Here is a 49,964-nt window from a genome sequence, read left to right as displayed (position 1 = left end):
ATGCCGGGCCCGGAGGCCAGGAGCCCCGTTTCAGGGCCACGAAAAAGGTAACGGGTCAGCCGCGCGTGAAGCGGTAGGTCATGCTGTCCGTCAACACGCAGAAGCCCGGGGACATGACGATCACCCGCAGGGTGCCGGTGCGGCGGTCGTAGTCGACGCCCTGCGCCTCGAACGCGCCGGAGCAGCCGCTGCGCAACGGGAGTTGACGCAGCGCCGTGACATGGCCCGAGACGTCGGCCGTGCCGTTCGGCTCGTCCGAGAGGTCGATCTGGAGCAGCGGCTTGGTGATGCCGAACAGGCTGCCCTCCGGGTCGTCGGACGAGCACAGCAGCGTGGTGGGGCCCGAGAAGTCGCAGCCCTGGACGTCGCGCACGGCGCGGTCGAGGGTGACGGACGAGACATGCGGGAGGTCGGCCGAAGGCGAGGTGCCGGGGTTGACGCCGGGGGTGGGGAAGACCAGCAGGCGGCTCATCGTCCCGTACTCGCCCGACAGCATCCACAGGCCGTCGGGCGAGATGGCGACCCAGGAGTTGTTCAGGGCCTCGCCGGGGCCGAGCGTGTGCACATACTCCGACCAGCCGCCGTCCGGGGCCTGCGCGCGGAACATCTTGGTATCGCCCGAGTCCCGCTGGTAGGGCTCGATGTAGTGGCCGTCGTAGGAGGCGTCGGGGTCACCGACGTGGTTCCAGCCGCGGGCGGCGACGTCGAGGGGGATGGTGCCGATGCCGGTGTAGCGGTTGGGGCTGTTGGCTGGCACCTCGACCGAGGCGAGGCCCTGGCTCTCGGTCAGCGGGTCGGCGCGGTCGGAGCCGACCTCGTTCCAGGTGTCCGCGGCGTTGCCGGTGCCTGCGGCGTCGCCGGTGCCTGCGGCGTCGCCGGTGTCCGCGGCGGCGGGTGGGGCGGTGGACAGGGCGGCGGCGGTGAGGAGGGCGAGCAGCCCTGTGGTGGCCAGGGAAGGACGGCGCCGGGTGCGAAGGGGCATGGAGGGTCTGCTCCTCGTGGGGTGGGGGACGCACTCGGCGGACAGTGTGCCCCGGGCACGCGGACATGTACAGACCAATGAGGGGGCGCTCAGGCGCCGTTGGCCTCCTGCTCGGCCTCCACCGTGGCGTTCCACTCGCGCTTGGACGCCTGCCAGCCGTCCTCGTCGTGGCCGAGCCGCCAGTACCCGGAGAGGGACAGGCGCTCCCGCGGCACGGCCCGCTCCAGGCGGAGATGGCGTCGCAGCTCCTTGACCATCCCGGCCTCGCCGTGCGCGAAGACCTGCACGTCGGGCGAGGGGAAGGCGAGCGCGCGCACCGTCTCCACCAGGGCCTCGCCCACCGGGCGGCCGCCGCGGTGCAGCCACGTGACGCCGGTGCCGTCGGGGGAGGTGATCTTCTGCTCCTCCTCGGGGCCCTCGATCTCCACGAACGCTCGCAGCGCGGCGCCCGCGGGCATCCGCTCCACCGCGGCGGCGATGGCGGGCAGCGCGCTCTCGTCGCCGACCAGGAGGTGCCAGCCGACGCCGGGCTCGGGCGCGTAGGCGCCACCGGGGCCCACGAACCTGAGCACGTCGCCGCGCCTGGCTGCCGTCGCCCATGGCCCGGCGAGCCCGCGGTCGCCGTGCACCACGAAGTCGAGCGTCAGCTCGCGCGCCCGCGGGTCCCAGGCGCGCACGGTGTAGGTGCGGGTGACGGGCCACCGCTCACGCGGCAGCTCCTCGCGGACGCGCCCCAGGTCGAACGGCTCGGGCAGGTCCACGCCTGGCACAGGGAACAGCAGCTTCACATAGTGATCCGTGTACGCGCCGGCGGAGAACGCGGCCAGCCCCTCGCCGCCGAGCACCACCCGGTGCATGCCCGGCGTCAGCCGCTCCGTCCAGATGACCTCTCCGGTGTGGACGGTGAGTGCCCTGCGGGCCGGTCGCTCAGCCATGGCGGTGCTCCCTGCTTCGAGGTTAGGTATGCCTAAGTTAACAGGGTGGGCGGCGGAGGGCGCTCGCGGGCGCGCCCGGTCGGAGGCGGGCGTGGGCGCCGCGACGCCCCGACCCGCCCCCGACCGGCCCCCGTGGTGAGCGCGGCCGCGATGGCCACGCCGACGCATCCCGCCGAAGCGGCCGTGCCCATGACAGGCCAGCCCGTGTCGGCGCGATGGGGGACAGAAGTTATCTGTCGGACACGCCATCGGGCGAGCAATCTTTCAGCCCATGTGTGGCGCGCGTGCGAATCTCCTTGCACGAGCGGGCGTCGGGCCACGGCGGCGATCTCGGCGGCGGGAAGCGCACCCTGACGCCGCGCCATCTGGAATGGGTGGCTGGCACGGGAGTTGACCGACCACGCGATCCGCGCCGCGGGGCCGCACGACGACCTCGCCGAGGACGAACGCCGGGCCGTGGCCCGGGCGTTGGCCGACACCCTCGCGGGCCTCGGCGACCTCGACATGGACGATGCGCGGGCCGTCAGGCTCGGTCCCGAATGGCTGGCCGATGCCCCGCGCCCGCGTCACGTGATCACCGCCGAACTCGACCGCGCGGCACGGGAGGTGGGGCTGCGTTACGCCCCCGACCCGGCCAGCGCGGCGCTGTCCACGGTGGGCGGGAACATCGCCACCAACGCGGGCGGCCTGCACTGCGTGAAGTACGGCGTGACCAGGGACGCCGTGCTAGCCCTCGACCTGGTGCTGGCCGACGGCACCCCGCTGCGCACCGGGCGCAGGACCGTCAAGGGCGTGGCGGGCTACGACCTGACGTCGCTCTTCACCGGCTCCGAGGGCACGCTCGCCGTGGTCGTGGGCGCCACGCTGCGGCTGCACCCGCTGCCCGCCGCGACGGGCACCGCCGCCGCGTACTTCGCCTCCCCCGAGGAGGCGGCGGCCGCCTGCGTCGCCGTGCTGGACGCCGGGCTGCGGCCCAGCGTGCTGGAGTTCCTCGACGCCCGCACGCTCGGGGCGATCCACCGGGCGGGCGGCGATGTCCCCGCCGCGGGCGAGACGTTCGTGCTGGCCTGCACCGACGGGTTCGCCGCCGAAGCGGAGATCGAGGCCGTGCACGCCGTGCTGCGCCGCACCGCCACCCGCGCCGAGTCCACCGGCGAGCCCGCGGCGGCCGAGCGGCTGCCCGCCGTCGAACGCCTCGGCCGGGTGCTGATCAAGGACATCGCCGTGCCCCGCTCCCGGCTCGCCGAGGCGGCCAGGCGCTGACCGCGCTCGCCGACCGCACGGGGGTGCCCGTCTTCACCTTCGCCCACGCCGGTGAGGGCAACATCCACCCCCTCGTGCTCGCCGGAGGCCAGGACCCGGCGGCCGTGGCCGAGACGGTGGACGAGATCTTCCGCCTCGCGCTGCGCCTTGGCGGCACCATCACCGGGGAACATGGCGTCGCCACACTGAAACGCGCCTGGCTCGACGCCGAGTTGGGGCCCGGGGCGCGAAGTCTCCACCGGAGGATCAAGGAAGCGCTCGACCCGCTGGGCATCCTCAACCCGGGGAAGGCCATCTGAACCGCCCGCCCACCCCGCACCACCGCCACCGTCCGTGTCACCGAGAGGAAGTTCCCTTGTCCACCGAGACCACCGAGACCACCGAGACCGCCGAGACCGCCGAGACCACCAAGCCGACCAAGACCACCGAGACGCCAGCGAACCCGCGCATCGTCGCGCTCTCCGGCCATCCGCGCCCCGGATCCCGCACTTCGGCCCTCGCCGGAAACGTGGCCGACGCGCTCGCCCGCGAGGTGCTGCCGGGCGGCACCGTGACCACCGTCGACCTGGCCGCGTTCGCCCCCGAGATCCTGGCGCCCGAGCACCCCGCGGCCGACGCGGCCCTGGCCACGCTCGCCGCCGCGCGGATCGCCGTGATCGCCACCCCGGTCTACAAGGCTGCCTACACCGGGCTGTTGAAGGCGTTCCTCGACCTCTACCCCGCCAACGGGCTGCTCGGGGTGACCGCGGTGCCGCTCGTCGTCTCGGGCGGCCCCGCGCACGCCCTGGCCGGGGAGATCCACCTGCGGCCGCTGCTGGTGGAGTTGGGGGCGACGGTGCCCGCCAGGAGCCTGGTCGTCACGGAGGCGGCGCTCGCCGAGCCCGGCCCCGTGATCGCCGACTGGCTCGTCACGGCGGGCCCGGCGCTGGCCCGCGCGGCGGGCGTCGCGGGCGTGGCCGACGTGGAGGTGCCGCGATGACGGCGGAGCGGACCGGGGCCGACCGCCTCACCGGCCATCTCACCGGCCATCTCACCGGCGAGGAGTACAAGGCCGTCTTCCGGCGGCACCCCGCGGGCGTGGCCGTGGTCGCCATGAGGCACCAGGGGCGCCCCGTCGGGTTCACGGCCACGTCCGTGATCTCCGTCTCCGCCGAACCACCCCTGCTGGCCTTCTCGTTGGCCGACACCTCGTCCTGCGCACCGGCCGTCGCCGTCGCCGAGACCGTCGCGGTGAGCCTGCTCGCCGAGCACCAGGACGACGTCTCGGCCCGCTTCGCCACCAGCGGCGTGGACCGTTTCGCCGCCGGCGGCTGGTCCACGCTGCCGACGGGCGAGCCGGTGATCGACGGGGCACACGCCTGGATCCGCGCCCGGGTCCTCGAGCGCACGCCGGTGGGCAGCAGCTTCCTGGTCTCGCTCCTGGCCATCGAGGCCGAGTGGCGCCCCGAGGCCACGCCGCTGGTCTTCCACGACCGCGCCTACCACCGGCTGGCCCGACGGTTCAGTGCCGGTGCGGGCGGTACTGCTTCGGGAGCGTGAAGCCGCGCTCGGCCATGACGGTCCGCAGCCGGTCGGGGTAGTCGGTGATGATGCCGTCGACACCGTCGTCGATGAGCTTGTGCATCGTCCCCACGTCGTTCACCGTCCACGGGATCACCCGCAGCCCCGCGGCGTGCGCCTCGTCCACCAACTCCTCGGTGACATAGGGGACATAGCCCGGCTGGCCCACCTGCCCGTCCTGCGGGTCGCCGTGCACGGGCGAGATCGCGTCCGCGCCGAAGGAGACGGCGGCGTCGACGAGGCTGCCGTCGAAGTCGTCGATGTCGATGCCGCCGAGCCAGGGGGACGCCCCGGGCTGGCCGACCTGGAGGAACTGCTGACCGTTGGTGAGCGCGATGATCGGCAGGCGCGGCTCGACCTCGCGCATGCGCATGAGCGCGCCCCAGTCGAAGCTCTGGATGGTCACCTGGTCGATCAGCCGGGCCCTGCGCACCTCGCGGGCCACGACCCGCACGAACTGCTCGCGCGGCGCCGTCTCGTGCGGCGCGCCCGCCTCGACCTTGGTCTCGATGTTGAGCCGGACGCGGTGCGCGCGGTACCGGTCGACCAGGTCGAACACCTCGGTGAGCAACGGCATCCGCGCCCCAGGGCTCGGCCGCTGCTCCGGGTACTGCGGCAGGGTCTGCGAGCCGCAGTCGAGGGTGCGCACCTGGGCGAGCGTCAGGTTGACGATGTACCTGCCGACATACGGATACTCAGGGTCGCCGGGGAACGCGGGCCCGGTGTCGCGGCACTTGGTCCCCGCGACCCGCCGGTCGTGGGTCACCACCGCGTGGCCGTCCTCAGTGATCTGCACGTCCAACTCAAGGGTGCTGACGCCGAGTTCGAGCGCGTCGGAGAACGAGGCGATCGTGGACTCCACGCGCAGTCCGATGCCCCCGCGGTGGGCCTGGAGGTCGAACTGGCGGTGGTGGCCCTGCCCGTGACCGGGCCCGTGCCCTTGCCCGTGACCGCCCGCCGCGGACGCGGGCCCGGCGACGGCGAGCGCCGCCACCGAAGCGGCGGCGAGCGCGACCGCCACGAGCGCGCGCGGGCGGGGCCGCGGCAAACGGATGCTTCTGAGGTGGCCCAGCATGTGCTGCCCTTCCGTCGAGACCTGGACTGGCGTATCCGCACGACTATGTGAGGCGCCAGGGGACGGGGACTGTCCGGGAAACGCTCTTCCCATGGCGCGCACATGACGTTTCGGCCACGCGCCCGGCGCGGGACGGGCGCGCGCCGGGCGAGAAGGGGTCGGGCGAGAAGAGAGCGGGCGAGAAGGGGGCGGGCGAGGATCGGGCAGGCGAGGAAGGTCGGGTCAACGCCCCGCCGCTGGCTCGGCGGAGCGCCAGTCGCCCAGCTCATCCAAAGTGATGACGCCGGGGTCGTCATAGACCTCCTGGAGGAACGGCAGCGGATTGTGCGCCCCGTCCTGGATGAACTCGCCGCTCCACGTGGTGAACCAGGCCCAGTCCGCCTCGTACGCCCGCAGCAGCTCGGGGTCGGGGATCGAGCCGGTCTCGGTGAGCGCGACCAGCTTCTCGTCGCCGACGAGCTCGACCAGCGCCTCGTAGGTGGCGCTCACAGGGCCGTGGTCACCGGTCGCCGGGTAGGAGTCGGCGCTGACGATGTCGACGACGTCGTCGCCGGGGTACCACTCGGGGTCGACGGAGTTCCACACCCAGAGCAGATTGTGTAGCCCGTGGACCTCGGTCATCCGCTCGTGCATCAGCCGCCACAGCTCCTTGGCGGGCCCGGGCCCGTGCGCGCCCCACCAGAACCAGCCGCCCTCAGCCTCGTGAAGCGGCCGCCACAGCACCGGGATCCCGGCGTCCTGGAGGCGCAGCAGCTGCTCGGCGATGGCGTCGATGTCGCGCAGCAGCAGCGCGTACTCCTCGGACGCGGGGTCGGCCAGCGCCGCGGCGACGTCGAACGTCGTGGCGTCGGTGTAGAAGCCGCGCCACCACTCCCTGCCCGGCTCGTCGATGAGCCCGGTGGGGGCGTTCCAGTGCCAGACGAACGTGGTGATCCCGCCGCGCCCGTCCCACGCGATGGCGTTCTCGACCTCGGTGGAGGTGGTGCCGCGCTCGACGCGGCTGGGCGAGTAGTCCATCAGGTCGAGCCCCGCGATGGCCGGGGTGCGGCCGACGTTGTCCTCGACCCACCGGAGGGAGGCCATGTCCTGCTGGCCGCTGAGGACGTGCTCGCCGTAGCCGTCGGTGAGGAAGCGCAGCAGCGAGCGGGCCTCCGGGGTGGCCTCGGGATCGACCGGGACGCCCGAGACCTGGTGGGGCGGCCGGGGCCCGGCCGGGGCGAGGCTGATGGCGTCGATCTCGTACCAGCCCCAGTTGCTCACGATCGACAGGGTGTTGACGCCCTCGTCGAGCAGCACCCGCCCGGCGGGGACGGTGCTGAACGCGTCGGTGGCCGGGAGGGTGACATCGCCCGCGCCCTCGCCGTTGAGGCGCAGCGAGGCCACCTTCTCGCCGTAGGGGCCACGGTAGTGGAGCGTCAGGTCGTGCAGCCCGCCCGGGCTGTCGGGAACGGTGACGGTGACGGAGTCTTCGGCCGCGTCGAAGCCGGTGACATAGCCGGTGCCCGAGTGGCCCGCGGCGGAGGACTCGACGACGACGCCGTTCAGCTCGCCGTCCTCCGCCTCGTATACGACGGGGGCGGGCGGCTGCTCGGCCGCGGCGGGAGAGCCGGTGGAGACGGAGAGCAGGCCCATCAGCAGCGCGAACAGCAGGACGAGCACCGGGGCGGGGCGGGCCAGAAACGGTGAACGGGGCACGGGGGCCTCCGGGAAGGGGAGGCGGGCGGGGGCCCGCGGGGTGGGGGGGAAGCGACTTGGGAGCGCTCCCATGATGGCGGTGGCGTTATGTACGCGTCAAGAATGTGCGAACGGCGGGCGCGGCGCGAACGGCGGGGCGACCGCCGCGCCAGGTGTGTGGGTGGCCGGGAACGTCGCCGATGTCACCGACCAGCTCATCGGCCACCGCCGCCACGGGCCGTGAGGGCCAACCCGGCGGCCGGGGAGCCAAGCCCCGGTCCCCGGCCTCGCGTGGCCGGGGACCGGGGCTTGGTCCTGGTCCTGGTCCTGGGTCAGCAGCCGTCCGACTCACGCAGGCCCTTGTTGGCGCCCGCCGTCTCGCTCACGACGCCCGGCACGCACGCCGCGTCGTCGAGGGTGTAGGAGTAGGGGATGCTGACCGTGGTGGTGGACTGCGGGTCGGGGCCCGCGGGGTTGTTGTCCTCGCCCGGGCTCGACCAGGTCACATTGTCGAAGATGTTGTCGTTGACCTGCCAGTATCCGGCCTCGTCGGTGTAGAACGTGCCGAGGACGTCCTTGGAGTCCTCGAAGTAGTTGTTGTCCACCCTGGCGCTGGCCCCCGCGCGGGAGTTGATGCCCGACTCGTAGAGGTTCACATAGTGGTTGTTGTAGATGTGGGCCGTGCCGCCGCGCAGCAGGGGCGTGCGGGAGTCGATGTTCTCGTACAGGTTGTGGTGGTAGGTGATGAAGCCGTTGGAGCGGTCGCTCTCGCTCGACCCGACGAGCCCTCCGCGCCCTGAGTTGCGCAGGATGCTGTAGGAAAGCGTCACATACTGGGTGTTGTCCTTCATGTCGAAGAGGCCGTCGAAGCCCTCGGACTCGCCGCCCGACGCCTCGAGGGTGACATGGTCGACCCAGACGTTGCGGACGTCGCTCTCCATGCCGATGGCGTCGCCGCCGTTGGACGTGGGCGAGCCGGACTTCTTGACGTTCCGAACGGTCACGTTCTGGATGATGATGTTGCTGGCCTCACGGATGTGAATGCCCAGCTGGTCGAAGACGGCACCGCTTCCGACCCCGATGATCGAGACGTTGCTGATCTGCTTGAGCTCGATCACCCCGGCGGCGGTGTTGCAGCTGTCGCCCGACACCTTCTCGGTGTTGCCGTGGTTGATGGTCCCCTCGACCTCGATGATGATCGGGGTGTCGGCGCTCGCCCGCTCGCACAGGGCCGTGTGGATCGCGGTGCCCGTGGTGGCCCTGACCGTTTGCCCGCCCGCGCCTCCCGTGGTGCCGCCGTTCTGGCTCGCGTAGCCGGTGGCGGTGCCCGCCGCCGCCGATGCCTCGGAGGTGGAGAGCACCACGCCGGTCGCGACCGCGACGGCCATCAGGGCCAGCAGCGCGTGGAATCGCAGCGCGAATGATCGTTTCATGCTCGGCTCGCCTTTCGTCTTGACGATAAAGGGTGTGGGACCGGTCAGTTGATGACCTGGGCGCCGCCGAACGTCACCCGCAGGCTGCCGTCCTCGGCGAAGGACCAGTCGAGCTGGCCCGCGTAGGCGGAGCACGCGGGGCCGTTCTCGCCCGACCAGAACTGGTTGGATGAGTCGGCGTCGCCGATCGTCCTGTCGTTGGAGCCGCTGTCGCACGAGACGTTGTCCCGGAACACCGACGAGCCGCCGTCGAAGTTGAAGTTGCGCTCGGCGCTGCCGACGCTGACGTTGCCCGACACCGCCATCGAGCCGGTGTTGCGGTTGTAGGTGAAGCCGTGCTTGCCGTTGTCGGCGGCGATGTTGTCGCGCAGGACGTGGTCGACGCCGATGTCCTCGCCGCCGAGCTTGAAGCCGTTGCGGTCGCCGTTCCCGGCCTGCGAGCCGTCGCTGAGCGTGCCGTTGCCGTAGGCGAGGGAGTTCTCGATGGTCACCGCCCCGATGGGGCCGGTGTCGGACTTGGTGTAGAGGTCGTAGCCGTCGTCGATGTTGTTGTGCGAGACGGTGTGGCGGAAGACGTTGCCGGGGCCGACCGTGAGCTTGGGCGCGAAGCCGTCGGCGTCCTCGCCGTCGGAGTCGGCGTTGTCGTGCGAGACCGCGCTCAGGATGAGGTTGTTCGAGGGCCACTCGCTTTCGGGGGTGTCCGAGGTGGCCCGGGAGAGTTGCAGCCCCGAGTCGCGGTTGAAGCGCGTCACCGTGCGCTCGATGACGTTGTCGCTGCCGCCGACGAAGATGCCGTTGTCCCCCGCGTGTTCGACGACGATGCCGTAGACGTGCCAGAACGACGCGTTGACGGCGAGCCCTCGGTTCGCCGGGTCCTCGCTCTGGGCCGAGAAGTCGAGCACCGGGGTCTCGCCCGGGTAGGCGGACAGGGTCGTGCGGGCCGCGGCGGTGCCGTCGTTGCCCTGCGGGATGGTGACCGTCTCCGCGAGGCCGTAGGAACCGCCGCGCAGATAGATCGTCCCGCCCGAGGCGACGCGGTCGAGCGCGGCGGTGAGCGTGGTGGGGTCCGACTCCGTTCCGGCCGCGCTCTCGCTGCCGTCGGGCGCGGCGTAGAGCGCGTCCTGCGCCAGGGGCGCGGCTGCGGGGTCGGCTGCGGGCTCTGCGGCACCGGCCGCGCCGCCCGCGCCCAGCAGCCAGGCGGCCATCGCGCCGGACAGTGACACGGCCGTCGCGGCGGCGTACCGACGACGGGCTCGGCGGAATACGGGGGTACGTGACATGGACTCATCTCTCCTGTGCGAGGTCCGGTGCGGGGAAGTCCACGGGGCATCCCGGCCTGACCAAGGGCAGGGACGCGCGGGGCACCGGACATGTGGGGGGCGGTGAGGGGTGTGAACGGCGCGAGGTGGGGCGGCTCCCAGAAGTGCGACCTCGGCCGGTAAGCGCTTGCCCTCCTGGACGCGAGGGTCCCTCGGTCCAATCGGGCCATGTGAATGGCCCGACCAGCGTAGGGGCGGGAATCGGCACGATTCCGCGCACCGCGAGGACAATCCCGCGCAGTCCCCGGCCCGTTGCGGCGCGAACTCTCCCCCGCGCCCCCGGGGGTGCGGCCCGGCAGCGGCGCGGCCAGCCCGGGGCCTTACCCTGGGCGTCGGCCGCGCAGCGGACCCCGCCGAGCAGGGAGCTGGAATCGAACGATGAGCCATCGAACGATGAGCCACGCGTCCATGAACGCCCCCGGGCCGCCAGGGCGCGGCCTCGCCCCGGCCGTGGCCGGGTGGCCGATTCCGCTCCCCGCGGCGGGGCGCCGGTGAGCCCGCGCTTCGAGGTGTGCGTCGACTCGGCGCGCGGCGCCGTGACGGCGAGGGACGCCGGGGCGCACCGCGTCGAGCTGTGCAGCGCGCTGTTCGAGGGCGGCGTCACGCCGAGCGCGGGTCTGCTTGAGACGGTCGTCGAGGCGGCGCGAGGGATCGAGGTGAACGTCCTGATCCGCCCGCGCGGCGGGGACTTCATCTTTGACCGTTACGAGGTGGACGCCATGGTGCGCGACATCGGAACGGCGGTCCGCCTCGGCGCGCACGGGATCGTCCTCGGCGCCCTGACGGCCGAGGGCGCCGTCGACATGGCGGTGTGCCGACGCCTGCTCTCCGCCGCCGACGGCCGCCCGGTCACGTTCCACCGGGCGTTCGACATGGCGAGGGAGCCGTTCGAGGCGTTGGAGAGGCTGGTCGAGCTCGGCGTGGACCGCGTTTTGACGTCGGGCCAGGAGATCTCGGCGCTCGAAGGGGCGCCGCTGCTCGCCCGGCTGGTCAGGGCGGCGGGCGACCGCGTCATCGTGATGCCGGGCGGCGGCGTGACGGCGCGCAACGTCACCCGCGTCCTGCGCCTGACCGGCGCGCGGGAGATCCACTTCAGCGCGGGGACGACGGTCGAGAGCCCCGCGACCCACCGCAACTCCCGCGCCCTGATGGGCGGAACGCTGAGCAGGGGCGAGTACACGCGCCGCATCACGGGACCGGCCGAGGTCCGCGCCCTGATGAACGCGGCCCGCGCGCCCGGGGGTTCGGCTCAGGGTCCGTTGTGAAGGGCCGGTACCGCTGGTCCCGGGAGAGATGAGCCCGAGCATAGCTCGAATGCGCTGGTCCGCGCGGCCAGATTCGAACCAAGGGGTGATCATCTAGGGCCAGTCACTGTCACTGTGGCCATCGTGAGGAACGTCTCGACGTGAGAGGCGAACTCGTCGGCCCACGGCCGAGGATCTCACCGATCTCCCACGCGTACGCTGCCGACACCGGCGCTTCGGGCTCCTTCTCACCCTCGACCCCTCGGTGAGCGAGCGTGTCGTGGCTGGCCGGGATCGGTACTGGCATCGGAATTCCGACAGCGAAGGCCGCCCGCTCACACCTGAACACGTCCTCGACACGATCGGTCCAGCGGCGGTCACTCGAGGAGCTGGCGGATCATCTCATCGATGCACCGGACTTTCCCGCGGCGCATGCTCACGATCACCGCCACTCCGGCGAACGGCCACAGCCCGGCCACTCACCCAACACGCCTCAGGAGAGGGGCGGTGCCTCGTGTCCCGCCAGGTGGAGCCTGACGCGGCACGGGTCTTCGACCGCCACGAGCACCCGCTGCCCCCAGTGGGCGGTGAGGCGGTGCGCGACGTCGAAGAGCCGACGGCGTTCCTCCGGGGTGTACGCGGGGTAGCGCGCCCAGCCGCGGTCGGCGATCTCGTTGCCGAGCTCGCTGAACAACACGGCACGGTAGCGCCGCTCTTCCTCGTCGGTCAGCGGTGTGGGGGCGCCATCGGCGGGCCGCGGCCTGACGTTGTAGAGGTCTCGGATCACCACCATGGCAGCCTACCGAGCGACCTGTGCCGGTCTCTCCTCAGGCCGCGGCCTCGACGAGGCAGAGCGCAGCGGCGACGACGGTGAGCGCGGGCCGTTCCGTCCGGCGCAGCGCGTATCCGCCCGCGGTGACCTGGCGGCGGCGTTCTCGCGCCGCGGGGTCGGTGGGGACGGCGGCGAGTAGAGCGATGTGAGCGGCGGGAGCGGTGGGCAGAGCGGCGGCGCGCGCGCCGACGCGACGGACGCCCGCATCCTGCGCGCCCTGGCCGGGGAGCCGCGGGCCACGGTGCTCGCGCTCGCGCAGCGCCTCGGGCTCTCCCGCAACACGGTCAAGGCGCGGATTGCGAGGCTGGAGCGCGGCGGCGTGCTGCGCTCCTTCGAGTACCGCATCGACCCCGCGGCCCTTGGCTATCCGCTGACCGCGTTTGTCACCGCGGAGGTCGAGCAGCGGCGGCTGACCGAGGTGGGCGACGCGCTCGCGGAGATCGACGAGGTGATCGAGGTGGACGGGGATCAGCGGGGACATGGACCTGCTCATCCGCGTCATCGCCGTCGACGCGGACGACCTCTACCGCGTGGCGGGCCGCATCCTTGCCTGCCCCGGCATCGTGCGGACCCGCACCGCGCTGGCGATGCGCGAGCTGCTGCCGTTCCGCCTCTGCGGGGTCATCGACCGCCTCGGCGACCAGGGCACGGCCAAGGGCCGCTGAGGGTCGGCGCGCCGCCTCACGCGAGGACGCCCGCCGGGGAGCGCGCGGTGTCGCGCAGGCGGGCGGCGTCCCTGCTGGGGGGCGCGCCGAACTGGCGGCGGTACTCCCTGCTGAACTGCGAGGGGTTGTCGTAGCCGACGCGCTGGCCGACCCCGGTGACGTCGCCGGGGTGGGTGGCCAGCAGGAGCCTGGCCTCCTGGAGCCTGATCTGCTTCTGGAACTGGATGGGGCTCATCGCGGTCACCGCCTGGAAGTTGCGGTAGAACGCCGAGACGCTCATGCCCGCGAGGCGCGCGACGTCCTCGACCCTGAAGGGCTGCGCGTAGTGCTCGCGGATCCAGCGCACCGTCCGCGCGATATGGCTGAGGCTGCTGTCGGCTAGGCCCAACTGCCGTACGATGCCGCCCTGTTCGCCGGTGATCAGGCGCCACAGGATCTCGCGCTTGATCAACGGTGCGAGCACCGCGCGGTCGCGTGGCTCGTCGAGCAGCCGCAGCAGCCGTACGACGGCGTCGAGCAGCGGGCCCGGGGCGTCGCTGACGGCGATGCCGGTCGACGCGGCGCCGCCGCCGCGTGGCGTGTCCTCGGGCCCGGCCTGGAGCAGCAGCTCGGCGACGGCCGAGGGCTCGAGCGTGAGCCCGAAGCCCAGCGCGGGCCTTTCCCTGCTGGCGTCCGTGAAGCTGCCGGTGACGGGCAGGTCGACGGAGGCGACCAGGTACTGGCCCGCGTGGTACTCGAACACCTTGTCGCCGAGCGCGAGGCGCTTGGCGCCCTGGGCGATGACCGCGAGCACCGTCCCCGACATCGAGGGCGCGGGGGGATCCGACCGGTCGACCCGTGAGATGAGAACGCCGTCGATCGGGGTGGTCCAGTCGGGCCTGGCGTGGCGGGCCAGCAGGGCGCGGAACTCTTCGAGGTGCATGCGTCCCATTGCACCACCACTCCGGGCACAAGCTCCCATGGACGAGAGGATCGAGCAAGTACGAAGGAGCATCGCTCTAACGTTTCCCCAGGTCAGGCCGTTGAATGGGATCAGCACACCTCATCACCACCGAAGAGATCCAGGAAGAAGGCCCCCATGAACGTCACCTATGGCTTCCAGGCCACCCTGACCGCCAGGACCGGGATGGGCGACCAGCTGGTCGACCTGCTGCTGACCGGCCTCGACGAGGGCAGCCCCGGCGCGAGCGAGCACTGCGTCGTCTACCTCGTCTCCCGCTCGTCGTCCGACCCCGATGTCGTCCATGTCACCGAGGGCTGGACCAGCGAGGAGGAGCACCATCGGATCTTCGACGGCGAGGCCGCGCAGGCCATCGTGGCGCGGATCGGCGGGCTGCTGGCGGCGGAGTCCACGTACACCGACCACGTGCCGATCCGCGGCAAGGCCGCCTTCTGACCGGCTGACCCACACCACCGACGAACGCCGCCCCACCGACACGGAAGCAGGCACCGCCATGACCACGGCACGACCCGCCATCGACCCCGAGCTGCGCGAACTGCTCGCCGACATGCCCCTGATGTCCGGGCTCGACGCGGACCTTCTCGCGCGGCTGCGCCAACTCCCGCCGCCGCCCGTCGAGTCCTTCCTCGGGCGGCGCCCGGTCGAGCGGCGCGAGGTGACCGTTGCCGCGAAGGACGGCACCCCGATCCCGCTCTCGGTATTCGGCCCGGCGAACGCCGATCCGGCGACCCCGGCGCCCTGCGTCTACTGGATGCACGGCGGCGGGATGGTCATGGGCGACCGCTTCTCGCAGATCGACATCCCGCTGGGCTGGCTCGACGCGTTCGGCGCGGTCGTGGTCTCCGTGGACTACCGGCTCGCGCCCGAGGCCACCGGCACCACCCTGGTCGACGACTGCTACCAGGGGCTGTTGTGGACCGCCGAGCACGCCGCCGGGCTGAACGTCGACCCCGCCCGGATCGTCGTCGCCGGTGCCAGCGCGGGCGGCGGCCTCGCGGCCGGGGTCACCCTGATGGCCCGCGACCTCGGCGCCCCGGCGATCGCGGCACAGATGCTGATCTGCCCCATGCTCGACCACCGCAACGCCACCACGTCGAGCCGCCAGTTCTCCGGCGAACCCGGGGTCTGGACACGGGAGATGAACGCGTTCGGCTGGCGCGCTGTCCTCGGCGACCTCGCCGACGACGAGGTGCCCGCGTATGTTTCGCCCGCGCTGGCCGACGACCTATCGGGCCTGCCGACCACCTATGTCGACACCGGCTCGGCCGAGGTCTTCCGCGACGAGGACGCCGACTACGCCACCCGCGTCTTGGCGGCGGGCGGCCAGGCCGAACTGCACGTCTGGGCGGGCGGGTTCCACGGATTCGACGCGCTCTACCCCGGGGCCCGCATTTCGGTGACGGCGCGCAGGACCCGCGACGACTGGCTCGCCAGGGTCCTGCGCGCTCGCGGCGGAGGTCAGTAGGCGAAGCGGCGCACGGCCTCGGGGCGGATGACCAGGCGCACCTGCTCCGCGGCCAGGATCCCTGAGAGGTCGTCGGCGCGGGCCGGGTCGTCGAGGTCCCAGTAGCGCGCGGCCAGGCGCGCGGCGAGGTCGTGTGCGCCCTCGGGTTCCACCGTGACGCGTCCGGCGACCGACACCCAGCGCTCACGCTCGTTTGCGGGGGCCGCCACGACGAGCGAGGCGCGCGGGTCGCGGCGCAGGCGCCGCGCCTTGAGCGAGTCGGGGGCCGTGAACAGCTGGATCGTGCCATCGGCGGTGGCCTCGAACCACACGGGCCGCGGCTGCGGGGGGAGCGGCCCCGCGGCCACGGAAAGGAATCCATGCAGGGGGCGCCGCAGGAACGCCAGGTCCTGGGCGGTCAGCGCACCGGCGTCGGTGGCGTCGGTGCTCGGGGTGCCGTTGCTCATGGCGCCGATGGAACACGGCCGACTCCCGCCATCCCATGGGTGAGCATCCGGATCACCTGCGTGTCCGTCCGGCCTCACCGGAGTGGGGGCGTGGGTGGAGGCGCTCGACGGCCCGCGGCGCTCAGCGTTCGGCCGCGTCCCTGCCGTGCCTGTCGGCGACGGCCGTGGCCGCGATCAGCAGAACGACCACGGCCACGAACCCCGCCCCCGGGCAGACCCAGAGGGCGGGGTGGACCCAGCCGCCGGACATCGCGGCCACCGCCCCGGCCGCCGTTCCCGCCGCCATGGCGTATCCGGTCACGGCGCAGGCCAGCAGCCAGGGGGCCGCGGCCCTGTGGCCCGCGTTCCACGCGGTGTCCGATGACCGCGTGACCCTGGTGCGCAGCCCGATCGCCCCGTTTTCTCTCCAGGGTCCCCTTGGCCGCCGCGTTCCTGATGACGTGGGTCAGCGCCGAGAGCATGGCGAGACCGATGGCGGCCGAGAGGAGCGCGCCCGCCTCTTCCACAGTGTCTCCCCCATGTCTCCTCGGGTGTCTCCTCGGGTGTCTCCTCGTGTCCTCCGGGCCGTTCAGGCGCCGTCGCCTGGCGGGCGCGCCGCCGCCGTGGGCGCGGACTCGGCCGCCTCGGCGGCCTCCGCCGCGTCGATCTGCTCCTCCGTCCAGCCCTCGTCGCGCCGCCGCGCATACGCGAGGGCGCGCTTGAGCTCGCGCTTGACCACAGGCGCCAGCAGATACAGCCCGATGATGTTGAAGACCGCGCCGAGGAAGAGGAAGCAGTCCGCCAGGTCCACCAGCGTGCCGAGCGACAGCAGCGCGCCCGCGACGGTGAGGAGGCAGAAGACGCCCTTGTAGAGGTATTCGCTGGCACGCGAGGCGCCGAACAGGTGGGTCCACGCCTTGAGTCCGTAGTAGCCCCACGTGATGATCGTGGAGAACGCGAAGAGGAAGACCGCCAGGGTCAGCACCCAGGGGAACCACGGCAGCGCGGTGTCGAAGGCGTCGGAGGTGATGGCGATGCCCGGGTCGCCCCCGGCCGCGGCTATGCCCTCGGCGGTGGCCGGGTCGCCGCCGCCCGCGGCGGTGTCACGGGCCGCGTCGTAGAGGGGGCCGCCCGCGATGACGATCGTCAGCGCGGTCATGGTGCAGATGATGACGGTGTCGACGAACGGCTCGAGCAGCGCGACAAGCCCCTCGCTCGCCGGGCGCTTGGTCTTCACGGCGGAGTGGGCGATGGGCGCGGAGCCGATGCCCGCCTCGTTGGAGAACGCGGCGCGGCGGAAGCCCTGGATGAGCGCGCCGATCACGCCACCGGTGACGCCCTCGGGGCTGAACGCGCCGCTCACGATGGCGCCGACGGCGTCGGGCACCGCCGTCACGTTGAACCCGATGACGATCAGGCACGCGGTCGCATAGATGATCGCCATGGCCGGGACGAGGCGGCTGGTGACCTGGCCTATCGACCGGATGCCGCCGATGATGACGAGGCTGGCGAGCGCGGCGACGACCACGCCGAACAGCAGGGAGCCACCGGAGCCCGCGAAGAAGTCGGTGTGGTCCTCGGTGACGGTGGTGAGCTGCTCCAGGCTCTGGTTGACCTGGAAGAGGTTGCCGCCGACGAAGCCGAAGAAGAGGATCATCACGGCCGACGCCAGCGACAGCACGGTGCCGAGCCCGGCGAGGCCGCGCTCGGCAAGGCCCTTGCGCAGGTAGTACATCGGCCCGCCCGACACCCGGCCCTGCGCGTCGATCTCGCGATATCTGACGCCCAGCGTGCACTCGACGAACTTCGTCGCCATGCCGAGGAGGCCGCACAGGATCATCCAGAACGTGGCGCCAGGGCCGCCTATGGAGACCGCGATCGCCACGCCCGCTATGTTGCCGAGGCCCACCGTTCCCGAGACAGCGGAGGTGAGCGCCTGGAAATGGCTGATCTCGCCCGGCGCGTCCTTCTGGTCATACTTCCCACTCACAAATCGCAGCGCCGTCCGAAGGTGACGGAATTGCGCGAAGCCGAAGTAGAGGGTGAAGACCAGACCGGCGAGCGCCAACCAGCCCACGATCAAAGGGAAGTCCGCGTCGAAGAGGCGGACGTCGAAGAAGACGACATCGGTGAGGAACTCGGCGACCGGTTCGAAGAAATCGTTGACGGCCTCGTCAACGCTGTCGGTCCAGGACTCGCTAGCCACAGCGCGAAAACCTTCGGTGGGGGATCTTGTACGAAAATGCAATGCCCTGTTTCCTACCATGCGTGCCGCGACCCGTCGAGGAAGAGGAAATGCCGGAATGAACAAGGGATTTCCGTCATGCCGCAGCCGGGGCGCGGTGATCGCGCCCGGCGCGGGCACACTGGTGGCGTGGTGATGCCCCGCGCCCAGTGCCCGCACCGCGAGCGGATCGTGGCGGCCGCGCCGGTCCCGGGCGCCCCGGGCCACGGGCGCCTGTGGCGGCACGACGAGCCCGGCACGCGCCGCGACGCCGACGGCGCGCTGGTCTCCTGCCCCGGCTCCCTCGGCACCGTCGAGCTCCCCGCACCGGTCACGCAGCTGCCCCTGCCGCCCGACGACCCCGATGCGTCCGACGACCCCGATGCGTCCGACGACCCCGATGCGTCCGACGCGTCCGACGCGTCCGACGCGTCCGGGGACAGCGCGGCGCCCGACGCCCTGTTCTGAGCGCCGGAACGGGCCCCGCGCCCTGACCGGCGCGGGGCCGTGGCGCGCAGGCGCCGGGATCCGGCCGGAAAGATCCTTCGCGCACAGGTCTTGACGTGGGCCGGATGGAGCAGGCACAGTGCCAGCTAATTCGCATTAGTCCGGCCGTGGTTCCTCTTAGGCGCTGGCTAATGCGCATTAGTCGGAGGGTGGAGAAGTGACCGAAAGGGAGCCCCGCGCGGCGCGGCGCGGGCGGCCTCGGCAGGCCGAGGTGGCGCGGCTCGCGGGCGTCTCGCAGACGACCGTGTCGCTGGTCCTTGGCGGCAACAAGCAGGGCATCGTCATCCAGGAGGCCACCCGCGCCCGGGTGCTCGAGGCGGCACGGACGCTCGGCTATGTCCCGGATCCCGCGGCGCGGCGGCTCGCGGCGGCGCGGAACAACCTGCTCGGGGTGTTCAGCTTCACCGCCACGTTCCCCACGGCCGTCGAGCACTCCTACTACCGCTTCCTGGTCGGCGTCGAGCAGGAGGCCGCCGCGCGCGGCTACGACCTGGTGCTGTTCACCGGATCGAGCAGCGGCGGCGCGGGGGCGGGGGCGCCGGGTGCGCTGGGCCGGGTGCGGCTGGCGGACGGCTGTCTGCTCCTGGGGCGGCATGTGCCCACCGAGCCGCTGCGGCGGCTGGTGGCGGACGGCTTTCCGCTGGTCTCCATCGGCCGCAGGGAGGAGCCCGAGGGGCTGGCCTGGGCCGGGGCCGACTACGCGACCGCGAGCGCCGAGGTCGTCGGGCACCTGGCCGGGCTCGGGCACCGCAGGGTGCTGCTGGTCCGCGAGGACGACGACGCCCCGGCGTCGGCCGACCGGCAGCGCGGCTTCCTCGAAGGGCTCGCCGCGGCCGGGCTGCCCGGGCCCGACGGCACGGTCGTGCGCACCGCGCGGCCCGCCGCCGAGATCGACGCGGCGTGGGTGCGGGCCCGTCACGCCGAGGGCGTCACGGCGTTCGTCGCGGAGGAGACCGACACGGGCGACGCGTGGCGGGCGCTGACCTCAGCCGTCGCCCGGGCCGGGCTGCGGGTACCCGACGAGGTGTCGCTCGCGCTGCTCGGCTCGCCGCCCGCCGACCTGTCGGGTCGGCCTGAGCCCACCGGGTTCGACATCCCCAGGGCGGAGTTGGGCGCCGCCGCGGTCCGCCTGCTCACCGACCTGCTCGCCGAAGGGGAACGGCCATCGGCGGGCCTGGTGAGCTGCGGCTTCCGTCCCGGAGTGACCGTGGCGCCGCCCCCGCGCCCGGCGTCGCCGTGAACGCCGCACCGCACGTACCGGGCGCCGACGGCGCCCCACGCACCGATCGAGGAGAGGCTTCCATGCCGGAACCGACCAGCCCACCCACCGAGACCGACGTCCTGATCGTGGGCGGCGGCCTGGGCGGGGTCGCCGCGGCGCTCGCCGTCTGCCGGGCCGGACGGCGCGCCGTGCTGACCGAGGAGACGGACTGGATCGGCGGGCAGTTGACGGCGCAGGCCGTGCCGCCCGACGAGCACCCGTGGATCGAGCAGTTCGGCGCCACCGCGACCTACCGGGCGATGCGCGGCCACATACGCGACCACTACCGCCGCTGGTACCCGCTGCGCTCCGAGGCGCTCGCGGTCGCCGAGCTCAACCCCGGCGCCGGGCGGGTCAGCAAGCTGTGCCACGAGCCGCGCGTCGCGCTCGCCGTGCTCGATGCCATGCTCGCCCCGCACCGCGCGGCCGGGCGGCTGACCGTGCTGACCGAGCACCGGCCGGTGGCCGCCGAGGCCGAGGGCGACACGGTGCGCGCGGTGACGCTGCTCGACACCCGCGAGGGCGTGCGCCGCACCGTGACCGCGCCCTATGTCCTGGACGCCACGGAGACCGGGGAACTGCTCGACCTCGCGGGCGTCGAGCACGCGACGGGCGCCGAGGCGCGCGCGGAGTTCGACGAGCCGCACGCGCCCGACGAGGCGCAGCCGCTCAACCAGCAGGGCATCACCGTGTGCTTCGCCGTCTCCCACCACGAGGGCGAGAACCACGTGGGGGAACGCCCCGCCGACTACGCGTTCTGGCGCTCCTACCGCCCGGACTTCTGGCCGGGGCCGCTGCTCGGGTTCACCGCCCCCGACCCGCGCACGCTTGAGCCGGTGGAGCGCTCGTTCCTTCCCAATCCGCAGGCCGACCCGCTGGTCGTCGCCGCCGACCAGAGCGCGGACGCGGGCGACAAGGAGCTGTGGGGCTTCCGGCGCATCCTGGCGCGTGGGCTGCACAGGCCGGGGGCGTTCGACTCGGACATCACGCTGGTCAACTGGCCGCTGAACGACTACTGGTTGAAGCCGCTGGTGGGCGCGGGCGACGAGGTGGCGCGCGAGGCGCTGGCGGGGGCGCGTGAGCTGTCCCGCTCGGTGCTGTACTGGCTCCAGACCGAGGCGCCGAGGGCCGACGGCGGCACCGGCTTCCCCGGCCTGCGGATCCGCCCCGATGTGACGGGCACGCGCGACGGCCTGGCCAAGTCGGCCTATGTGCGGGAGGCCAGGCGGATCAAGGCGGTCACCACCGTGACCGAGCACGACGTGGCGATCGACCTGGTCGGCCCCTACGGCGGCACCAGGCACCGCGACTCGGTGGGCGTCGGCGGCTACCGCATCGACCTGCACCCCTCGACGGGGGGCGACGACTACATCGACATCGGCTCCGTCCCGTTCGAGATCCCGCTGGGCGCGCTGCTGCCGCGCCGGGTCACCAACCTGCTGCCCGCGGGCAAGAACATCGGCACCACCCACATCACCAACGGCTGCTACCGGCTCCACCCCGTGGAGTGGAACGTCGGCGAGGTGGCCGGGGCGCTCGCCGCCCACTGCCTCGACGCCAAGGTCACGCCGCACCAGGTGCGAGAGGAGGAACAGCGGTTCGCCGACTTCGCCCGGGTCCTCGACCGGGCGGGCGTCGAGCGCCACTGGCCCGACGTCCGCGGCTACTGAAACGCCCGGGCCCAAGGCGGCCCGCCCCCGTGGCCGGTGAGACCCGGGCGGGACAGCTCCACCTGTCCCGCCCGGCACCGCCCACTTCCGACATGGCACACAAGGAGGTGTCCCCGAACATGACCCCTCAACGGACCACTCACCGCCTGCGCGTCGGCATCGACGTGGGCGGAACCTTCACGGACGCGGTGGCGGTCGACGCCACCTCGCTCGAGCTGATCGGCCAGGTGAAGGTCCCGACCAGCCACCACCATCGCGACGGCGTCGCGCATGGCATCGTGGAGGCGCTTGACCGGCTGCTCACCGAGATCGGCCGCGCGCCGGAGGACGTGACGTTCCTGGCGCACGGCACGACCCAGGCTACCAACGCCCTGCTTGAGGGCGATGTCGCCCCCGTGGGGCTGATCGGGATGGGCAAGGGGGCCTCGGGGTTCCTCACCCGGCGCCTCGCCGCGCTCGGCAAGCTGGAGCTGGCGCCCGGGCGCAGGCTGCCGCTGCGCTACGCCCACCTCACCGACCCCGGCGACCCCGACGCCGTGCGGGAGGCGGTGGCGCGGGTGAAGGAGGCGGGCTCGCAAGTCGTCGTCGCCACCGAGCCGTTCAGCGTGGACGCGCCCGAGGGCGAGGACGCGGTGGCCGCGCAGGCGCGCGCCGAGGGCCTGCCGGTGACCACGGCGCACGAGATCACGTCCCTCTACGGGCTGGGCAAGCGCACCCGCACCGCCGTCGTCAACGCCGCGATCCTGCCCAGGATGCTGGCCACCGCCGACCTGGTGGACACATCGGTGGTGAAGGCGGGCGTGCGGGCGCCGCTGATGGTGATGCGCTGCGACGGCGGCGTGATGTCGCTCGATGAGATGCGCCGCCGCCCGTTGCTCACCATCCTGTCGGGCCCTGCCGCGGGGGTGGCGGGCGCGCTGATGCGGGAACGGGTCAGCGAGGGCGTCTTCCTGGAGACGGGCGGCACCTCGACCGACATCAGCGTTATCCACCGCGGCAAGGTTGCCGTTCGGCACGCCGAGATCCTGGGCCGCGGCTCCTATCTGCCCGCGCTCGACGTGCGGACGGTGGGCGTGGGCGGCGGCTCGATGGTGCGCGTCGGCGGGGGCGCGGTGGTCGCGGCGGGGCCGCGCAGCGCCCATATCGCCGGGCTGCCCTACGCCTGCTTCGCCGACCTCGACGACCTGCGGGACGCCACGCTCACCCGGATCCGCCCCATGGAGGGCGACCCTGACGACTACGCGGTGATCGACGCGGCGGGCGGACGTTTCGCCGTGACGATGACCTGTGCGGCCAACGCGCTCGGCCGGGTCCCCGAGGGCGACTTCGCGCGCTCCGACCCCGCCGTGGCCGCGGCGGCGCTCGCCCCGCTGGCCCGGGAGCTCGGCACGGACGTGGCGGGCGCGGCGGCGGCCGTGCTGGACGCGGGCGCGGCCCGGGTCAAGGAGGTCGTGGACCGGCTGATCCGCGACTACCGGCTGGACGAGGACGCCGTCGTGCTGGTCGGCGGCGGGGGCGGCGCGGCGTCCGTGACCCCCCACCTGGCGGCGCTCGCCGGGCTGCCGGGGAAGATCGCCGAGCACAACGAGGTGATCAGCCCGGTGGGCGTGGCCCTGGCGCTGGTCCGCGAGCAGATCGAACGGATCGTGCCAGGCGCCACCCAGGAGCAGATCCTCGGGGTGCGCAACGAGGCCGAGGAGGCCGTCGTCGCGCAGGGCGCGAGCCCCGGCGCGGTCGAGGTGGAGGTCACGGTCGACCCGCAGACCAGCACCGTGCGGGCCATCGCCACGGGCGCGACCGAGCTGCGCACCCAGGACCGCGCCCACCGCGCGGACGACGCCGAACGCCTGCGCGCCGCCGCGGCCAGCCTCAAGGTGGACCCTGAGCGGGTGGAGGTGCTGGCGGGCACGGCGTCGCACACCGTCTACGGGGCGGTGCGCAGGCGGCGGCTGCGGCGGGCGTTGCGCCCGGTGCGGGTGCTCGACGCCGACGGGGTGGTGCGACTGCACGCGGCCGACGCCTGGGTGGCCACCACGACGGTCGCCGAGGCGCCTGGCGTGCTGGCGGAGCTGGTGCGCGAGGCCACGTCCTATGGCGACGGGGGCGTGCGCGCCCCCGCGGTGCGCCTGCTGCTCGGCGCCAGGATCGCCGACCTGTCGGGCGTGCTCGACGCCGAGCCGCTGCTCGCGCTCGCCCGCAGCGAGCTGCGCTCGCGCACCGGGGACGAGCCGGTCGTCGCGGTGCTCGAGGTGCGGTCGTGAACGCCTCGGCCGCCGCCCGCCCGCGGGCCCCGAGGGGCGCCTCGCTGGCCCGGCGCCTCGGCCCCACCCGCCTCGAACGGCTGCTTGCCGAGTGCGCCGCGCTGGCCGAACGCGACGACACGGCGTTCGCCGTCACCCTGCTGGCCGGGACGCCGACCCACGAGGGGCGCGAGAGCGAGGCGCTGCGCCGCTGGGCGGCCGCGGCCGCCCGGTTCGGCACCGATCTCGCCGCCGACGCGGCCGAAGGCGATCCGCCCCGGGTCGTGGAGCGCTCGGGCGGCCTCGACCGGGACGTTCCGCTCCTGGCCCGCTACCGATCGAGGCCCGAGCCAACCGTCGAGGTGTTCGTGGACACCGTGGCGCTGGCGGAAGAGCTGATCGGGCTGCTCGGCTGGCGCGACCTCTACCCCAGGGGTTCGGTGCGCGCCGCCGCGCTCGCTCACGAGGCGGGCCACCACCGGCTGCACGATCCCGCCGTGAAGCGAAGGCTTCGGGTCGCCCTTGACCATCCGGTGCTGCGCCTGGGCCGCTGGCGGCTGCTCGGCCATGTCGCGGGCGCCGACGAGATAGCGGCGCACGCCTACGCCGGGGCCGCGCTGGGCCTGGGCAGAGGCCCGCTGCTGGTGACCGCCGCGCTGGCGCGCGCGGTCGCCGCCCTGCGAGAGGACTGAAGAACCCATGGGAATCGTCATTCTGTTGATCATGCTGGCCGGCGTCGTGCTGATGCTGACCCGCAAGCTGCCCACGGCGTTCGCCCTGGTCCTCCTCGGCGTCGCCGTCGCCCTGGTGGTGGGGGCGCCGCTGACCGGGGAGGCCAGCGTCTTCGACACCGTCCTCCAGGAGGGCTCGGCCAAGCTCGCCGCCACCATGATCGCGATCCTGCTCGGCTCGTGGCTCGGCAAGCTGCTCGACGAGACGGGCATCGCGGGCACCCTGGTCCGCAAGATCGTGGAGTTCGGCGGGGACCGGCCCACCGTGGTCGCGCTCGGCGTCCTCGGGATCTCCGCGCTCGTCGGCACCGTCACCGGGTCCGCGCCCGCCGCGATGCTCGCGGGCATCATCGGCATCCCCGCGATGATCGCGGTGGGCGTGCCCAAGGTGACCGCCGCGGGGACCATCCTGATGGGCATCGCCGCGGGCATGCCGTTCGAGCTGCCGATCTGGCAGTTCTTCTCGACCGCGCTCGACCTGCCGGTGGACACGGTGCGGAGCTTCATGATGAAGCTGTTCCCGTTCGCCGCCTTCTTCGCCGTGCTGTTCGTGCTGGTGGAGACCCGGCGCCGCGGCGTGGAGCACACGTGGTCGCTGCGGTCGTTCGACGCGCGCCCCGACCGGCGCCCCTCCCGGCGTGAACGGCTCGGTGACGCGCCGTGGTACGCGCTGTTCACGCCCGCGGTTCCGCTGGTGCTCGCCCTGGTCTTCGAGGTGGCGATCATCCCCTCGCTGCTGGCGGGCGTGCTCTTCGCGCTGGTCACCACGACGCGCCCGCGCGACATGAACACCCGCCTGCTGCGCACCCTCTACGCGGGCTTCGACGTGGCGGCCGCGCCCATCGCACTGTTCGTGGCGATCGGCGTGCTGCTCGCCGCGGTGCAGCTGCCCGACTCCATCGAGGCCCTGGAGCCGCTGGTGGAGAACGTCAGCCCGCAGAACCCCGTGCTGTTCGTGCTGGTCTTCACCGCACTGGTGCCGCTGTGCCTGTACCGGGGGCCGTTGAACGTCTACGGCCTCGGCGCGGGCATCGCCGGGGTGCTGATCGCGGCGGGGATCTACCCGGCCGTAGCGGTGCTCGGCCTGACCGCCTCCTACAACCAGGTGTTCGGCGTCGCCGACCCCACCAGCACCCAGACGGTGTGGAGCGCCCAGTACTCGGGCGTCAGCCCCCAGCAGGTGATGGTCAGGACGCTGCCCTATGTGTGGTGCGTCGCCCTCGGCGGCTTTGTCGTCACCGCGGCGCTGCACCTGTGAACGCTCCCCCTCGCACGACGTTCCCCGCACCCGACCCGTACCACCGACGCGACGGAGTCCCCATGCCTGTGAACCGCCGTACCTTCCTGTCCGCCGCCGCGGCCTCCGGCGGCCTGGTCGCCCTCGGCGCATCCGCCACCCCGGCCGCCGCGGCGCCCGGCGGCTTCCCCGACTACACCTATCTGCGCACGCTGCTGACCCCGGGGCAGCTCTCCTACAACCCCACGGGCGAGATCATCTTCCCCTGCGTCAGGGGCGTCTACGACCGGCTGTCATCGCCGCTCGGCCGCTACTACCTCTACTACGCGCCGCACGACGCGCCGGGCGGCATCTGCCTGGCGTACGCGGACTCCATCGACGGCCCCTACACCGAGTACCCGGGGAACCCGATCGTCTCGCGCGACTGGTCCCCGCACTACTCGGTCAGCCATGTCTCGTCCCCGCACGTGATGTGGCACGAGGGGGAGCGCGAGCTGTGGCTGTACTTCCACGGCGAGAACACCACGACCCGGCTGGCCCGTTCGTCCAACGGCGTCGACTTCGTCTACGACCGCGCCGTGCTGACCACCTCGATGCTGCCGTCGGGCACCACCGAGGCGTCCTACGCCCGCGTCTTCCCGCACGCGCTGCCCGACCGCGGCGCGCGCTATGTGATGCTCTTCATGATCAACACCACGGCCAACCACCGCTCGATCGGCTGGGGCTGGTCCGCCGACGGGCGCAGCTGGAGCTTCGCGGACCAGCCGCTGGTCAGGTACTCCGACGTGGGCGTCAACGACCTGAGCGGCCCGCACCTGCTGACCAGGAACGGCTCCGCGTTCGTCGTCTACCACACCGACAAGGCGAGCGGCGGCACCATCCGCGTCACCGAGGTGGGCGCCGACTTCTCCCTCAGGAACCATCTGGGCGTCTTCTACCGGCCGTCGGCCGGGGCGCCCGACAACGGCAGGGCCGCGGCACCGGCGTTCGGCACGGACCGCGGGGTGCCGTACATGATCTACGAGGCGGGCGACCGCCTCGCGGGCAGCATCGCCATCGCCCGAGGCTGAGCCACCCCCGCCCCACCCCGAGCCGCCCCCGCCACCGGGGGCGGCTCGGCCCTGTCTTCCGGTGGCGCGCGCCCCACCGTTCCCGTTCCCGTTCCCGGTGACCCACCTCACACCCACGTCCCGTCAGGAATCGGGGAGCTGGCTCGCTCAAGGGGCAAGCGAACCAGACAGGAGCGACTCCATGAAGCATCGCATCGTCGTCCTCGGCGCCGGATACGCCGGGGTCTACGCCGCCGGGGCCCTGGCCCGCCGCCTCTCCCCCGCCGACACCGCGATCACCGTTGTCAACGCCGAGCCCGACTTCGTCGAGCGGATGCGCCTCCACCAGCTCGCGGCGGGCCAGGACATCGCGAGCCCGGGGCTCGCCGACCTCTTCGCTGGCACCGGGGTGGAGCTGCGCGTGGCACGCGTCACCGCCGTGGACCCCGGGCGCGGGGCCGTCTGGATGACCGAGAGGGACGGCGACGGACTCCCCCAGGAACTCCCTTACAACACGCTCCTGTACACGCTCGGCAGCGCCATCGCCGACCATGGCGTGCCCGGCGTCGCCACCTACGCGTTCGATGTTGCGGGGCGGCCGTCGGCGCTGCGCCTGCGCGAGCGCCTCGACACCCTCGACGCCCTGGGCCGGGGCGGGAACGTGCTGGTCGTCGGCGAGGGCCTGACGGGCATCGAGGCCGCCACCGAGATCGCCGAGTCGCGCCCCGGGCTCTCGGTCGCGCTCGCCGCCCGCGGCGAGCTGGGCGCCTGGCTCTCCCCCGGGGCCCGCGGCCACCTGCGGCGCGCCTTCGACCGGCTCGGCATCGCCGTCCACGAGCACACCGCCATCGAGGCCGTGGAGCCGACGCGGGCGATCGGCGCGGACGGCGCGTCACTCCCGGCCGATGTGACCGTGTGGGCGGCCGGGTTCGCCGCCCACCCTATCGCCGCCGCCAGCGGCCTCGAGGTCGCGGGGACCGGCCGGATCGCCGTCGACGCAACGATGCGGTCGCTCTCGCACCCCCACGTCTACGCCGCGGGCGACAGCGTCCACGCGCTCGACAGGAACGGCCGTCCGCTGCCGATGTCCTGCGCCTCGGCGGGCGTCACGGCCAGGCAGGCGGTGGACGCGATCGTGGGCAGCCTGACCGGCCGAAAGATCCCGAGCACATCGCTCACCTACTACGGCAACCACATCAGCCTCGGGCGGCGCGACGGGATCATGCAGCTGGTCGACGGCGAATGGCGCGCGAAGTCCTGGTCGGTGCGCGGCCGAACGGCCGCGCGCACCAAGGCGGGCATCCTCAGGGGCGCCGTGTGGGGCGTGGCGCACCCGACGTTCGGCATGCCGAAGCGCAAGCACCGCCTGGCCACGGGATTCTCCCCTTCCCCGCAGAAAGTGGCCGTCTAGCCTTCTGGGATGAGCGGGATGGACAGCGCCTCCACCGAACGGTTCGAGGCCAGCCGGAACCGGCTGGCCTCGCTCGCCTACCGACTGCTCGGCTCGGCCGCCGACGCCGAGGACGCCGTGCAGGACGCGTTCCTGCGCTGGCAGGCCGCCGACCGCGACCTGATCGCGGTGCCCGAGGCGTGGCTGACCAAGGTCGTCACCCATCTGTGCGTCGACCGGCTCCGCTCCGCGCAGTCGCGCCGCGAACGCGCCGTCGGCGCCTGGCTGCCCGAGCCGCTCCTGGAGAACGACCCGATGCTCGGCCCGGCCGACACGTTCGAGCAGCGCGAGTCGGTGTCCCTCGCGGTGCTGATCCTCATGGAACGCCTCTCCCCCGTCGAGCGGGCCGTCTACGTTCTGCGCGAGGTCTTCTCCTACCGGCACGCCGAGGTCGCCGAGATGCTCGACATCTCCGAGGCGGCGAGCCAGCAGCACCTCCACCGCGCCAGGGGCCGGGTCGCCACGGCGCGCCGCGGCGGCGAGGTGGACCCCGCGTCCGCGCGCCGGATCGTCGAGGAGTTCCTCGCCGCGGCCGCGTCGGGGCGCACCGAGCGGCTGGTGGCGTTGCTCACCGACGACGCGAGCGCGATGTCGGACGGCGCCGGGCGGACCACGACGGTGCTGCGCTACGAGACGCGCGAGCGCGTCGCGGTCGTCGCGCGGGCCGCCCTCATGCCCACCCCCGCCAAGCGGCGGCTGGTCGGCGGCTCGCCCGCGCTGCACTTCGCGCTGGTCAACGGCGGCCCCGCGCTGCTCGCCGTGCTCGACGACCGGGTCGTCGGCGCCGTGACGTTCGAGATCGGCGACGGCAAGGTGGCGGCCATGCGCGGCTTCGCCGACCAGGCGCGGCTCGTCCGCCTCGGCGAGGCTTGGCGAACGCGCGAGCCGGACGCGCCGCTCGTCGCGGCGTGGTGAGGCGGGCCCGCGGTGCGTTCGAGGCCGCGTCGACGATCGGCCCGTGCCGGGGGCGGGCCACCGACCGGCTCCCCCCCCCGTCCCTCAGCCCGTGCGCCGGGGGCACGAGGCGCGCAGGATCACCTCGCCCGGCACGCTGATGTCCTCGGTGGGCGGGGCCGAGCCGTCGAGGGCGAGGTCGGCCGCCCGACGGCCGATCTCGGCGAGGGGGAAGCGCACGGTGGTGAGTTGGGGGGTGACATCCGCGGCCGTCGCGATGTCGTTGAAGCCCGTGACGGCGATGTCGCGGCCCGGCTCGATCCCGCTGTCGCGCAGCGCGGTCATCGCGCCGACCGCCATGAAGTCGTTGCCCGCGCACAGCACGTCCGCGTCGGCGATCCGGCCCGACTCGATGAGCCGCCGCATGGAACGGTAGCCGCCGAGGCGGTCGAACGTGTCGCTCTCCACCATCGTGATCCGGCCACCCAGCGAGGCGAGCCCCTGCCGCAGGCCCTCCGTCCGCTCCGCCACGGTCAGCAGGGACTCCGAGCCGGTGATCACCGCCGCTTTGTGATAGCCAAGGTTCGCGATGGCGGCGCCCAGCTCCCTGGCACCCGACTCGTTGGCGGGGCGCACCGCGCCGAGGCCGCCGACCGGCTGGCTCAGGAAGATGGCCCTGCCGCCGCTGTCGGTGAATCCCCGCAGCTCGGCCAGGAGCGCATCGTTGTGCGGGCTGTCCAAGACGCGGCTCCCGCTCACCAGGATCGCGCGCGGCCGCTGCCCGCGGATCAGGCGAAGCGAGGCCAGCTCCCACTCGCTTTCGCGCGCGGTGATCGCGATCGTGACGATCACGCCGTGTGCGTGGGCGGACTGGGCGACCCCCTCGGCGATGGCCGAGAAGTACGGGTCGTCGATGCTGCTGACGAGCAGGGCGAGCACGGGAGCCATGCCACGCGCCATGGCCTGCGCCGACAGGTCCGTGCGGTAGTCCAACTCCTGTGCGGCGCGCAGGACTCGCTCGCGGTGCTCCTGCCCGACCTTGCGGTCGCTGTCGTTGAGCACCCGGGACGCCGTGGCCAGGGAGACTCCCGCGCGGGCGGCCACATCCGTGAGCGTGGTGTTCCCGCTGGACGCCCTCGTCCTCTTCCGCTTCCCTCGACCCGTCCCCTGCACAGGCATTGACCCTCCACCGACGCCAACTTAGTTTCCCCGAAACGGGAAAGCGCTATCCCACTTCCGCGGGCACCTCAGGTAAGCGCTTTCCCAGCATAGCGAGGCTTCTCACTGTCGTCCCCCGAAGCGTGACGTGAGGTCCGCATGACGCAACAGGCACAGCAGGCCACAGCCCTTCCTTCAGTCCCGCTGCCCCAAGGAACACCGAGCCGCAGGCGCCGTCCTTCGCGTGGAGTGATGACGGCCGTCTACCCCGCCACGTTTCTCGCGCTGCTGGTGGTGGCGTGGTTCGCCGTCACCGCCACCGAGCTGGTCGAGCCCTACATCATTCCCTCGCCGGGAGACACGTGGCAAGCGTTTGCCGACTACCCCGACTACCTGTGGGAACACACCCTCGTCACCACGGGCGAGACCATCGCGGGCTTCGCGATCGCCAGCCTGGTCGGCGTGCTCTTCGCCGTTCTGATGGTCTACTCGTCCACGCTGGAGAAGACGTTCTACCCACTCATCCTGTTCGCCCAGGTGATCCCGAAGATCGCGATCGCGCCGCTGTTCGTGGTGTGGCTCGGCTTCGGCGCGAGCCCGAAGATCCTCGTGGCCGTGCTGATGGCCTTCTTCCCCGTGGTGATCTCCGGGATCAGCGGCCTGCGTTCGGTCGACCCCGAGCTGCTCGAACTCACCTCGACGATGGGCGCCTCGCCGGTCAAGACGTTCTGGAAGGTGCGCTTCCCCGCGGCGCTGCCCGAGCTGCTCTCCGGCCTCAAGGTCGCCGCGACCCTGGCGGTCACCGGCATGACCGTCGTGCTGGTGACGCACTCGGTGACCGAGGCGGTGTACCTGGCCTCCCTGGCGATCGTGATGGGTCCGCGCCCTGGGCGCGTCATCGAGGAGTTCACCGTGGACATCCCGGGTCACCGGGAGTACGAGCCGACGCTGGAGAGCCCGGAGTTCCAGCGGCTCAGCGCCCGCATCCGCGAACTCCTCGGCTCGGGCGCCGACTGAGGGACCGGATCGACCGCGGCACCGCTCGATGGCCCGGCCGCCCCCGCCTCGGAGGGCGGTCGGCCCGCCGGGCGGTGCCACTTCGGCGTGCGCGCTCGCGGGGCCGGGACCCCGGGGGTTTCGGCCAGGGGGGACCGAATCCGGCTCGACTGGACCGTTGCCGCGAAAATCTTGTGCCGACTTCTTGCCCTTCGCGAGCGCAGGATGGCATGGTCTAGACCTAGCAGAGAGTGAAGGTCGGTGACGGCAGCTCGCGTTGACGAGCTGCACAGTCCAGCCTCAGCGCAACCCCCCACCCCCCCCCTTCTCGCCGCCGCGGATCGCGCCGGACCTCCCGCCCTGCACGATCCGCTCCGGCGACACACCGCAGGAGTTGTCATGCACAGGAAGACGAAACTGGCCGCCGTGATCGGCGCCGCCATCGCTCCGCTCCTCGCAGTGAGCCTCCCCGCCCCGACGGCGAGCGCCCACGGGTACATCAACTCACCGGCGAGCCGACAGGCCCAGTGCGCCGCCCGCGTCGTTCCCTGTGGCTCCATCCAGTGGGAGCCGCAGAGCGTGGAGGGCCCGAAGGGCCAGCGCAACTGCCACGGCGGCGTGGCCCGCTTCGCCGAGCTAAACGACGACAGCAAGGGCTGGCAGCGCCACAACGTCGGCACCTCGACGACGTTCAACTGGACGCTGACGGTCCAGCACCGCACCAGCACCTGGCAGTACTACGTGGGCAACACCCTGGTCGCCGAGTTCGACGACCAGAACAGCATCCCCGGCTCGACGGTGAGCCACAACGTCAACTTCGGCAGCATCCGCGGCAACCAGAAGGTCCTGGCCATCTGGAACATCGCGGACACCGGGAACGCCTTCTACGCCTGCGTCGACGTCAACATCAGCTGACGCGACCCCGGTACCGTCGCCGGCCCCGACCGCCGAGCCGGACGCGGCCCGCGGGTAGGAACGTCGGCGAAGCGTTGCGGTGGGACATGAGGGCCCTCTGCGGCACCGGTGCGGAACGCGCGTTCCGCACCGACCGCTGAGGGCCCTCACGCGTGTCCAACGCACCGGCCCGCGGCGTCACCGGCACCCCAGGCGCCACCCGCGCGCCGCACGCCCCGGGCGGGGAAGCGTGGCGAATCCGGACGCGACTCTTGACCCGCGACAGGAGGGTGGGTTTGACGTGCTCCCTGGCCTAAGGTCGCTGTCCGCGATCGTCCTGGTCCGATGGTCGTGTTCCTCGTCTTCACCCAGCGCCACATCATCGGCGGACTGCTCGCCGGGGGCTTCAAGGGATGAGCGCCGTCGCCCCCCTCACTCTCCAAGGAGATCTCCCCATGTCCGGTCACACCGGTTCCGCGATCATCAACCTCGACATCGAGGGCCCGGTGATCTCCCGCCATCTGTACGGGCACTTCGCCGAGCACCTGGGGCGTTGCATCTATGGCGGCTTCTATGTAGGCGAGGACTCCCCCATCCCCCACGAGGGCGGCATCAGGCTCGATGTCGTCGAGGCGCTGCGGGCGTTGAACATCCCCAACCTCCGCTGGCCCGGGGGCTGTTTCGCCGACGAGTACCACTGGAAGGACGGCATAGGCCCCAAGGCGGAACGCCCGGTCATGGTGAACACCCACTGGGGCAACGTCGAGGAGAACAACCACTTCGGCACCCACGAGTTCATGGCCCTGTGTGAACTCCTCGGCGCCGACCCCTACATCAGCGGGAACGTCGGCAGCGGCACCGTCCGGGAGATGAGCGAGTGGGTGGAATACCTCACCCGCGACGGCGCGAGCCCCATGGTGCGCCAGCGCAGGGCCAACGGCCGCGACCAGCCCTGGCGCGTCCCCTTCTGGGGACTCGGGAACGAGGCGTGGGGCTGCGGCGGCAGCATGCGCGCCGAGCACTACGCCGACCTCGCCCGCCAGTACGCCACCTACTGCCGCGACCACGGCGACAACACCCTCTACCGCATCGCCGCGGGCGCCGCGGACGGGGACTTCGCGTGGACCGAGCAACTGATGCGGCAGATCAGCTGCTTCGGCTGCGAGGCCACGCCGAAGAACTTCTTCCAAGGCGTCTCGTTCCACTACTACACGCTGGGGGGACCCTGGGAGAACAAGGGCAGCGCCACGGACTTCACCGAGGACGGCTACTACCGCACCATGGCCGCGGCCCTCCGGGTCGACCGCCTCATCTCCGGCCACTCCGCGGTCATGGACTGCTACGACCCGCACCGGCGCGTCGGGCTGGTCCTGGACGAGTGGGGCACCTGGTGGAGCGTCGAGCCCGGCACCAACCCCGGCTTCCTCTTCCAGCAGAACACGCTGCGCGACGCGCTCGTGGCCAGCACCCACTTCGACATCTTCCACCGGCATGCCGAGCGGCTGTTCATGGCCAACATCGCCCAGACCGTCAACGTCCTCCAGGCGATGATCCTCACCGACGGCGAAAGGCTCGTCCTCACCCCCACGTATCACGTCTTCGAGATGAACAAGGGCCACCAGGACGCCGCCTCGCTCGCCGTCCACCTGCGGACCGAGGGCACCGTGCGCACGGTCGACGACACGGAGGTGGAGACCCTGTCCGCCTCGGCCAGCGTCAAGGACGACCACGTGCTGATCTCCCTCAGCAACCTCGACGCGCGCGAGCCCGCCGATGTCTCCATCGACCTGCGAGGCGGTGAGCTGGGCTCGCTCACCGCCCGGATCCTCACCGCCGACCGGATCCAGGACCACAACACCGGCGACGCGCCCGAGACGGTGGCGCCCCGTTCCTTCGACGGCGTCACCAGGACCGGCACGGGGCTGCGGCTGACGCTGCCGCCCCACGCGTTCGTCACGATCCGGGCCCCACGCCTGCCGTGACCGTGCCAACGCGGCCGCTCCCGCCAGAACGCCCGCCGGGCGAAGGGCCCGCTCACCGCCCTGCGGTTCGGAAGGGAACTCGTGGCGCTCTGACGCGGACCCCTTACACACTCGGACGGCCCGGGGCGACAACAGCCCCCGGGCCACCCGACCCATGGGGTGGCGGAACGCCCGCGTCCCCTGTGGTAGCTTGCCGGGGCCAGTCGAACCCACGTGCGTGGGTCAGGGAATCCGGTGCGAATCCGGAGCTGACGCGCAGCGGTGAGGGGGACGGGCGTGGCATCCGCCACTGGACCGACGTCACGGTCCGGGAAGGCGCCTCGTCCGGGTGAACCCGAGTCCGAAGACCTGCTGGCGGCCTCCGCGCCCGATGTCGTGCGGCGGAGGGTCACCGTCCGCCAGGGCTCCGCGTTCGAGCCCTCGACACCCGGGGAAGTCCATGCCGGTCGCGCACTTCGTCCGTCGTTCCGTCCCGCTCATAACGGGAGTCCTGCTCCTGACCGGCTGCGGCGCCGCCGATCCCTCGCCGCCCCCCTCGTCGCAGCGGGGGGAGGGCGGCCATCCGCTGGCGCTCGACAACTGCGGGCACGCGGTGGAGGTCGCCGCTCCGCCGCGGCGGGCGGTCTCGCTCAACCAGGGCACCACCGAGATCCTGCTCTCCCTCGGCCTCGCCGACCGGCTCGCCGGAACCGCGGGCTGGACCGACCCGCTGCCCGAGGCGCTCGATGAGGCGAACGCCTCGGTGCCCCGCCTCGCCGACAACGCCCCCTCGTTCGAGCGGGTCCTCGACGCCGAACCCGACTTCGTCGCCGCGTCGTTCGCCTCCACGCTCGGCACGGGAGGCGTGGCCACCCGCGAGCGGTTCGACGAGCTGGGGGTGCCCGCCTATCTGTCGCCCGCCGACTGCGTCGGCAAGGACAACAGCGGCGGCGGCGACGGGGTGCGCGCCGAGGCGTTCACCATGGAGGCGGTGTACGGCGAAGTCCGCGACCTGGCCAGGGTCTTCGGCGTCGAGGAGCGCGGCGACGAGCTGGTCGCGGAGCTTCGGGCGCGCGCGGCGCGGGCCGCCTCGGACGTCGACGCGTCGGGGGTGACGCTCCTCTACTGGTTCGCCAACTCCGAGTCCCCCTACATGGCGGGCTGTTGCGGCGCGCCCGGCGCCATCACCGACGCGCTCGGCGCGGAGAACGTCTTCGACGACACCCGCGAGGAGTGGCCCCAGATCACCTGGGAGACGGTCGCCGACCGCGACCCCGACGTTCTGGTGCTCGGCGACCTGACCCGCAGGTCGCAGACGTCCGAGAGCGCGGAGGAGAAGATCGCGTTCCTTCAGGCGCACCCGGTCACCAGGAACATGACCGCCGTGCGGAACGAGCGGTACATCCTGCTCAGCGGCCAGGCCATGAACCCGACCATCCGCACCGTCGATGGCATGGAGCGGGTGGCCGCGGGGCTGCGCGAGCACGGGCTCGCGCAGTGAGGCACGGCATGGCGCCGACCGCGCGGGCTGCCCTGCCGTGGGCGGCGGGACTCGCCGCGCTGTGCGCCTCCGTCGCCGCGGCCGTCACCATCGGGCCCGCGGCCATCGGCGTCGGCGACGTCTGGTCGACCGTCACCTCCCGCCTCGGCCTTGGCACCTCCGACCTCACGGTGCTGCGGGGCGAGATCGTGTGGAACCTGCGGCTGCCGCGCGCCGTGCTCGCCGCCGTGTGCGGCGCCGGTCTCGCGGTGTGCGGGGCGGTGATGCAGTCGCTGCTGCGCAACCCGCTCGCCGACCCGTTCGTGCTCGGCGTCTCGTCGGGGGCGTCGACGGGGGCCGTCGCGGTGGTCGTCATCGGCGCGGGGGGCGGCGCGCTCTCGGTCTCGGGCGGCGCGTTCCTCGGGGCCGTCTGCTCCTTCGCGCTGGTGCTGCTGCTGAGCCACGCGCTGGGCGGCAGCCCCGACCGGGTGGTCCTGTCCGGCGTCGCCGCGATGCAGCTGTTCTCGGCGCTCACCTCCTTTGTGGTGATGACGGGCGCCGACGCGGAGACCACCCGCGGCGTGCTGTTCTGGCTGCTCGGCTCGCTCGCCGGGGCGGACTGGACGGATGTGTGGCTGTGCCTGGCGGCGCTGCTCGCGGTCCTCGTGGTGTGCCTTGGCCACGCCCGCGCCCTGGACGCCTTCGCCTTCGGGCAGGACGCGGCCGCCTCGCTCGGGGTCTCCGTGGCCCGCACCCGGCTGGTCCTGCTGTGCGCCACCGCGCTGCTGACCGGCGCGCTCGTCAGCGCCGCGGGGGCCATCGGCTTTGTCGGCCTGGTGCTGCCGCACGCCGCCAGGGCGCTGACCGGTCCCGGCCATGGGCGGCTGTTCCCCGCCTGCGCCCTGGCGGGGGCGGTGTTCCTGGTGTGGGCCGACACCCTGGCGCGCACCGCTCTCGATCCCCAGGAGGTGCCGGTGGGGGTGGTGACGTCGCTGGTCGGGGTCCCGGCCTTCGTCCTCGTGCTGTTCCGCACGCGCCGCGGCGTCCTGGGCGCCAGGGGCGTCGGGGGCGCGTCATGACGCTCAGGGCCGAGGGGGTTACCCGTTCCGCGGGCGGGCGCCTGATCCTTGACGGCGTCGACCTGACGCCGCGCCAGGGCGGGACGACCGGGGTGCTCGGACCAAACGGGTCGGGCAAGTCGACCCTGCTGCGACTGCTCGCCGGGCTTCTCTCCCCCGCCCGCGGGGTGGTCACGCTCGACGGGCGCCCGATCGGCGGGCTGCGCCGCGGGGCGGTCGCCAAGCGGGTGGCCGTCGTCGAGCAACAGGCCGACACACAGGTCGAGTTGACCGTTGCCGACGTGGTGCGCCTTGGCCGTGTCCCGCACCGGGGCCCCTGGGGCGCGGTGTCGGGGGACGACGAGCGGGCCGTGGCCACCGCCCTCGCACAGACGGGGCTCACCGGCCACGCCGAACGCTCCTGGCACACGCTCTCCGGAGGCGAGCGCCAACGCGCCCAGCTCGCCCGCGCCCTCGCCCAGCGGCCGCGCGAACTCCTGCTTGACGAGCCGACCAACCACCTCGACATTCAGCACCAGCTCGATCTGCTGGCCCTCGTCGCCGCCCTTCCCCTCACCACGGTCGTCGCCCTGCACGACCTGAACCTCGCCGCGATGTACTGCGACGACCTCCTGGTGCTGCGCCGGGGACGCGTGGTGGCCCGCGGCGCCCCCGCCGACGTGCTCACCGAGGAACTCATCGCCCACGTCTACCGGGTGCGCGCCGACGTCACCCCGTCGGGGCCAGGCGGGCGCCCTCACATCAGGTTCCTCGGCACCCTCCCGCCCACGGGACCCGAAGGCGCCCCCCATGACCATCTCGCGTAGGAGGAACCCGGCGATGGCCGAGCCCGCCAAGCGCATCGCGCTGCTGTCCACGTCCGACACCGACCTGCTCTCCGCCCGCGCCAGCGGCGCGGCGTGGCGGTGGGCCAACCCCGCGCGGACCGGCGACGAAGCCCTGGTCGCCGCCATCGCCGACGCGGATCTCGTCGTCGTCCGGCTCCTCGGCTCCCCGAGCGACCTGTGGCCCGGACTCGGGGCCGTCCGTGACCGGGGCACTCCCCTGGTGGTCATCGGCGGGGAAGCGCAGCCCAACGCCGAGCTGATGGAGCGCTCGACCGTGCCGATCGGCGTCGCGGCCGAGGCCCACCGTTACCTGGCGGAGGGCGGCCCCGCCAACCTGGCCGAGCTGCACGCGTTCCTGTCCGACACGGTGCTGCTGACCGGCGAGGGCTTCGCGCCACCGGCCACGCTCCCCCCGTGGGGCTACGCCGCCAGGCCGAAGGCCCCAGAGCGGGGGCTGCCGCGGGTCGGCGTGCTGTACTACCGGGCCCACGAGGCCAGCGGGAACACGGCGTTCGCCCACGCCCTGGCCGACGCGATCGACGCGACGGGCCAGGCCGTCGGGGTGCCGCTCTTCGCGGGCTCCCTGCGCTCGGCGCCCGAGAGCCTTTACGACGCGCTCGGCACCCTCGACACCCTGATCGTCACCGTGCTGGCGGCCGGCGGCACCGTGCCATCGGCCGTCGGCGCGGGGGGCGACGACGAGGCGTGGGACGTGCGGCGGATGGCGGCGCTCGACATACCCGTGCTCCAGGGGCTGTGCCTCACGTCGAGCCGCGCCGAGTGGGAGGCGTCGAGCGACGGGGTCACGCCGCTTGACTCGGCCGCCCAGATCGCCATTCCCGAGTTCGACGGGCGGATCATCACCGCGCCGTTCTCCTTCAAGGAGTTCGACGCCGACGGGCTGCCCCGCTACGTCGCCGACCCCGAGCGCTGCGACCGGGTCGCCCGCCTCGCCGTCCACCACGCCCGACTGCGCTCGACGCCCCACCGGGACAAGCGGATCGCCGTCGTGCTCTCGGCGTATCCCACCAAGCACGCGCGCATCGGCAACGCCGTCGGCCTCGACACCCCCGTCTCGGCCGTCCGCCTGCTGCGCCAACTGCGGAGCGACGGCTACGACCTGGGCCAGGACAACGCCGTGGTCCGCATCCTCGACGCGGACCTCACGGAGACCGAGGCGGGCGACGCGCTCATCCACGCCCTCGTCGCCGCGGGCGGCCAGGACGAGGAGTGGCTGACATCCGCGCAGCTGACCGACGCCCATGTGCGCATCGGCGCGGCGGAGTACGCGGCCTGGACCCGCGACCTGCCCGCCGCGCTGCGCGACGCGATGGCCGAGGCATGGGGTCCGCCGCCCGGCAGCCTGTTCGTCAACGACGCGGGCGAGCTGGTGCTGGCCACCCTGTCAGCGGGGAACGTCGTGCTGCTGATCCAGCCCCCGCGCGGCTTCGGCGAGAACCCCGTCGCGATCTACCACGACCCCGACCTGCCGCCCAGCCACCACTACCTCGGCGCCTACCGCTGGCTCGAACACGGCTTCGGCGCCCATGCCGTCGTGCACCTCGGCAAGCACGGCTCGCTCGAGTGGCTGCCCGGCAAGAACGCCGCGCTCTCGGCCGCGTGCGCCACCGACGCGGCGCTCGGCAACCTGCCGCTGATCTACCCGTTCCTGGTCAACGACCCCGGCGAGGGGGCGCAGGCCAAGCGCAGGGCGCACGCCACGATCGTCGACCACCTCGTGCCGCCGATGGCCAGGGCGGAGACCTACGGCGACATCGCCCGGCTGGAACAGCTCCTCGACGAGCACGCCAACATCGCGGCGATGGACCCGGCGAAGCTGCCCGCGGTGCGGGGCGAGATCTGGACGCTGATGCAGGCAGCCAAGCTGCACCGCGACCTCGGCCTCGACGAACGCCCCGAGGACGACGCGTTCGACGACTTCCTCCTGCATGTCGACGGCTGGCTGTGCGAGATCAAGGACGCCCAGATCCGCGACGGCCTGCACATCCTGGGCGAGGCCCCGACCGGCGCGGCCCGCGTCAACCTCGTGCTCGCGATCCTGCGCGCGGCGCAGGTGTGGGGTGGCGTGGGCGACGCCGTTCCCGGCCTGCGCGCCGCGCTCGGGCTCGCGGACGCCGCCGCGGCGGGCACGGCCGAGGTCGACGCGTTCGAGGCCAGGGCCCGCGCGCTGGTCGAGGGGATGGAGGCGGCGGGCTGGGACCCCGCCGCCGCAGCGGCGCTCCATGACGCGGCGGAGGTCCGCCGGGTGCTGACGTTCGCCGCCGAGCAGGTCGTGCCGCGCCTTGCCCGCACCTCCGACGAGCTGGCCGCCGTGCGCCACGCGCTCGACGGCGGCTTCGTCCCCGCGGGGCCATCGGGCTCGCCGCTGCGCGGCCTGGTGAATGTGCTCCCGACCGGGCGGAACTTCTACACCGTCGACCCCCGCGCGGTGCCGTCGCGTCTGGCGTGGCAGGCCGGTCAGGCGATGGCGGAGTCGCTGGTGCGGCGCTACCTGGAGGAGACGGGCGGCTATCCGCGGTCCGTCGGCCTGTCCGTGTGGGGCACGTCCGCCATGCGCACATCGGGGGACGACATCGCCGAGGTCCTGGCGCTCCTGGGGGTGCGCCCCGAGTGGGACGCGCAGTCGCGCCGGGTCGGCAGGCTCGCCGTCGTCCCCCTCGACGAGCTCGGCCGCCCCCGCATCGACGTCACGGTGCGCATCTCCGGGTTCTTCCGCGACGCGTTCCCGCACGCCGTCGCGCTGCTCGACGACGCGGTCCGCCTGGTCGCCGCGCTCGACGAGCCGGACGAGCGGAACTTCGTGCGGGCCCACACCCGCGCCGACCTCGCCAGGCACGGCGACGAACGCCGGGCGACCACGCGGGTCTTCGGCTCGCGCCCCGGCAGCTACGGGGCCGGGATCCTCCAGGCCGTCGAGTCCGGGTCGTGGCGCGACGACGACGACCTGGCCGAGGTCTACACGGCGTGGGGCGGCTTCGCCTACGGGCGCGGCCTCGACGGCGCCCCCGCGGCCGACGACATGCGCGCCAACTACCGCAGGATCAAGGTCGCGGCCAAGAACGTCGACAGCCGCGAGCACGACATCGCCGACTCCGACGACTACTTCCAGTACCACGGCGGCATGATCGCGACCGTTCGCGCCCTCACCGGGACGGACCCCAAGGCGTATGTCGGGGACTCCACCTCGCCCGACGCGGTGCGCACCCGCACCCTGGCCGAGGAGACCTCCCGCATCTTCAGGGCCCGCGTGGTCAATCCCCGGTGGCTCGCGGCGATGCGGCGGCACGGCTACAAGGGCGCGTTCGAGCTGGCCGCCACGGTCGACTACCTGTACGGCTTCGACGCCACCGCGGGCGTCGTGCACGACGGCATGTACGAGGAGCTGGCCCGGCAGTACGTCATCGACGAGACGAACCAGCGCTTCCTGCGCCGGTCCAACCCCTGGGCGCTGCGCGGCATCGTCGAGCGGCTCCACGAGGCGGCCGAGCGCGGCCTGTGGGCGGAGCCCGACCCCGGCCTGCTGGCCGCGATGCGGCAGGTCTACCTGGAGGTCGAGGGCGACCTGGAGGGCGACCTGGAGGACGGTCAGGAGGACGGTCAGGAGGGCGAACGATGAGGATCCGGGTCCTCGGCATCGGCATGGGCCCGCGGCATGTGACGCCCGAGGTCGCCGAGGCGCTGCGCGGCACCGACTATGTGCTCGCGCCCCGCAAGTCCGCCGACGACGGGCTCCTCGCCGTGCGGCGCGCGATCTGCGAGCGGCACGGCGTCGAGCTCGTCGCCGTCCCCGACCCCGCGCGCGACCGCGGCGACCCGGCCGACTACCCCGCGGCGGTCGCCGCCTGGCACGACGCCAGAGCGGCCGCGTACGAGCGGGAGCTGGCGCGCCGCCGCGGCACCGCGGGCTTCCTCGTGTGGGGCGACCCCTCGCTCTACGACTCCACGATCCGCGTGGTCGGGCGGCTCGCCGGCCGCCTGCGGGCCACATGGGACGTGCTGCCGGGCATCAGCGCGCCCCAACTCCTCGCCGCCCGGCACCGGATCGTGCTGCACGAGGTCGGCAGGCCCGTCCATGTCACCACGGCGCGCCGACTGCGCGAGGCCGTCGACGGCGGGCAGGAGAACGTCGTCGTCCTCCTGGGCGGCGACCCCGACCTTTCGGGACTCGCCGACTGGACGATCTGGTGGGGCGCCAACCTCGGCGCGGAGGGCGAGGAGTTGGCGCACGGGCGCGTCGGCGACGTTCTTCCCGGGCTGGCGGCGGCCCGCGAACGGGCCAGGGCGGCCGCGGGCTGGGTCATGGAGATCCACCTGCTCCGCCGGGTGCGCTGATGGCGGGACTGCTGATCGCGGGCGCCACATCGGACGCCGGGAAGAGCGTCGTGACGACGGGGCTGTGCCGCGCGTTCGCCCGCCGGGGCGTGCGGGTCGCCCCGTACAAGGCGCAGAACATGTCCAACAACTCGATGGTCTGCCTCGGCCCCGACGGGCGGCCCGCCGAGATCGGCCGCGCCCAGTGGGTGCAGGCGCTGGCCGCGCGCGTGCGCCCCGAGCCCGCCATGAACCCGGTGCTGCTCAAGCCGGGTGGCGACCGGCGCAGCCATGTGGTGCTGCTCGGGCACCCGGCGGGCGAGGTCTCCGCACGGGACTTCGCCACGGGGCGACGGCACCTCGCCGAGGCCGCGCACGGCGCGTTCGACGACCTGGCCGCGCGGCACGACGTGGTCGTGGCCGAGGGCGCGGGCTCCCCCGCCGAGATCAACCTGCGGGCGAGCGACTATGTGAACATGGGCCTCGCCCGGCACGCCTCGCTGCCCGCCGTCGTCGTCGGCGACATCGACAGGGGCGGCGTCTTCGCCGCCCTGTACGGAACGGTGGGGCTGCTCGGGGCGGCCGACCAGGCGCTGATCGCGGGGTTCGTGGTGAACAGGTTCAGGGGCGATGGCGACCTGCTCCGCCCCGGGCTGGCCGACCTGGAACGCCTCACGGGGCGGCGGGTGTTCGGCGTTCTTCCGTGGGCGCCCGGGCTGTGGCTGGACGCGGAGGACGCCCTCGACCTGGTGGGGCGGCGGTCGGACCGCGACGGCGCGCGGCGCGTCGTGGTCGTCAGGCTCCCGAGGATCAGCAACGTCACCGACATGGACGCGCTCGGCCTCGAACCCGACCTCGACGTCGTGTTCGCCTCCGATCCGCGGGACGTCGCCGACGCCGACCTGCTGGTGCTGCCCGGCACCCGCGCCACGCTCGCCGACCTCGCCTGGCTGCGGGCCAGGGGCCTCGACCGCGCCATCGCAGACCACGCGCGCCGGGGCAAGCCGCTGCTCGGGATCTGCGGCGGCTTCCAGCTGCTGGGCCGCCGCATCGCCGACCCGCATGGCGTGGAGGGGGCGGCGGGCTCGGACGTCGACGGGCTCGGACTGCTCGATGTGCGCACCGAGTTCGCCGAGGCCAAGACGCTGCGGCTGCCGAAGGGGACGGCGCTGGGCGTGCCCGCGGCGGGCTACGAGATCCACCACGGGCGCGTCACGGTCGGCGGCTCCGCCCGGGAGTTCCTCGGCGGCGTTCGGGCGGGCAACGTCTTCGGCACGCTGTGGCACGGCGCCTTCGAGGGCGACGCCCTGCGCTCGGCGTTCCTGGCCGAGACGCTCGGCCTGGCCCCGTCCGGGGTGAGCTTCGCGGCGGCCCGCGAGCGCCGCGTCGAGCTGATCGCCGATCTGGTCGAGCGCCATCTCGACGTCGGCGCGCTGCTGGCGCTTGCCAGGGACGGGGCGCCCCCCGGGCTGCCGGTCCTGGCCCCCGGGGGCGCGGCATGAGGCTGCTGCTGCTCGGCGGCACATCGGAGGCCCGCGCGCTCGCGGCGCGCCTGGTCGGCGAGGGCGTCGACGTCACGACGTCCCTGGCCGGGCGCGTGGCGCGGCCCCGACTGCCCGTCGGGCGGGTCCGCTTCGGGGGCTTCGGCGGCGTTCCCGGGCTGCGCGCCGCGCTCGCGGGCTATGACGCGGTCGTCGACGCCACCCATCCGTTCGCCGTGGGCATGACCGCGAACGCGGCGGCCGCCTGCACCGATGTGCCCCTGCTGCGCCTCGAACGCCCGGGGTGGGAGCCACGTCCCGGCTGGAGGTGGGTCGGCACGCACGAGCGGGCTGCCGACGAGGCGGCGGCGCTCGGCGCCCGCCCGTTCCTGACGGTGGGCCGCCAGGAGCTGGGCCGCTTCGTGCCGGCGCTCGCCCACCGCCCCGTCGTCGCCCGCGTCGTGGACCCCCCGGCCCTGCCGCTGCCCGGGCGGTGGCGGCTGATCACCAGCCGGGGGCCCTATCACCTGGACGGCGAGCTGGAGTTGATGCGCCGCCACGCCGTCGACGTGCTCGTCACCAAGGACTCGGGCGGCACCTTCACCTGGCCGAAGATGGCCGCCGCCGCGCGGCTGTCCGTGCCGGTGGTCGTCGTCCGCCGCCCGCCCGGCCCCTCGGGCGTTCCCACGGTCCACGACGTCGACGAGGCGGCCGCGTGGGTCCTCGGGCCGCGGTGACAGCGCGTCAACGGCGGCGGCCCGCGCGGGCCAGGGCGACACCGGCCGCCACCAGGGCGGCCCCGGCGCCGACCCGGCGCGCGAGCGCGGCGGCCCGCGGGATGTCGGCCCGCCCCGCGGGGCGCCCGGTGCCGAGGACCGCGCGGTGCTCGACCCTGGCGCCATAGCGGTTGGTGCCGCCGAGGCGGACGCCGAGCGATCCGGCGAAGGCCGCCTCCACGACACCGGCGTTCGGGCTGGGGTGGGCGGCGGCGTCCGCGCGCCAGGCCGCGAGCGCCGGGCCCGCCCGGGACGGCTCCGCCGCCGCGGTGAGGAGGCCGCCGAGCCGCGAGCCCGGCAGGTTGAGCACGTCGTCGAGCCGGGCCGCGGCCCAGCCGAACCGCGCGTACCGGGGCGAACGGTGCCCCACCATGGCGTCGAGGGTGTTGGCCGCGCGGTGGCCGAGCAGCCCGGGGACACCGGCGAACGCGCCCCACACCAGGGGCGCCACGACGGCGTCCGAGGTGTTCTCGGCGACGGACTCGACCACGGCCCTGGCGATGCCGGGCTCGTCGAGGGCTCCGGTGTCGCGCCCGACCAGGTGGGTGAGCCGCCGCCGCGCCGCGGGCAGGTCGCCGCGTTCGACAAGGGCGTGGACGGCGAGCGCCTCGCGTTCGAGGGAGCGGCCGCCGAGCACCGCCCAGGTGGCGGCCGCGGTGAGGGCGGCGTGGGCGAGCGGGCGCCGCTGGGTGAGGCGGGCCGCGGCGTGGCCGGCCAGGACGGCCCCCGCGACAAGCGTTCCGGTGTGGGCAAGGCCCAGGGCGCGGCTGTCGGCGTACATCCGCCGCTCCAGGGCCGAGGCCGCGGCGCCGAAGCCCGCCACCGGGTGGCGGCGGCGCGGGTCGCCGAACAGCCGGTCGGCGGCGAAGCCGAGCAGCAGCCCGGCGGCCCGGGCGGCGGCGAGCCGGGCGTGCGGGGCGTCGTTCACGCGGGGCGCTCCTTCGGGGCGCTCGGGGCGCTCGGGGCATCGCCGTGTGGGCCGTGCGCGCCGTGTGGGCCGTGCGGGCCGTGCGGCCGACAGGCGTCGAGTGCGGCGAAGAGCCGCCGCGTGCGGTCGGCGGGGCGGGCGGCGACGCGGACCCAGTCGGCGCCGAGCCCGGGGAAGGTGTCGGCCCTCCGCACCGCGACACCTCGGGCGCGCAGCAGCGCGTGGGTGCCCTCCCCGAGGCGGGCGAGGACGAACGGCGCCGACGAGGGCACGACGTCGTAGCCCCTGCGCCGGAGTCCTTCCTCGAGGTCGCCGCGCCACCGCGCGAGAGCGCGGGCCCGGTCGCGGCCCTCGGCCGCCGCCGCGGCCGAACACGTGGCGACCATGGCCTCGACGGCCGTCGTCGAGACCGACCACGGCGGCTGGAGGGCGGCGAGTTCGCGGATCACCTCGGGCTGCGCGACCACATACCCCGCGCGCACGCCGGGGATGGACCAGTGCTTGGTGAGGCTGCGGATCACGGCGACTCCCGACAGGCGCTCCCGCACCAGCGACTCCGCCTCGCCCGGCACGGCGTCCATGAACGCCTCGTCCACGACGACGAGGCGCCCCGCGCGCCTCAGTCCGCGCACCAGATCGGCGGGGTGGAGCACGCCCGTGGGGTTGGTGGGGTTGCCGATGACGACGAGGTCGGCGTCCTCCGGCACCCGCGCCGGGTCGAGCCCGAACCCGCACTCGGGAGCGCAGAGTACAGGCGTGACGCGGTGGCCCGCCTGTTCGAGCGCGACATGCGGCTCGGTGAACTGGGGGTGGACGACGACGGGCCGCCGCCAGGCGCGCAGGCGGGCCAGCAGGGTGAACGCCTCGGCGGCGCCCGCCGTGGGGAGCACGTCGTGGCGGCCGCGCCCATGGCGTTCGGCGATGGCGGCCCGTGCGGGCGCCGGGTCGGGATAGTCGGCCACCCGCGCGAGACTGCGCCGCAGCGCCCGGTCGAGCCACTCGGGCCGCCCGCCGTCGTACACGTTGACAGCGAAGTCGAGCAGCCCCGGCCCGGTCTCGCTGTCGCCGTGGTGGCGCAGCGGGTCGGGCATCGGGCCGCCGTCGGGGCCGGGGCCCGGCGGTTCGGCGGGGGGAGGCGCGGCCGTGACACGCGGTGGCGCGGCGTGGACGGCGTCGGCGAACCGCTGCGCGAGCCGGGGGTGGCCCGCCCAGTGGATGTGCAGATACGAGGCGTGGCACGTGGCCGAGGCGAATCCCATGGCCTCGCCCTCGATCCGCCAGGCCGGGGCGGCACCGGCCGCGGGCGAGGTCCGCGTGCGGTGGAACTCATGGCCCGTCACCCGCTCCCCCGCCCGGGTGACCACGCTGTCCGCGGCCGCGGTCGCGACGGCGTAACGCAGGGTGAGCCGTTCGGTCATGGCGGCGGCGGTCGGCAGGACCCCGGCCAGCTCGGCGCCGTCGAGGGACGCGGAGAGATAGAGCAGCCCGGCGCACTCGGCCACGGTGGGGACGCCGCCGAGCACGGCGGCGCGCAGGTCGCGCAGGAGGGCGCGATTGGCGGCGAGGTCGGCCGCGTAGACCTCGGGGAAGCCGCCGCCGAGATAGATGCCGCGGGTGCCAGGGGGGAGCGCGCTGTCGGTGAGCGGGTCGAAGGTGACCACCGCGCACCCGGCCGCCGCCAGCAGCTCCTCGGTCTCGGCGTACCGGAACGTGAACGCGCGCCCGCCCGCCATGGCGACGACCGGGCGCGCGTCGCCGACCGCGGTGACCTCGCGGCCCGGGCGCCAGGGCCGGGCGTCGAGCCGAGGGGCGGCGCGGGCGACGGACAGGAGCGCGTCGAGGTCGAGATGGCGGGCCATCCGCTCGCCGAGGCGCGCGATCAGCCGCGCCGGATCGTCGCGTTCGGCGACCGGGACGAGGCCCAGATGGCGCGAGGGCGCGGACAGGCGGTCGTCGCGTGGCACGACCCCGAGGACGGGGAGCCCGGCACGCTCAAGGGACCGCTCGATCTCCGCGGTGTTGCGGGCGGAGCCCGCCCGGTTGAGCACGACCCCGGCCACGCGCACCTCGGGGGCGAAGGCGGCCATGCCCACCGCCGCGGCGGCGACGGATCTGGACTGCCCCGCGACGTCCATGACGAGCACGACGGGGGTGCGGGTCAGCGTGGCGACGTGGGCGGACGACGCGAAGCCACCCGTTCCGAGCCTGCCGTCGTGCAGCCCCATCACGCCCTCGATCACGGCGACTTCGGCGCCATCGGCGCCGTGCAGCAGAAGGGGGGCGACGCGTTCCTCGCCGACGAGGTGGGGATCGAGGTTGCGGCCCGGGCGCCCCGTGGCCAGCGCGTGGTAGCCGGGGTCGATGTAGTCGGGGCCGACCTTGTGGCCGCTGACCTCGTGCCCGGCCGCCCGCAGGGCGGCCATCAGCCCGGTGGCGACGGTGGTCTTGCCCTGTCCCGACGAGGGGGCGGCGACCATCAGCCGGGGCAGCGGCACCCCTGGCTCACCGCTCAGTCGACTCACCGCTCGACCGCCTCACCACTCGACCGCCTCACCACTCGATGCCCCGCTGCCCCTTCTGCCCCGCGTCCATGGGGTGCTTGACCTTGGTCATGTCGGTGACCAGGTCGGCGGCCTCGACCAGCCTCGGGTCGGCCCCGCGCCCGGTGACGACGACATGCTGGTGGCCAGGGCGCTCGGCCAGGGTGCGGACGACATCGTCGACGTCGACCCAGCCCCAGGCCATGGGGTAGGTGAACTCGTCGAGCACGAGCAGGTCGTGGGTCCGCGCGGCCAGGCGGCGCTTGATCTCCGCCCATCCCTCGGCCGCGGCGGCGGCGTGGTCGTCGGCGTCGCCCCGCTTCCTGGCCCAGGACCATCCCGACCCCATCCTGTGCCACTCGACGGGGCCGCCCTCGCCGGTCTCGTCGTGCAGTCTGCCGAGGCGTTCGAGGACGTCCTGCTCGCCGACGCGCCACTTCGCGGACTTGACGAACTGGAAGACCCCGATGCGCCAGCCCTGGTTCCAGCCGCGGAGCGCGAGGCCGAAGGCGGCGGTCGACTTGCCCTTGCCGTCGCCGGTGTGGACGGCGAGAAGGGGGCGCTGGCGCCGCTGCCGGGTGGTCAGGCCGTCGTCGGGGACGGCCGTGGGCCGCCCGCGGGGCATCAGGCCGCCCCCCTCAGGCCGCTCGGGCCGCCCGTGCGGTCGCGGACGCTCCCGGCGAGCACGTCGGCGCTGACCTCGGCGACGGGCAGGTGCTCGGCGCCGAGCCGGCGCGCGAGGTCGGCGGCCAGGCCAAGCCGCAGCGGGCCCGTCTCGCCGTCGATGACCACGGAGGTGACGCCGAGCGCGGCGACGTGCTCCGCCGCCAGGCGCGACCGGGCGACCGCGTCGGGGCCGCCCGTGGCCCGGCCGTCGGTGACGACGACCAGCAGGGGGCGAAGGCGCGGGTCGCGGAGCCGTTCGCGGCGCAGGGTCCTCGCGGCCTGAAGAAGGCCCTCGGCCAGCGGGGTCCTGCCGCCGGCCGGCAGCTCGTCGAGGCGGAGGGCGGCGATCTCGACCGAGCGGGTCGGCGGCAGGGCCAGCTCGGCGGTCCGCCCACGGAATGTGACGAGTCCGACCTTGTCCCTGCGCCGGTAGGCGTCGAGCAGGAGCGAGAGGACCGCGGTCTTGACCTGGGTCATGCGTCGGCGCGCGGCCATGGAGCCGGACGCGTCGACGCAGAACATCACGAGGTTGGCCTCGCGGCCCTCGCGGACGGCGTGGCGCAGGTCCTCGGCGCGCAGCGGTACCCGGCCCCCGGCCGGTCCGCGCGCGGGCCGTGCGGCGGCCGCGGCGCGCAGCGTCTCGACGAGGTGGAGGGAGCCCGGCGCCCCGTCGGCGGGGCGTGCGCCGATCCGGGTGCCGACGCCAGCGAGCGCCCGGCTGCGGCGCCCGGCGGCGCCGTCGCCGAGGCCGCGGACGGTCAGCAGCCTGGGCCGGTAGGGCGTCGCGGCGGGCACGGCCCTGGGGTCGACGTCGGCGTCCGCGTCGGCGTCCGCGTCGGTGGGGGCCGCGGGGGCGCGGGGCGCGTCATCGCCGGGGGCGGTGCCGCGCTCCGGCGCGGGCGCTTCGCCGTGCGGCGGTGGCGCCTCCTCGGGCGCGGGCGTCCCAGGGCCTTCGGGGGCGCCCTGGGGCCCGGGGTCGTCGGGGGCTTCAGGGCCTTCGGTCGGTGGCGGGGGCGGCTCGGCATCGCCGAGCAGCCGGTCGAGCAGGTCCTCGTCGAGCCCGGGGGCGTCGAACGGCTTGCGGCGCCTGCGGTGCGGCAGCGTCAGGAGCGCGGCGCGGCGGATGTCCGCGCGGGTCACCGCGTCGCGGCCCTCCCACGCGGCGTGGGCGACGGCGGCGCGGGCGGTGACGATGTCGGCGCGCAGCCCGTCGACCTCGAACGCGGCGCACACCTCGGCGATCTTGAGCAGCGCGGGCTCCCCGAGGCCGACCTCGCCGACCCGTCGGCGCGCCGCCGCGATCCGCTCCGTGAGCGCGGCGTCGGCCGCTCGGTAGCGCTCGGCGAACGCGCCGGGATCGGCGTCGTAGGCGATGCGCCGCCGCACCACCTCGGCGCGCCGCCGCGGATCGCGCGGGGCCGCGATCTCGGCGGTCAGCCCGAACCTGTCGAGCAACTGCGGCCGCAGCTCGCCCTCTTCGGGGTTCATCGTGCCGATGAGCACGAACCGGGCGGCGTACTCGACGGAGACGCCGTCCCGTTCGACGGTGGCGCGGCCCATGGCGGCGGCGTCGAGCAGCAGGTCGACGAGGTGGTCGTGGAGTAGGTTGACCTCGTCGACGTAGAGGACGCCCCGGTGGGCTCGGGCGAGCAGCCCGGGGTCGTACTCGACCTTGCCGTGCGTCAGCGCGCGTTCGAGGTGCAGCGAGCCGAGAACGCGGTCCTCGGTGGCGCCGATGGGCAGCTCGACG

General features: G+C 73.7%; 40 protein-coding genes, 3 pseudogenes and 1 riboswitch (1 of these 44 running past the window's edge). Of the genes and pseudogenes, 27 read left to right on the top strand and 16 right to left on the bottom strand.

Annotation, left to right across the window (positions count from 1 at the left end; genetic code table 11):
- Nucleotides 1–55 precede the first annotated feature (55 nt).
- Nucleotides 56–982, bottom strand: coding sequence for a hypothetical protein (locus DEH69_RS15225; RefSeq protein ID WP_113687504.1), 927 nt, complete (start codon nt 980–982; stop codon nt 56–58).
- Nucleotides 983–1,071: 89 nt separating this feature from the next.
- Entirely contained in the window at nt 1,072–1,917 is an 846-nt protein-coding gene (locus DEH69_RS15220) for a siderophore-interacting protein (RefSeq protein ID WP_113687503.1), read from the bottom strand.
- Nucleotides 1,918–2,421: 504 nt separating this feature from the next.
- Between DEH69_RS15220 and DEH69_RS15215 the strand changes: the two are divergent.
- From DEH69_RS15215 to DEH69_RS15205, 3 genes and pseudogenes are all read left to right on the top strand, one after another.
- Nucleotides 2,422–3,479, top strand: a pseudogene (locus DEH69_RS15215) (FAD-binding oxidoreductase).
- Between the two features lie 56 nt (nt 3,480–3,535).
- A complete protein-coding gene (locus DEH69_RS15210; RefSeq protein WP_220131269.1) occupies nt 3,536–4,159 on the top strand; it encodes an NAD(P)H-dependent oxidoreductase in 624 nt (207 codons plus the stop codon).
- Nucleotides 4,156–4,719, top strand: a complete 564-nt coding sequence (locus tag DEH69_RS15205; RefSeq protein ID WP_113687502.1) for a flavin reductase family protein — start codon at nt 4,156–4,158, stop codon at nt 4,717–4,719. Before DEH69_RS15210 ends, DEH69_RS15205 begins: the two co-directional genes overlap by 4 nt.
- Here DEH69_RS15205 and DEH69_RS15200 read toward each other — a convergent pair.
- The 4 genes and pseudogenes from DEH69_RS15200 to DEH69_RS15185 form a co-directional block, all read right to left on the bottom strand.
- Entirely contained in the window at nt 4,682–5,788 is a 1,107-nt protein-coding gene (locus tag DEH69_RS15200) for a glycerophosphodiester phosphodiesterase family protein (RefSeq protein ID WP_258534683.1), read from the bottom strand. The genes DEH69_RS15205 and DEH69_RS15200 overlap by 38 nt on opposite strands.
- 249 nt (nt 5,789–6,037) lie before the next feature.
- On the bottom strand, nt 6,038–7,510 hold the full coding sequence (locus DEH69_RS15195; protein WP_258534682.1) for a glycosyl hydrolase: 1,473 nt from the start codon (nt 7,508–7,510) through the stop codon (nt 6,038–6,040).
- Nucleotides 7,511–7,824: 314 nt separating this feature from the next.
- Nucleotides 7,825–8,922 (bottom strand): annotated as a pseudogene (locus DEH69_RS15190) (polysaccharide lyase family 1 protein); the annotation flags it as partial.
- A 44-nt stretch (nt 8,923–8,966) separates the two neighbouring features.
- On the bottom strand, nt 8,967–10,127 hold the full coding sequence (locus DEH69_RS15185) for a right-handed parallel beta-helix repeat-containing protein (protein ID WP_220131270.1): 1,161 nt from the start codon (nt 10,125–10,127) through the stop codon (nt 8,967–8,969).
- A gap of 572 nt (nt 10,128–10,699) precedes the next feature.
- Here DEH69_RS15185 and DEH69_RS15180 point away from each other — a divergent pair.
- On the top strand, nt 10,700–11,506 hold the full coding sequence (locus DEH69_RS15180) for a copper homeostasis protein CutC (protein ID WP_258534681.1): 807 nt from the start codon (nt 10,700–10,702) through the stop codon (nt 11,504–11,506).
- Nucleotides 11,507–11,978: 472 nt separating this feature from the next.
- Here DEH69_RS15180 and DEH69_RS15170 read toward each other — a convergent pair whose 3' ends face one another.
- Nucleotides 11,979–12,278 (bottom strand): hypothetical protein, encoded by a 300-nt coding sequence (locus tag DEH69_RS15170; protein WP_258534680.1) that lies wholly within the window; start codon nt 12,276–12,278, stop codon nt 11,979–11,981.
- 184 nt (nt 12,279–12,462) lie between these two features.
- On the opposite strand from DEH69_RS15170, the pseudogene DEH69_RS33470 reads away from it, so the two are divergent.
- Both DEH69_RS33470 and DEH69_RS32745 read left to right on the top strand, forming a co-directional pair.
- Nucleotides 12,463–12,585 (top strand): annotated as a pseudogene (locus DEH69_RS33470) (winged helix-turn-helix transcriptional regulator); the annotation flags it as partial.
- A gap of 211 nt (nt 12,586–12,796) precedes the next feature.
- Nucleotides 12,797–12,982 carry an Lrp/AsnC ligand binding domain-containing protein gene (locus tag DEH69_RS32745; protein WP_258534679.1) on the top strand — a complete coding sequence of 62 codons (186 nt, stop codon included), beginning with the start codon at nt 12,797–12,799 and terminating at the stop codon, nt 12,980–12,982.
- A 16-nt stretch (nt 12,983–12,998) separates the two neighbouring features.
- Here the strand turns inward: DEH69_RS32745 and DEH69_RS15160 are convergent, their stop codons facing one another.
- The gene (locus DEH69_RS15160) at nt 12,999–13,904 is read right to left on the bottom strand and encodes an AraC family transcriptional regulator (protein WP_113687512.1); all 906 of its coding nucleotides are present in this window, start codon (nt 13,902–13,904) and stop codon (nt 12,999–13,001) included.
- A 156-nt stretch (nt 13,905–14,060) separates the two neighbouring features.
- On the opposite strand from DEH69_RS15160, the gene DEH69_RS15155 reads away from it, so the two are divergent.
- Complete coding sequence (locus tag DEH69_RS15155) at nt 14,061–14,378, top strand: putative quinol monooxygenase (protein WP_113687496.1); 318 nt, start codon at nt 14,061–14,063, stop codon at nt 14,376–14,378.
- Nucleotides 14,379–14,436: 58 nt separating this feature from the next.
- A complete protein-coding gene (locus DEH69_RS15150) occupies nt 14,437–15,408 on the top strand; it encodes an alpha/beta hydrolase fold domain-containing protein (protein WP_113687495.1) in 972 nt (323 codons plus the stop codon).
- Here the strand turns inward: DEH69_RS15150 and DEH69_RS15145 are convergent.
- The 3 genes from DEH69_RS15145 to DEH69_RS15135 form a co-directional block, all read right to left on the bottom strand.
- Nucleotides 15,402–15,854 (bottom strand): pyridoxamine 5'-phosphate oxidase family protein, encoded by a 453-nt coding sequence (locus tag DEH69_RS15145; RefSeq protein WP_113687494.1) that lies wholly within the window; start codon nt 15,852–15,854, stop codon nt 15,402–15,404. The genes DEH69_RS15150 and DEH69_RS15145 overlap by 7 nt on opposite strands.
- A gap of 121 nt (nt 15,855–15,975) precedes the next feature.
- Nucleotides 15,976–16,245 (bottom strand): SdpI family protein, encoded by a 270-nt coding sequence (locus DEH69_RS15140; RefSeq protein WP_113687493.1) that lies wholly within the window; start codon nt 16,243–16,245, stop codon nt 15,976–15,978.
- A gap of 177 nt (nt 16,246–16,422) precedes the next feature.
- The gene (locus tag DEH69_RS15135) at nt 16,423–18,039 is read right to left on the bottom strand and encodes a sodium:alanine symporter family protein (protein WP_113687492.1); all 1,617 of its coding nucleotides are present in this window, start codon (nt 18,037–18,039) and stop codon (nt 16,423–16,425) included.
- Between the two features lie 168 nt (nt 18,040–18,207).
- Between DEH69_RS15135 and DEH69_RS31535 the strand changes: the two genes are divergently transcribed.
- From DEH69_RS31535 to DEH69_RS15090, 9 genes are all read left to right on the top strand, one after another.
- Nucleotides 18,208–18,525: a hypothetical protein gene (locus DEH69_RS31535; RefSeq protein WP_181727441.1), complete on the top strand. Its 318-nt coding sequence runs from the start codon at nt 18,208–18,210 to the stop codon at nt 18,523–18,525.
- A 196-nt stretch (nt 18,526–18,721) separates the two neighbouring features.
- Entirely contained in the window at nt 18,722–19,804 is a 1,083-nt protein-coding gene (locus DEH69_RS15125) for a LacI family DNA-binding transcriptional regulator (RefSeq protein WP_258534678.1), read from the top strand.
- Between the two features lie 62 nt (nt 19,805–19,866).
- On the top strand, nt 19,867–21,495 hold the full coding sequence (locus tag DEH69_RS15120; protein ID WP_113687491.1) for an FAD-dependent oxidoreductase: 1,629 nt from the start codon (nt 19,867–19,869) through the stop codon (nt 21,493–21,495).
- Nucleotides 21,496–21,614: 119 nt separating this feature from the next.
- The gene (locus DEH69_RS15115; RefSeq protein ID WP_113687490.1) at nt 21,615–23,756 is read left to right on the top strand and encodes a hydantoinase/oxoprolinase family protein; all 2,142 of its coding nucleotides are present in this window, start codon (nt 21,615–21,617) and stop codon (nt 23,754–23,756) included.
- 80 nt (nt 23,757–23,836) lie between these two features.
- A complete protein-coding gene (locus DEH69_RS15110; protein ID WP_113687510.1) occupies nt 23,837–24,427 on the top strand; it encodes a hypothetical protein in 591 nt (196 codons plus the stop codon).
- A 7-nt stretch (nt 24,428–24,434) separates the two neighbouring features.
- Nucleotides 24,435–25,724, top strand: a complete 1,290-nt coding sequence (locus tag DEH69_RS15105) for a TRAP transporter large permease subunit (protein WP_113687489.1) — start codon at nt 24,435–24,437, stop codon at nt 25,722–25,724.
- A 62-nt stretch (nt 25,725–25,786) separates the two neighbouring features.
- A complete protein-coding gene (locus DEH69_RS15100; protein ID WP_113687488.1) occupies nt 25,787–26,773 on the top strand; it encodes a hypothetical protein in 987 nt (328 codons plus the stop codon).
- A 181-nt stretch (nt 26,774–26,954) separates the two neighbouring features.
- Complete coding sequence (locus DEH69_RS15095) at nt 26,955–28,163, top strand: NAD(P)/FAD-dependent oxidoreductase (RefSeq protein ID WP_113687487.1); 1,209 nt, start codon at nt 26,955–26,957, stop codon at nt 28,161–28,163.
- Nucleotides 28,164–28,181: 18 nt separating this feature from the next.
- Entirely contained in the window at nt 28,182–29,117 is a 936-nt protein-coding gene (locus DEH69_RS15090) for a sigma-70 family RNA polymerase sigma factor (protein ID WP_113687486.1), read from the top strand.
- An 84-nt stretch (nt 29,118–29,201) separates the two neighbouring features.
- Here DEH69_RS15090 and DEH69_RS15085 read toward each other — a convergent pair whose 3' ends face one another.
- Nucleotides 29,202–30,200: a LacI family DNA-binding transcriptional regulator gene (locus DEH69_RS15085; protein ID WP_113687485.1), complete on the bottom strand. Its 999-nt coding sequence runs from the start codon at nt 30,198–30,200 to the stop codon at nt 29,202–29,204.
- A gap of 306 nt (nt 30,201–30,506) precedes the next feature.
- Between DEH69_RS15085 and DEH69_RS15080 the strand changes: the two genes are divergently transcribed.
- The 10 genes from DEH69_RS15080 (at nt 30,507) to DEH69_RS15035 (ending at nt 44,041) form a co-directional block, all read left to right on the top strand.
- The gene (locus tag DEH69_RS15080; RefSeq protein WP_258534677.1) at nt 30,507–31,271 is read left to right on the top strand and encodes an ABC transporter permease subunit; all 765 of its coding nucleotides are present in this window, start codon (nt 30,507–30,509) and stop codon (nt 31,269–31,271) included.
- Nucleotides 31,272–31,649: 378 nt separating this feature from the next.
- Nucleotides 31,650–32,165: a lytic polysaccharide monooxygenase auxiliary activity family 9 protein gene (locus DEH69_RS15075; RefSeq protein WP_113687483.1), complete on the top strand. Its 516-nt coding sequence runs from the start codon at nt 31,650–31,652 to the stop codon at nt 32,163–32,165.
- 434 nt (nt 32,166–32,599) lie between these two features.
- A complete protein-coding gene (locus DEH69_RS15070) occupies nt 32,600–34,126 on the top strand; it encodes an alpha-N-arabinofuranosidase (RefSeq protein WP_113687482.1) in 1,527 nt (508 codons plus the stop codon).
- A 183-nt stretch (nt 34,127–34,309) separates the two neighbouring features.
- A riboswitch (cobalamin riboswitch) is annotated at nt 34,310–34,497 on the top strand.
- 68 nt (nt 34,498–34,565) lie between these two features.
- Nucleotides 34,566–35,606, top strand: coding sequence for an ABC transporter substrate-binding protein (locus DEH69_RS15065; protein ID WP_113687481.1), 1,041 nt, complete (start codon nt 34,566–34,568; stop codon nt 35,604–35,606).
- Nucleotides 35,607–35,614: 8 nt separating this feature from the next.
- The gene (locus DEH69_RS15060; protein ID WP_113687480.1) at nt 35,615–36,664 is read left to right on the top strand and encodes an iron ABC transporter permease; all 1,050 of its coding nucleotides are present in this window, start codon (nt 35,615–35,617) and stop codon (nt 36,662–36,664) included.
- Nucleotides 36,661–37,470 (top strand): ABC transporter ATP-binding protein, encoded by an 810-nt coding sequence (locus DEH69_RS15055; protein WP_113687479.1) that lies wholly within the window; start codon nt 36,661–36,663, stop codon nt 37,468–37,470. The genes DEH69_RS15060 and DEH69_RS15055 overlap by 4 nt, the downstream gene beginning before the upstream one ends.
- Complete coding sequence (gene cobN, locus DEH69_RS15050; protein ID WP_258534676.1) at nt 37,454–41,128, top strand: cobaltochelatase subunit CobN; 3,675 nt, start codon at nt 37,454–37,456, stop codon at nt 41,126–41,128. Before DEH69_RS15055 ends, cobN begins: the two co-directional genes overlap by 17 nt.
- Nucleotides 41,125–41,844, top strand: coding sequence for a precorrin-6A synthase (deacetylating) (cobF, locus tag DEH69_RS15045; protein ID WP_113687477.1), 720 nt, complete (start codon nt 41,125–41,127; stop codon nt 41,842–41,844). Before cobN ends, cobF begins: the two co-directional genes overlap by 4 nt.
- A complete protein-coding gene (locus DEH69_RS15040) occupies nt 41,844–43,325 on the top strand; it encodes a cobyric acid synthase (RefSeq protein ID WP_113687476.1) in 1,482 nt (493 codons plus the stop codon). The genes cobF and DEH69_RS15040 overlap by 1 nt, the downstream gene beginning before the upstream one ends.
- Nucleotides 43,322–44,041, top strand: a complete 720-nt coding sequence (locus DEH69_RS15035; protein WP_113687475.1) for a cobalt-precorrin-6A reductase — start codon at nt 43,322–43,324, stop codon at nt 44,039–44,041. The genes DEH69_RS15040 and DEH69_RS15035 overlap by 4 nt, the downstream gene beginning before the upstream one ends.
- 7 nt (nt 44,042–44,048) lie before the next feature.
- Here DEH69_RS15035 and DEH69_RS15030 read toward each other — a convergent pair whose 3' ends face one another.
- The 4 genes in view from DEH69_RS15030 to DEH69_RS15015 are tightly spaced (at most 28 nt apart) and all read right to left on the bottom strand, a layout consistent with a single transcriptional unit that may run on beyond the window.
- Nucleotides 44,049–45,008 (bottom strand): cobalamin biosynthesis protein, encoded by a 960-nt coding sequence (locus DEH69_RS15030; RefSeq protein WP_113687474.1) that lies wholly within the window; start codon nt 45,006–45,008, stop codon nt 44,049–44,051.
- Nucleotides 45,005–47,530 carry a cobyrinate a,c-diamide synthase gene (locus tag DEH69_RS33465; protein ID WP_220131268.1) on the bottom strand — a complete coding sequence of 842 codons (2,526 nt, stop codon included), beginning with the start codon at nt 47,528–47,530 and terminating at the stop codon, nt 45,005–45,007. Before DEH69_RS33465 ends, DEH69_RS15030 begins: the two co-directional genes overlap by 4 nt.
- Nucleotides 47,531–47,558: 28 nt before the next feature.
- Nucleotides 47,559–48,173, bottom strand: a complete 615-nt coding sequence (cobO, locus tag DEH69_RS15020) for a cob(I)yrinic acid a,c-diamide adenosyltransferase (RefSeq protein WP_113687473.1) — start codon at nt 48,171–48,173, stop codon at nt 47,559–47,561.
- On the bottom strand, nt 48,173–49,964 hold the 3' portion of the coding sequence (locus DEH69_RS15015) for a VWA domain-containing protein (RefSeq protein ID WP_113687472.1). It continues 302 nt past the right edge of the window; the window shows 1,792 of its 2,094 coding nt (coding positions 303–2,094); its start codon lies beyond the right edge, outside the window; the stop codon is at nt 48,173–48,175. Before DEH69_RS15015 ends, cobO begins: the two co-directional genes overlap by 1 nt.

This window comes from Streptomyces sp. PT12 (genome assembly GCF_003311645.1).
Classification (GTDB): domain Bacteria; phylum Actinomycetota; class Actinomycetes; order Streptomycetales; family Streptomycetaceae; genus Streptomyces.
Note: the sequence above shows the minus strand (reverse complement) of the source record. Positions and strands in the feature narration are given on the sequence as shown.

Excerpts from the sequence above, each read along its gene's own strand:
- DEH69_RS15225 (WP_113687504.1), bottom strand. The coding sequence starts at position 982 with ATGCCCCTTCGCACCCGGCGCCGTCCTTCCCTGGCCACCACAGGGCTG.
- DEH69_RS15220 (WP_113687503.1), bottom strand. The coding sequence starts at position 1,917 with ATGGCTGAGCGACCGGCCCGCAGGGCACTCACCGTCCACACCGGAGAG.
- DEH69_RS15205 (WP_113687502.1), top strand. The coding sequence starts at position 4,156 with ATGACGGCGGAGCGGACCGGGGCCGACCGCCTCACCGGCCATCTCACC.
- DEH69_RS15185 (WP_220131270.1), bottom strand. The coding sequence starts at position 10,127 with ATGGCCGCCTGGCTGCTGGGCGCGGGCGGCGCGGCCGGTGCCGCAGAG.
- DEH69_RS15170 (WP_258534680.1), bottom strand. The coding sequence starts at position 12,278 with ATGGTGGTGATCCGAGACCTCTACAACGTCAGGCCGCGGCCCGCCGAT.
- DEH69_RS32745 (WP_258534679.1), top strand. The coding sequence starts at position 12,797 with ATGGACCTGCTCATCCGCGTCATCGCCGTCGACGCGGACGACCTCTAC.
- DEH69_RS15160 (WP_113687512.1), bottom strand. The coding sequence starts at position 13,904 with ATGCACCTCGAAGAGTTCCGCGCCCTGCTGGCCCGCCACGCCAGGCCC.
- DEH69_RS15155 (WP_113687496.1), top strand. The coding sequence starts at position 14,061 with ATGAACGTCACCTATGGCTTCCAGGCCACCCTGACCGCCAGGACCGGG.
- DEH69_RS15150 (WP_113687495.1), top strand. The coding sequence starts at position 14,437 with ATGACCACGGCACGACCCGCCATCGACCCCGAGCTGCGCGAACTGCTC.
- DEH69_RS15145 (WP_113687494.1), bottom strand. The coding sequence starts at position 15,854 with ATGAGCAACGGCACCCCGAGCACCGACGCCACCGACGCCGGTGCGCTG.
- DEH69_RS15120 (WP_113687491.1), top strand. The coding sequence starts at position 19,867 with ATGCCGGAACCGACCAGCCCACCCACCGAGACCGACGTCCTGATCGTG.
- DEH69_RS15115 (WP_113687490.1), top strand. The coding sequence starts at position 21,615 with ATGACCCCTCAACGGACCACTCACCGCCTGCGCGTCGGCATCGACGTG.
- DEH69_RS15105 (WP_113687489.1), top strand. The coding sequence starts at position 24,435 with ATGGGAATCGTCATTCTGTTGATCATGCTGGCCGGCGTCGTGCTGATG.
- DEH69_RS15100 (WP_113687488.1), top strand. The coding sequence starts at position 25,787 with ATGCCTGTGAACCGCCGTACCTTCCTGTCCGCCGCCGCGGCCTCCGGC.
- DEH69_RS15095 (WP_113687487.1), top strand. The coding sequence starts at position 26,955 with ATGAAGCATCGCATCGTCGTCCTCGGCGCCGGATACGCCGGGGTCTAC.
- DEH69_RS15090 (WP_113687486.1), top strand. The coding sequence starts at position 28,182 with ATGGACAGCGCCTCCACCGAACGGTTCGAGGCCAGCCGGAACCGGCTG.
- DEH69_RS15080 (WP_258534677.1), top strand. The coding sequence starts at position 30,507 with ATGACGGCCGTCTACCCCGCCACGTTTCTCGCGCTGCTGGTGGTGGCG.
- DEH69_RS15075 (WP_113687483.1), top strand. The coding sequence starts at position 31,650 with ATGCACAGGAAGACGAAACTGGCCGCCGTGATCGGCGCCGCCATCGCT.
- DEH69_RS15070 (WP_113687482.1), top strand. The coding sequence starts at position 32,600 with ATGTCCGGTCACACCGGTTCCGCGATCATCAACCTCGACATCGAGGGC.
- DEH69_RS15065 (WP_113687481.1), top strand. The coding sequence starts at position 34,566 with ATGCCGGTCGCGCACTTCGTCCGTCGTTCCGTCCCGCTCATAACGGGA.
- DEH69_RS15060 (WP_113687480.1), top strand. The coding sequence starts at position 35,615 with ATGGCGCCGACCGCGCGGGCTGCCCTGCCGTGGGCGGCGGGACTCGCC.
- DEH69_RS15055 (WP_113687479.1), top strand. The coding sequence starts at position 36,661 with ATGACGCTCAGGGCCGAGGGGGTTACCCGTTCCGCGGGCGGGCGCCTG.
- cobN (WP_258534676.1), top strand. The coding sequence starts at position 37,454 with ATGACCATCTCGCGTAGGAGGAACCCGGCGATGGCCGAGCCCGCCAAG.
- cobF (WP_113687477.1), top strand. The coding sequence starts at position 41,125 with ATGAGGATCCGGGTCCTCGGCATCGGCATGGGCCCGCGGCATGTGACG.
- DEH69_RS15040 (WP_113687476.1), top strand. The coding sequence starts at position 41,844 with ATGGCGGGACTGCTGATCGCGGGCGCCACATCGGACGCCGGGAAGAGC.
- DEH69_RS15035 (WP_113687475.1), top strand. The coding sequence starts at position 43,322 with ATGAGGCTGCTGCTGCTCGGCGGCACATCGGAGGCCCGCGCGCTCGCG.
- cobO (WP_113687473.1), bottom strand. The coding sequence starts at position 48,173 with ATGCCCCGCGGGCGGCCCACGGCCGTCCCCGACGACGGCCTGACCACC.